We start from the raw sequence: 57,671 nt of genomic DNA on the forward strand, positions 1-57,671 counted from the left end.
CATGCTAGGAGTGCACTTGCTTTTGACCTTCTCTCTCGTACACTCAATACCCTTGGCTATAAAGTTACAATGGGTAAAAATTTTACCGATATCGATGATAAAATTATTCAAAAGGTCATAGAAACTGGTAAAAGCATGAAAGAGGTTACCCAATACTATATTGACCGTTATCTAACAGAGATGGCGGCTTTAGGTGTACAGCGTGCCGATATTGAGCCTAGGGCAACTACGTCATTGGATGCCATAAAAAAAATGATACAAACTCTTATCGACAAGGGGTATGCCTATATAGTTGGTAGTGGTGATATCTACTTTGATACATCTAAAGATACTCGTTATGGAAAGCTTTCTCGCAAGGTAGCTCACGATGACAATACATTAAGCCGTATTGAACACAATAGTGAAAAGCGAAACCTCAAAGACTTTGCTCTTTGGAAAGCGTGTAAAGATAAAGAGGATATCTGCTTTGACTCCCCATTCTCTCTTGGTCGCCCAGGCTGGCACATTGAGTGCTCAGCAATGATCGAAACACATTTTAATAGTACTGATGACTATAGTATCGATATTCATGGGGGTGGTGCTGACCTACTCTTTCCTCACCATGAAAATGAAGCAGCACAGAGTCGTTGTGCTACTGGACGTGAACTTGCTAAATACTGGATGCATAATGGTTTTGTGCAGATTGATGGTGAAAAGATGAGCAAAAGCCTTGGTAACTCCTTCTTTCTTAAAGATGCCCTTAAAATCTATGATGGCGAAGTACTGCGTTATTATCTTAACTCAATACACTACAGAAATGATTTCAATTTTAACGAAGAAGATCTCCAAAGTACCAAGAAGCGTCTAGATAAACTCTATCGCCTAAAAAAACGTCTACTTCCAAGCAAAGCCTCTGTGGTCAATAAAGTATTTAAACAAGCACTTCTTGATGCCATGAGTGATGACCTCAATATCTCTGTGGCACTCTCTATTATTGATGAGATGATTACGCAAACCAATGATAAACTTGATGAAAACCCTAAAGAGAAGATACTCAAAGAAGAGACCATTGCCAATATTGACTTTATTGAAAAACTACTTGGTTTTGGAGGAAAGGACCCCTATCGATACTTTCAAATTGGTGTCGATGAACCCCTTAAAGAGAAGATAGAAACATTGCTTGCAAAACGCATAGAAGCTAAAAAAGCTAAAGATTTTGCTACCTCAGATGCTATACGCAGTGAGCTTGCCAAAATGGGTATTGCTATTATGGATACCCCAAAAAATACAATATGGGAGAGAGTACAATGAAACGACAATTTTGGATCTTATTTTTACCACTATTTTTGATAGCAGAAGGACAATTTAGTTCTGAAGATAAATTTTCTTTTGGAGAACAGTTTGCTTTTATTGGTACGGGCACCTGTTACGATAGAGGGTTTGAAACTCAGTGGGATACCTCTCAAAAGGATTTCCGCAATAGAAAAATCAGCTCTATCCATATAGGAAAACAGTCTCTACGCTGGCGAACCACTTTTACGCTTCAATATGACAAAAGTAAGACCTATTATGGTAGCACTGGTGTTAACGTTGATTATATCCTGCGTGATGAGCTGTTTGGTACATCGAAGTTGCGCCCCTACTTTGGAGTAAATCTCAACTACCACTACTATAAGAATAGGCGTAGCCATGGATATGATTATGGAATTCAGGGAGGATTTATTATCTATGCTACCGATATTGTCGATATTGACATTGGATACCATTACAATCGTGTGAAGCGGGTAGAATATCTTAACGACATAGGAACTACATCACAAGAAATCATAGACTATCTGCGTTTAGATAGTATCGACCTTACACGAGGTGTAACGCTTTCACTTCACTATTTTTATTGAGATTTGGGTACAATTCTTCCATATCGTAATCATAAAATCATGGAGTAGATCTTGTCACTTTTAAACTACGAAACTTTTAAAAAAATTCTCTTTAAGCTTGACCCTGAAACCGCGCACACCTTTGTGGGTTTTGGGCTACAAGGCATACAATATTTTCCACCTATTATGCGATATTTTTCAAAGAAATTTTTTGTCCGTGATCCTATGCTCGCACAAGTATTTTTTGGGCATACCTTTTGTAACCCTGTAGGGCTTGGTGCAGGATTTGATAAGAATGGACAGTACATTACTGCCATATCAGCTATGGGGTTTGGTTTCACTGAGATTGGTACCGTGACACCCAAACCACAAGAGGGAAACTCTAAACCAAGGCTCTTCCGTCTCATTAAAGATCGTTCTATTCAAAATGCCATGGGATTCAACAACTACGGCATGGACTATATGCTTCAACGGCTTAACAAGCTCTGCTTCTTTGACTACCCTGTCGGTATCAATATTGGTAAAAATAGAATTACTTCCGAAGGGAAAGCGCTTAAAGATTACGAAATACTTTTTCATAAATTTAAGGATCATGGTGATTATATTGTCATCAATATCTCCTCACCCAATACACCTAAACTAAGAAACTTACAAAATGAGCAATTTGTTAAAGATATTTTCACTATGGCAAAACATATCACCAGTCAGCCTGTTTTACTCAAGATTTCACCAGATATGACCCCAGAAGATGCTGTTGCCTTATGTAATACTGCTGTTGAAGCGGGTGCTGCAGGCATTATTGCCACCAACACTACCACAGACTACTCCCTGACTTCATCTGCCAAAGAGTTTGGTGGTATCAGTGGTGCATTGCTGGCTCAAAAAAGTTATGAGCTCTTTAGGGCTATTGGCAAGGAACTACATGACAAGACTTTACTTATTTCTGTAGGTGGTATTGACTCTGCAGAGGAAGCATACAAACGCATCAAAGCAGGTGCTTCTCTGGTACAGGTCTATAGTATGTTTATCTATCAAGGTCCTGCTCTTATTAAAGAGATAAATGAAGGTCTCATTGCACTACTGAAAGAAGATGGCTACAATCATATTGATGAAGCAATAGGTAGTGAATGGCGATAGGCATAGAATGATTTGTAAAATACAAAAAGTGTGCGAGGAGAACGATTGATCTACCCCATCATCAATGAAAGTGTTGTAGAAAGACACATAATATCATCATTCAATCTCTACTATCTATCTTTCACTAAAAAAATAATGCTTATGTTACTTTTAATCTCAGGAGTTTTAATGGCAAATTCACTGCCCAAGCACTACACTAAAACACTAAAAAATGGACTACAAATAGTTGTTATTCCTATGGATAATAACTCGGGTGTCATCACGACAGATATTTACTATAAAGTAGGAAGCCGTAACGAACACATGGGTAAAAGCAGTGGTATGGCACACATGCTCGAACACCTTAGCTTCAAGTCAACCAAGAAGCTTAAAGAGGGTGAGTTTGATGTTATTGTAAAAAGCAAAGGTGGTGTCAATAACGCTGCAACTGGATTTGACAAGACCCACTACTACATTAAGACCGCCTCTAAAAACCTTAGTATGACGTTTAATCTTTTTGCTGAACTGATGCACAATCTTAAGCTTGATGACAAAGAGTTCCAAAGAGAACGTAATGTTGTTGCCGAAGAACGTAGACTGCGTACCGAAAACAATCCCATGGGCTACCTCTACTTTAGGCTTTTTAATACCCACTATATCCATCACCCTTATCACTGGATGCCTATTGGCTTCATGGAAGATATTCAACACTGGAAGATTGAAGATATTAGGGACTTCTATCACCGCTACTATCAGCCATGTAATGCTATTTTAGTCGTTGCTGGAGATATTTCACCTGAAACTGTTTTCAGCAAGGCACAAAAAGTGTTTGGTAAGATTAAAAATGAGCATACCATTCCTGAAGTTACTACTACAGAGCCTAGAAATGATGGTGCTAAACGTACTATTCTACACAAAAAGAGTAATCGGGTCGACACCATTGCTATTGCCTATAGTATTCCAAACTTTGAGCATAAAGATCAAGTTGTACTCTCTGCCATCAGCCATATTCTTAGTATAGGCAAGAGTTCTCGCTTTGAACGTACTCTTGTCCACAAGAAACACCTAGCCAATCAGATCTATGGTTACAATATGGAGTTGAAAGATCCTGGTATCTTTCTTATTATGGCAATGGTCAATCCTGGTGCTAAAGTCAAAAATGTTGAAAAAGAGATTCTCTCTGAACTGGAAAAACTTAAAAATGGTGATGTTACACAAGCAGAACTTGACAAAGTCAAGATTAATACCAAAGCAGAATTTATCTACTCATTAGAAGCTTCCAATAACCTTGCCAGCCTTTATGGAGACTATCTTGTCAAAGGCAATCTAAGACCTTTGCTTGAATATGAAGAGAATTTAGATAAAATAACACTCAAAGATATTGTACGTGTGGCAAAAAAATACTTTGATCATAACCACTCTACAACCGTAATACTCAAAAAATATAAAGAAGCCAAACAGTAGGAAAACAATATGCATCACTACATTACAGGTGCGACCACCGCACTTATTACACCACTAAAGAATGGTCAGCTTGATGAGCCAACCTTTGCAAAACTCATCCAACGCCAGATAGACAACAATATCGATGCTGTCTGTCCAGTTGGTACAACAGGTGAAAGTGCCACACTTAGCCATGATGAGCACAAACGTTGCATTGAAATTGCGGTGGAGGTCTGCAAAGGAACCAAAACCAAAGTGCTTGCAGGAGCAGGCAGCAATGCTACACATGAGGCAATTGATATTGCTAAACATGCTGAACAGTGTGGGGTTGATGCACTGTTCTCGGTTAGTCCCTACTATAACAAGCCAAGCCAAGAAGGGCTCTATCAACACTATAAAGCCATTGCAAGTGCTGTAGAGGTACCGTTCATGCTCTACAACGTCCCTGGACGTACTGGAGTAGACATTCTGCCTGATACTGTCAAAAGACTCTTTGACGACGTACCCAACATCATGGGTATCAAAGAAGCAACAGGTTCTATTGAACGAACCGTTGAGCTTTTGGCAAAGGTACCTGACCTCTATATTTTTAGTGGTGATGATGCCATTGATTTTCCTATCCTTGCAAGTGGAGGGAAGGGGGTAACCTCTGTTACTTCCAATCTACTTCCTGACATGAAAGCAAAACTAGTACATGCCGCACTGATGGGTGATTTTAAGACTGCAAAAGCAATCAATGATGATTTGTTTGCAATTAATAAAGTACTTTTCTGTGAAAGTAACCCTATCCCTATCAAGGCAGCAATGTATATTGCTGGACTGACAGAGACACTTGAATATAGACTGCCATTAGTGCAGCCAAGTAACAAAAGTATGAAAAAAATTGAAGATATTATGAAACAATACAATACCGTAGGAGTAATATAGTGAACAAAATGAAAGATAAAACTGTTGTCATTACAGGTGCAACCAAGGGCATTGGAAAAGCATGTGCAGAGAAATTTGCTGCAAATGGTGTTAATATAGCATTTACTTACAACTCCAATAAAGAAGTTGCAGATCAAATTGCTTCTGAATTTGAAAATAGATATGGTATCAAGGCAAAAGCCTACCCGCTTGACATTCTCGATACCGACCAATTTAAGCCTCTCTTTGCTGCTATTGATGAGGATTTTGACCGTGTTGATTTTTTTGTAAATAATGCTATGATTTATGGACGTCCTATTATAGGTGGATATGGTAAATTTATGAAGCTTCGCCCCAAAAAAGGTCTGACTAATATTTATACTGCTACTGTCGGTGCCTTTGTTGCTGGTTCACAAGAGGCAGCAAAACGTATGGAAAAGGTTGGTGGTGGTGCCATCGTTACCCTCTCTTCTACAGGTAATCTAATCTATATTGAAAATTATGCTGGTCATGGTACCAACAAGGCAGCAGTCGAAGCAATGGCACGCTATGCGGCAGTCGAACTTGGTGAGATGGGTATCCGTGTCAATGCTGTGAGTGGAGGACCTATTGACACCGATGCACTCAAAGCATTTACCAACTATGAAGAGGTCAAGGCAGAGACCATTAAGCGCTCTGCACTCAACCGTATGGGAGACCCAAAAGACCTTGCGGGTGCTATCTATTTTCTCTGTACCGATGAAGCAAGCTGGATTACAGGGCAAACCATTGTTGTAGATGGTGGAACAACATTTAGGTAAGTATTAAAACTGTGTCTCATTCCCATATATACAAGAATGAGACACAAAGCATATATGCTAAAGGAAAAGTGTTAAACATGAAGACATCTGTACAGGTTTTAAATATTCCAAACACTCTTGCCTTTATTCGCTTACTACTTGCGCCACTAATGTTTCTATTTCTTGTCAATCAAGACATAGAGAACTTCAAAAGCATCCATCCTAGTTGGCTAAACTATTTTGCTGCTTTCATCTTTGTAGTTGCCTCAGCAACTGATTTCTTTGATGGATATATTGCTCGTACTTTCAATCAGGTAACCATACTTGGATCCATTCTTGATCCACTGGCAGACAAAATGCTCACACTTGCAGGTTTTCTCGGGCTCATGATGCAAGGTATTGCTTCACCATGGGCGATCTTTCTCATTCTTACTCGTGAACTCTTTATTACTGGTCTAAGAGTCTCTGCTGTCTCTCAAGGACTAGATATCTCAGCCTCATGGATGGGCAAACTTAAAACTGTTTCTCAAATGGTTGCCATTGGCTTCCTGCTCATGAGGTGGCCTGGTGCAACACTTCTTCTTTGGATCACTGTAATACTGACACTCTACTCTGGTTATGAGTATGTAAGGGATTTTTTTAAACATATGTATATATCAATTTAACATACAGTTAGCCATTACGTCCATATCTCTTTTTACCAAGACTTCCTTCTCCCTCATACCCTTCTTTATTTAATTTTTTTATAAAAATAAATATTTTATTGACTTTTCATTGATTTTTATGGTAGAGTTTAGATTGTAAATACAACATAAAGGAAAAACATGAAATTTACAAAACTTAGCTTAGTGGCAATTTTAGCTGTCAGTGCTGCATTTGCGGCTGATAACGGTAAGGTCTCTGGGGATGCAAGACTCTATTATGGAACAACGGCTGATGACACTGCTAGTCCTAAACAAGATTTGTTTGGAAAAGTAAACTCTTTTGGTGATGTTGCGGCAAGAGTTGACTATACTCGCTCACTCATGGGGGGTGCACTAACACTAAATACAGGACTTCAAGGTCTCTCCACACTTGGTCTTGAAAGTGAACTTGTTGGAGGTACATGGGTAGGACATGGTGCAGGTGCTGTACAAGATGCATATTGGATTGATACATTCAATGCACAAATTCAATTAAGAAAGAATGTGACTGTAACCATTGGACGTCAAGCGTTGGATACACCATTCTTCTTTACTGAAACATGGAGTATTGCAAAAAATACTTTTGATGCTGTTGTTGCAACAAACAGTGATCTTCCTAAAACTACTTTAGTTGCAGCATGGGTAGGTAGAGGAAACGGTAGTCCTGGAAAAGTAGTTCAAGTTAACAATACTGACATTAATGGTGGAATGCATACATTTGGTGGTAAGCCAGCATACGCTTTTGCTGCAGTAACAAAACTGATTCCTAATACCGTAACACAAGCATGGTACTACAAAGTTCCAGGTGCTGCAACTGCTTACTGGGCACAAGCTGACAGTAATGTAGCGGGTGTAGACTTGGGTGTACAGTATGCAGGAACTGAACTTACAGCATCAGGAGACAAAACAAGTGGATTTGCTGTAAAACTTGGGTATGGTAAAGGTGCATGGAGTGCTTATGGTGCATACTCTGCCACAGCAGATGATGCTACTGGTATTGATATCTCCAATATTGCGACAGGACTTACTGGTGCTTCTCAGTCTAAACTCTATACTGAGTCATACTGGAACTATGGGTATGTTGGTGCAAGAAATGCAAAATCATTTGCAGTAGGTGGAGAATATAATCTTTCTTCAGTGAAGTTGGGTGCACAATATACAAATGTTACAGGCAACAATAGTAGCATGGATCTTAAAGAGGCTACAGTAACTGCAAGCACAAAACTAAGTTCAGTCAATGTTGATCTTGCTTATATCAATGCAGAAAAAGGTTCTAGAAAAGAGAATACCGTACTTGTAATGGCAAAACTCCCTTTCAATCTTTAATCTTTATGCCCCCTCTCTCCTTTGGGAGGGGTCTCCTTTCTTCTTTTACTCATTATATTAATTTTTATTAATTATTGTTTATTTTTATAAATATCAACAATAAGGTTATGAGTTAAAAGAGGGAAGTCTGTGTATTTTGCATCTCCATACAAAAGGCTCATCTTTCCCTTGAAGACAAATATTTTGGCATTTTGCTATAAAAGTCCAAGAACAGCACCTGAAATATAGATAATGAATAAATATTTCTGCCTCCTTCTTGGTAAAGAATGCACCTGAAAAGAACATAAATAGGCAACTCTGCACCACATGACATAAACCACACAAAAGTGTAATCAGTCTGTCTTTTTTCATTCTTGAGTGTACACGTGCCGCTATATAGGCAGGAACGGAACAACCAAAGCCTGTTACAAGTGGGATGAAACTCTTCCGTGTAGCCTGCAAACTTCAGGAAAGAAACCATCTAGTAAAAAGCCTTTCAATCTTTAATCTTTATGCCCCCTCTCTCCTTTGGGAGGGGTCTCCTTTCTTCTTTTACTCATTATATTAATTTTTATTAATTATTGTTTATTTTTATAAATATCAACAATAAGGTTATATTTTATTGACTTTTTATAAAGTTTTATGTTAGAGTTATATCGCGATTGCAATATAAAGGATAAAGGGAAAATATGAAATTGGTAAAATTTAGTTTGGCAATAATCTTTATGATCAGCTCCGTATTTGCATCTAATAATAGTAAAATATCCGGAGATGCAAGAATCTATTATGGAACAGAAGTGGAAAATACTGCTAATCCAAAAGAAGATTTATTTGGAAAACCAAACTCTATTGGTGATTTCGGAGCAAGAGTTGATTATACCCGATCGCTTATGAATGATACAGTAGTGCTAAATGCAGGTTTCCAAAGTCTCTCCCTATTTGGTGTTGATAGTGAATTTGTTGGGTATTCGTGGGTAAAGCATAACAATAAGAAAGGTAGAGGTGATGCGTACTGGATCGATACACTCAATATGCAAATTAAATTAAACAATACTCTCGCTATGACTGTCGGACGTCAAGCACTGGATACTCCATTTTTCTTTACTGAAACATGGAATATTGCAAAAAATACTTTTGATGCTGCCATTATCACCAATAATGATATTCCTAAAACCACTTTAACTGCAATATGGATAGGGAGAGGGAACGGTATATCAGGAACAGGTGTAGTCGATGCAAATGGTACTGATTTGAACGGTGGAATGGCTACATTTAGTAGGGTATTAGGTAGCAAACCTAAACCAACATATGCTTTTGCTGTAGTGACAAAGCTAATTCCCAATACTATAACACAAGCATGGTACTACAAGGCTCCAAGCATTGCAACTGCTTACTGGATGCAAACTGATAGTAACATAATGGGTATTGTGCTAGGTGCACAGTATACAGAAATTGAACTTGTAGAAAATAGTAATAAAACAAGTGGATTTGCTGTAAAACTTGGGTATGGTAAAGGTGCATGGAATGCTTATGGTGCATACTCTTCCACAACGGGTAATACCGATGGTATTGATATCTCTAATATCGCAACAGGACATACATACGGTTCTCAATCTAAACTATATACTGAATCGTATTGGAACTATGGGTATGTTGGTGCAAGAAATGCAAAATCATTTGCAGTAGGTGCACAATATAATCTCTCTTCAGTAAAGCTGAATGCACACTATACGCATGTTGCAGGAAATACTAACAATATGGACGTAAAAGAAGCTGCATTGACTGCAACTACAAAGCTAGATTTAGTAGATATTGAGGTTGCTTATATTAATGCAGAAATTGGTCTCAATTTTGACGAAAGGACTAATTCTAAGAGAAAAAATACTCTGTTTGTAAAAACAAAAATTCCTTTTGAACTTTAACTACTCACTCCCTTTTTAGGGAAGTGGTTCTCTTCTATTTATGATGTTATTTCTTGACTATATAATATTTGAAATACCCTAATTATTATTGTCATTTTTACCTCTTTTTAAGCTAGCTGGTAGTATATTTCTATGAAATAATAAATGATAACTATTTTCATTTTAATTTTTCAAAAGGATTAATTTATGGAAAAGATTGTTGTAGCTTTGGCAGGGCAGCCCAATGTAGGAAAATCTTCCCTCATCAATACCATCTCCAATGCCAAACTCAAAGTGGGTAATTTCTCAGGCGTGACAGTTGACAAAACAGAAATTATTTTTCAACTTTGCAATAACATAAAATGCAAGAACTATGAGGTACACATCATCGATCTTCCTGGTGCTTACTCTCTTACAGAGTATACCATTGAAGAGAAAGTGACAAAAAGTTTTCTTCAGAGTGATGAGTATGACCTTGTAGTCAACGTAGTTGATGCAACCAACCTTCAGAGAAATCTCCTCTTTACTACACAACTACTCGAAACTGGACAAAGAGTCATCGTTGTACTCAATATGATCGACGAAGCAAGAAAAGAAGGCATAGAGATAGATGAGAAACAACTCTCTGCCATCTTAGGAACACCGGTTATTAAAGCCTCTGCAGTAACCAAAGAGGGTATTGAAGAGCTAAAACATGCTATTGTTGAAGTCTACGAAAATCCTGAAGTTACCGCTAAAGTAATCTACTCCGATCCCATTGAGGAGGAGATAGATCACATTATTACCTTTTTAAAAGAAAAAAAGTACAAAAGCAACCTCCCCTATCGCCATCTCGCTGTTAGACTCCTACAGGAGGACAAAGAGATCTACAAGAAGATGCATGACGAACCCATTTGGATAGAACTGCTTCCAGTCCTGCGTGAAGCACTTGAGCACATTTACCTACACATGGATACCAAAAATCTCAAAGAGATCTTTAGCGATGAGCACTTTTCCTTTGCCAAAGGGGCAAAGATGGAGGTAATGTCACTTAAGCGTATGCGTGCAAAGAATTTGACACAGAAAATTGATAACCTGCTTATTAACAAAATTTTAGGTATACCTCTTTTTCTCTTTTTTATGTGGGGTCTCTTTCAGCTAACTTTTGAACTTGGAAGTGTCCCTATGGACTATATTGATGCTGCATTCAGTTGGCTTGGCGATCAGGCAAACAATCTACTTGACAAAGGAGAACTCGGTTCTCTTGTTGCAGACGGTATCATTGCTGGGGTCGGTGCCGTTGTGATGTTCCTTCCCAATATTATGATTCTTTTCTTGGGAATAGCCCTACTTGAAACCACCGGATATATGAGTCGTGTTGCCTTTTTACTAGATGGTTTCTTTCACAAGTTTGGGCTACACGGAAAGAGTTTCATCCCACTTGTAACAGGCTTTGGTTGTTCTGTTCCTGCCTATATGGCGGCACGTACACTCAAGAATGAAAAAGACAGACTGATTACACTTTTTATTATTGGTTTTATGTCATGTGGTGCAAGGTTACCTATTTATGTTCTTTTTTCAGGTGCATTCTTTACCCAGAAAGAGGCAGGAAATATTTTATTCATTATCTATATTTCAGGTGCTGTTCTTGGACTTTTTATGGCAAAAATACTTAAAATATTTGTCTTCAAGGGAGAAGATGAGCCTTTTGTTATGGAGATGCCAAAATACAGACTTCCCTCTTTTAAACTCATTTGGCATACCGTTTATGGTCAGTCAAAATCCTACTTAAAAAAAGCAGGTACCTTTATTTTGGCTGCCTCTATTCTTATTTGGTTTGCAAGCAATTACCCAAAGGTCAATGTGCCAGAAAACCTTGATACCAATCAAGTTAAACTCTATGAACTTGAGAGGAGTTATCTTGGAGAGATTGGGCATGCATCTGAACCATTCTTCTCTCCTCTTGGCATGGATTGGCGCATGGCAGTTGCATTAGAGACTGGCTTAGCAGCCAAGGAAGTAGTTGTATCTACACTTGGTGTGCTGTATGCACTAGGTGATGAAGTAGATGAAAGAAATGAAGGGTTAACCACTCAAATCAAAGCCAATATCCCATTTGCATCTGCTATTGCTTTTATTGTTTTTATTATGATCTACCTTCCATGTCTGGCAGCATCTATGGTATTCACGCAAGAGGCTGGAGGCTGGAAATATTTAGCCTACCTGTTTATAATGACCACAGCAACTGCATGGATACTAAGTTTTCTTGCATACAAAATGACATCAATAATCACAGGGGGCTAATATGAGGTTAAACCAACTGCACAAGGGTGACAAAGCTGAAATTATCAAAATACATGCCAATAAAATACTCAAAGACCGTCTTAACTCTTTTGGCGTAATACGAGGAGAGGAGCTGACAGTTAAAGGGTGCTCCATAGGCAAACAGACTATGGAGATAAAAATAGACAATACTCTCATTGCTCTACGTGCCGAAGAGGCAGAGAAAATAGAAATAAAAAAGTTTTAGGAGATAAAAAATGATACATCTCAAGCAACTTACTATATCATTCTTAATGATAATGAGTATTGCTTCATATAGTACGGGGAGTGAGAATATCCTCATGCTCAATACTAAACCATATACTTCAACACAAAGCATCAGAGGAGCCCTTGGTGCCCACAACACAACAGTACATACCGAAGGAGAGTTGCGTACAGGGTATATCACATTCAAAAAAAATGGTGCGCAGCCTATTTCTGCCTGTGCACTCGGTGGACATATGCATGTTGATACTGAGCGCTGGAATGGCATGATGATAGCACTTTCGGCCTACACAGTACTTAACCCTAGTGGAAACCAAAACCCCCTACATCAAAACAGTGACTTTTTTGATAACAATGGTAAGGGTTTTTCTACTCTATCCGAAGCTTTCATTGATGCCAAATGGAAAAATACTCACATCAAACTTGGTCGCCAGACACTTGATACACCTTTGGTAGATGCAGATGATATCCGTATGATACCAAACTATTTTACCGCCTATACTATCACCAATACTGCTATTGAAAACCTAATGCTAGCGGTAGGCTTGATTGACAAGATGGCAGGATGGGAGAATGGCGTAAATGCGTCTGAATTTGTCAATATCTCACAGGTACTTGGTGCAAATGAAGAGACAGGTGGGGTCTACTATATGAGCATCTCTTATGAGGGTATTCAAGATACTTCTCTCTCTTTATGGTATTACCGCTATGACAACATTGAAGACATACTTTATGCAGAAGCAGATTACACACAGATGCTCTCCAAATCTATTGTGACAACACTTGGTCTTCAGTATGCCCACGGTCAAAATAGCGGCAAGGCTCTTTTGGGGAAAAAGGATGCCTCTACTTTTGGTACAAATATTAAAATCAACTTTCAAAAAAGGGGTACAACCCTCATGGTTGCCTACAACAAAGACAATGGACAAACAGGTGCCATAGATCTCTCACTTGGAGGTGGTCCATTTTTTACCTCCATGGAAGATCAGACAATTGATACTATTGCTGGTAAAGGAACAGCTTGGATGGGTGGGTTTACTGTCAATATACCTGTCAACACAACATTTGGTGTTTATTATGGAATGTTCCGTTCAGATACTCTCACTACACACCACCATGCATCCGAAACAGACCTTGTTATTAAATACAGTCCTAACAATCACATTACCCTCACTACCGTTTATGCTCTTATTAAACACAAGGATGACAATATTGTAGACCATAACCAATTTCGCTTCATTGGAAATTACAGCTTCTAATGTTATGATATGAAAATTGATGCGAAGGAAATACAATGGCACTTCTGGTAGATTTCTGGCAAGCACTCATATATCTTAGCTATGCTATGGCACCCTATATTCTCTTTGGACTACTTTTTGCTGGCATACTACATGAACTAGTGCCCAATAGCATTGTCACAAAACATCTTGGAAAAGACAATATAGGGTCAGTAATCAAATCTACCCTCTTTGGCATTCCCCTACCAGTCTGCTCTTGTGGGGTTATTCCTTTGGCAACTTCTATCAAAAAAAGTGGTGCCAGCAAAGGAGCCACCCTCTCATTTCTGATTTCAACCCCCATTACTGGTGCTGACTCCATACTTGCTACCTATGGGATATTTGGATGGATTTTCACGATTTATCGTATTATCACCTCAATGATTATTGCCATCATGGCAGGGATACTAACAAACCTTATTGATAAGAAACAAGAAGAGAGTCCTTCGTGCTGTAACCCTAACCCTTGTTGTAATAATGAAAAAAAATATACCTTCTCGTTTTTTTCTGCCTTACATTACGGTTTTATCACCCTTCTAGGAGACATTGCAAAACCACTCTTTTGGGGGCTACTTATCGGTGCAGCGGTTACTGTAGTCATTCCTGATAATCTCAATAAAATACTTATCGACCACAGCTGGCTAAGCTACCTTATTGTTGTCATCATTGCTGTACCTATGTATGTTTGTGCTACAGCATCACTTCCCATTGCAGCAGGACTAATGCTTAGTGGTGTAAGTGCCGGTGCGGCATTTGTTTTTCTCTCTGCAGGACCAGCAACCAACACCGTTACTATTGGTGTGGTCAAAAAGATGCTCGGAACCCGTTCACTCTACATCTACCTTGGTAGTATTATTGTTGGTAGCATTCTCTTTGGATTGGGGCTTGATGCCCTTTTTGATGCTTCAAGCATCAATCCTGCATCACTCATACATATAGATGAGCATGGTAGTATGATTACCATATTGAGTAGTATTATTCTCTGGGGTTTCATACTTTGGTTTATAATCAAACCCTATATGACAAAAAAAGAGCCTTGCCATAATAAAAGCTGTTGTGAAAAATAATAGTGGACAAAAATTTGATTCACATATCAATTTTTAGTGCACTTAGATATAATCTTGAAAAACTAAACCCAGTTAATGAGGGTTTATGCTGAGGATGAATATGGGTATTTTAGTTGCATTGCTGGTTTTGTCGGTTCTTATCTTTTTTCATGAGTTGGGGCATTTCATTGCTGCACGCTTTTTTGGGGTACAGGTTGATGTCTTCAGTATTGGATTTGGCAAACGTCTTTGGATCAAAAAGATAGGCAAGACCGAGTGGAGCATCTCTGCCATACCTCTTGGTGGCTATGTTAAGATGAAGGGGCAAGATGATACTGATCCAACCATAAAAAGCCTCGATGCTGATAGCTACAATAGTAAAAAACCATGGCAACGTATCATCATTTTACTTGCTGGTCCTTTTGCTAATTTTCTAATGGCATTTTTACTCTACCTTACCATTGCCTACATGGGTGTACCTAAGTTGTTGCCGTACATTGGAGAGGTAAGCAAAACCTCACCAGCACTGCAGGCAGGATTACAGAAAGAAGATAAAATTGTACAGATTAATGGGGAAAATATACACTACTGGGAAGAGATTGGCACACAGATCAATGCCCATGAAGGAAAAATCACCTTAATGATTGAAAGAGATCACCATCTCAAAACCCTACTACTCAAACCTAAGGTCATTGAAGATAAAAATACTTTTGGCGAACCAATCACCCGTCGCATCATCGGCATCAGCCCCATGCTTAAACAGACTACAGTAGTTTATGGCTTTACGGAGGGTTTCAGATATGCATGGAGCGAAACACTCAAGGCAAGTAGTCTCATTTTTGAAGGTATTCAAAAACTCATTACCGGTGCAGTAGGTACAGAAAACCTTGGCGGTATCATTACCATTGTCGACGTCACTGCCCAAGCCAGTCATGCGGGTATATTGGCACTCTTTTTCTTTACTGCACTTATCTCGGTCAACCTCGGCATATTAAATCTTTTTCCCATCCCAGCACTTGATGGTGGGCACATTGTGTTTAATCTCTATGAAATGATTGCACGCAAAGAAGCCAATGAGAAGGTAATGTACTACATGACCATCACCGGATGGATACTGCTTGGAGGCTTAATGATGTTAGGACTCTATAACGATATCAATAGATTAATAATGGGCTAAACATGATACTAGACAAAGAACACCTAAGAGCCAATCTTGATAGAGTAATTTGGAATATTGAACAGGCACGTATTGCGGTTAGCGAACACCATATTGTCAAACTGGTAACCGTCTCAAAGTATACAAAAACAGAAAATATTGCCACACTTTACAATCTAGGACAACGTACTTTTGGAGAAAATCAAGTACAGCAGTTACGTGAAAGAGTGGTCCAATTTGAAGATCTTCCACTTGAATGGCATATGATTGGAAGGTTACAAAAAAATAAGATCAATAATCTTATCGATCTCAATCCTACATTGATGCAGTCGCTTGATTCACTCAGTCTTGCACAAGAGATACAGAAAAAACTTTCCGCCAAAGAAACAAAGATGAACTGTCTACTTCAGATCAATGCCGCCCACGAAGAGGGTAAGGCAGGTGTTTCTCCTGAAAAAGCAATAGATATCTATCTTCATATCAAAGAGACATGCCCAAGCATTATCCTTAAGGGAGTTATGACTATTGGTGCACATACTGACAACAGAACAGAGGTACAAAAAAGTTTTGAGACAACATACAGCATCTATGAAAAACTTAAAAAATCAGAAGCAACTATCTGTTCAATGGGAATGAGTGGAGATTATGAACTCGCAATTAAATGTGGATCAAATTTAGTAAGAGTAGGTTCAGTACTGTTTAAAACATAGCTAAATGATCATGTTTAAAAATAAGGGTTACAAAAAGAGCCTGAGAAAAAGGCCTCTTTTTTGCCTCTTTCTTACAACCCTTCAGCGTGTTTTGCAAGATATGTTGCAACACCTTCTGCGTCAGGCTTCATTGCCTCATCACCTTTTTGCCAACCTGCAGGACACACTTCACCATGTTCGTTTGTAAACTGCATTGCATCAATCATCCTAAGCATCTCATCTACATTTCTTCCAAGTGGAAGGTCATTAATGACTGCGTGTCTAATTGTACCATCAGTATCAATCAAAAAAGAACCTCTTAGGGCAACAGACTCATCAAGAAGTACATCATAATCTCTAGAAATCTGCTTTGTCAAGTCAGCCACAAGAGGGAAATTGATGCAGCCTATACCCCCCTTCTCTACAGGGGTTTCTCTCCATGCAAAGTGTGAAAACTGGCTGTCTATAGAGACACCAATAACATTGATTCCTCTATCTTGAAACTCATTGTATCTACGAGAGAACGCAATAATCTCAGATGGACATACAAATGTAAAGTCAAGTGGATAGAAAAATACAACTGTTCCCTTCTTGCCGAAGTTTTTGTAAAGGTTGAAATCTTCTACAATCTGACCGTCTCCAAGTACGGTGGTTGCTGTAAAATCTGGTGCTTTTTTGGTTACTAGCATGCTATTTCCTGGCTCTATTGAGTGCTTTCACTTTGTATTTATTAAGATAAACCTCTTCGTATTTGATGCTTCGCCAGAATCTTAGTATGTCATGTTGTTGATTTGTTTGCAATGAGGGTAGTGCATTTCCCGTGTGGTTTAAATAAAGCCAGTTTTAAGTAAAATTATAGAACTATATACAGCAATCAAAGGAGAAAATAAAGTGGGATTTTTTCTTTCATGGAGAGAGAGTAGGAGGTAAGTGATGTGCTTGTACCCAACGAAAGAGAAGCGCACGTGCAGGAGCGGGAATACTTTTCATGGGGATACTCAGTCTCAGAATGCAGTAGCATTTTCGGGGCATGTGGGATTGTTACTTCAAAGTATTTATCCTTACTTTTACGTTAGACTTCATACGAACCATACAACCTCAAGCAAGCCCCCAGCCTATTACTTTGTAGGTTTTGCGCAAAATCAACGTCCAGAGTATGTGGGTGCGAATAACAAAAAGCGTTTTGCATGGAGCATAGCTTTGTTGGTTTCTGGTTTGGCGTTTTTACCTTTGGTCATTCACTTTCAGCATAACCCCATCAAAGTAGTGGTGTGTATACCGTTTGGCACTACTTTTTGAAGCAGCATTTTCCGTCTGCGTAGGGTGTGTAAAATATATGGATTCTTTAAAAAAGACCCTAAAATACACTGTCCTCGAGGTATCTGTGAAGTACGCACCAAAGATACCATACACCTCTCTTTGATTTACTCACAAAAGATCACTAAGGTCATGTTTGTTCTGGTAGCTCCTACACCCCAAAAAGCGTGCATAAACTGCTGGGCATGACCAGGATAGAGTGTCTTCATCTTGGCCAAAATAAGGTTATGAAAAACTCCATTCTCTGGCATATAGTAATCAGTAAGGTCAGGTGCCATTGGCTTAAGCATTGGCAAAAAGACTCGCTCAGTCGCCCAGCCCATATATTTGTCCTCAAGTGGTGGTTTTCCCACCACCGTTGCGGCAAAGACTGGATTTTCTTTCATCGTAATGGTCTCCACCTCCATAACCGGGAATGACTCTTTAAGTGTATAGTAACCAGTATGATCTCCAAAGGGGCCTTCAACTTCCATCTTTTCAGGGTCAACCAATCCTTCAATAACAATATCTACATCACGGGGAATATAGATGTCATTGGTAATGGATTTTACAAGCTGGGCATTTTGGTTGCGCACAAAACCATAGAGCAACATTTCAAACATCCCATGTGGCATAGGGGCTTGCCCACACCAAATATAGAGTGGGTCTCCTCCAATGGCAACAGTCACAGGCATTTTCTTGCCTGCACGTTGATACTGGTCAAAAAAGTGGGAGGCATCTTTGTGTATCTGCCAGTGCATCCCTAAACGGTGCTTATCGTACTGTTGCAATCGGTACATTCCAAGGTTTTGCATCTTGCCATCAAGGCTTTGGGTATAAACCTGCCCCATTGTAATAAATGGACCACCATCCTCTTCCCATGTTTTAAGTATGGGTAATTTGTCTAAGTCTACTGCCTCTTTGGGCACAATGACCTCTTGGCACTCGCCCTTAAAATTCAGACGCTTTGGAAATACATTTTTAAGATTAAAAAGCTTGGGTATCATTGCCAGTTTTTCCTTGAAACCTTTAGGCGGCTTCAGTTTAAGCAGTTCATCTATTCCCTCTGCTACAAGGTCAGGGTGTTTACCAAAAATTTTTTCGGTAAGTGCCTTATTTGCAAAGATATTCATTAGGACAGGCATATCATACGCTATCTTCTTGGCTTTGTTAATCGGATTAGTAAAGAGTATAGGACGCGAATCCTCTTTTTTAACTTCTATGTAGGCAACATGCGGAATCTCAAGTTCTACATCAAGTGGTTCATCTATTATTTTTAAATTGCCATTCTCTTTAAGCCACTGTATCACATCTTGCATTGAACATCCCTCTTTTAAGTTATAACCATAATAATAAAAACCTATTATAGCAATTCATTCATACTAAAATCCCTAAAAACGATCAAACTCTTCTTGCATTTTTATCTCTTCTAAAGCTTCTCTTTCTGCATCACTCATCATCATTGTTTCTACTTTCTTGGCCAAAAGTGTTTTACTCTCTACTTTTGTAAAGTAAAGATATAGTCCAAAAACCAGAGCTACCGAAACAAGCATGACAATGATCTTTTGTGGTAAATCAAAAGTCTGTATGGTATCTTTGGTGCGTACTTCACAGATACCTCCAGGACAGTGTGTTACAGGGTCTTTTTGAAAAAGTCCATATATTTTACACCCTACGCAGACGGAAAATGCTGCTTCAAAAAAAAGTAGTGCCAAACAGAGTATGCACACCACTACTTTGATGGGGTTATGCTGAAAGTGAATGACCAAAAGGTAAAACATAGGCAAAGCCAACAAAAGCCCTATGCTCCATGCAAAACGCTTCTGTGTCGCACCCACATACTCTGGACGTTGATTTTGCACAAAAACCCTACCTAGTAATAGGCTGGGGGCATAGCGAGGTTGTATGGTTCGTATGAAGAAGTCTAACGTAAAAAATGAGATAAATACTTTAGTAACAATCACATGCCCCAATGCTACTGCATTCACAAGACTGAGTATCCCCATCAGAAAAAGTATTCCCGCTCCTGCACGTGCTTCTCTTTCGTTGAGTACAAGCACATCATACCCCTCTACTCTCTCTCCATACTGAAAAAATCCCACTTTATTTTCTCCTTTGCTGTATATAGTTCTGTAATTTTACTCAAACTGACTTATTTAAACCACATAGGAAATGTGCTACCCTCATTGCAAACAAGTCAACTTCACACTCTTGCAAAGGCTTTTTCTCATCTGCACTTTAAGTACCCACCGGAAATAAAAACAGCTCATCTCAAGGCTGTTACAAAATGCATCAAATGCATTTTGTAACAGCCTTGAGATGAGCTGTTTTTATTTCCGGTGGGTACTTAAAGTGCAGATGAGAAAAAGCCTTTGCAAGAGTGTGAAGTTGACTTGTTTGCAATGAGGGTAGCACATTTCCTATGTGGTTTAAATAAGTCAGTTTGAGTAAAATTACAGAACTATATACAGCAAAGGAGAAAATAAAGTGGGATTTTTTCAGTATGGAGAGAGAGTAGAGGGGTATGATGTGCTTGTACTCAACGAAAGAGAAGCACGTGCAGGAGCGGGAATACTTTTTCTGATGGGGATACTCAGTCTTGTGAATGCAGTAGCATTGGGGCATGTGATTGTTACTAAAGTATTTATCTCATTTTTTACGTTAGACTTCTTCATACGAACCATACAACCTCGCTATGCCCCCAGCCTATTACTAGGTAGGGTTTTTGTGCAAAATCAACGTCCAGAGTATGTGGGTGCGACACAGAAGCGTTTTGCATGGAGCATAGGGCTTTTGTTGGCTTTGCCTATGTTTTACCTTTTGGTCATTCACTTTCAGCATAACCCCATCAAAGTAGTGGTGTGCATACTCTGTTTGGCACTACTTTTTTTTGAAGCAGCATTTTCCGTCTGCGTAGGGTGTAAAATATATGGACTTTTTCAAAAAGACCCTGTAACACACTGTCCTGGAGGTATCTGTGAAGTACGCACCAAAGATACCATACAGACTTTTGATTTACCACAAAAGATCATTGTCATGCTTGTTTCGGTAGCTCTGGTTTTTGGACTATATCTTTACTTTACAAAAGTAGAGAGTAAAACACTTTTGGCCAAGAAAGTAGAAACAATGATGATGAGTGATGCAGAAAGAGAAGCTTTAGAAGAGATAAAAATGCAAGAAGAGTTTGATCGTTTTTAGGGATTTTAGTATGAATGAATTGCTATAATAGGTTTTTATTATTATGGTTATAACTTAAAAGAGGGATGTTCAATGCAAGATGTGATACAGTGGCTTAAAGAGAATGGCAATTTAAAAATAATAGATGAACCACTTGATGTAGAACTTGAGATTCCGCATGTTGCCTACATAGAAGTTAAAAAAGAGGATTCGCGTCCTATACTCTTTACTAATCCGATTAACAAAGCCAAGAAGATAGCGTATGATATGCCTGTCCTAATGAATATCTTTGCAAATAAGGCACTTACCGAAAAAATTTTTGGTAGAGGTGCAGCGTACAAAATATTAGGGTGAGCATCATCCGCTGTCTTCATTTGACAATCGAGTTGTGCCGCAATCTTTTCAACTGTGTGAAGCTAACGTGCAGAATCAGTTCCCATCAGTGTTCAAATCTGTGCAGAATTGCCTGCCACAAACACTGTATCACATCTTTGGGCTGTCTGGCACAGAGACCATAACCATAATGTAGAAACCTGACCTGCTGAGACTATAAATACTAAAATCTAAAAACGTCCGAGCTCTTCTTGCATTTTATCTCTTCTAGCTTCTTCTTCATCACTCATCATCGTGTTTCTACTTTCTTGACAAAATGTTTTACTCTCTGCTGTAAAGTAAAGATGATCAAAAACCAAACTACCAGCTGGCATGTTTAATGATGCGTATTAAATCAAAGATGTATGTTGTATCTTGATGCGTATCTGAACACTCAGGAGAGTGGTGAAAGTCCATGCTATTACGCGAACAATGCCTTTCAAAATGGTGCTGAAACATGCCTGCTTTGGGGGTTATGCTGAGAATGGTTTGCAGGCAAACAGCTGAAAAGCCACAGTAACCTCCATGCTGCTTTGGCCTACTCTGGACGTGCGTATGCCTAACTGTGAGGGCATAACTGGTGCCTCGGTTCGTATGAAGAAGTCTGGCAAAAACGGACCACTCTTGTATTTTCGATCCGCATGCTGTCTTTACTGGGCTGGCTATCCCCATCGTATTCGCTCCTACCGTGCTAAGTTGATCACAACATCTCTACCTCCTCTCTCATGAAAATCCGCCATTACTATCTTTACTAACACGGTTGGTACTCAAACTTGTTTCATTAAACTACGCCAATGTGCACTCATTACACTGAGTCGGCTTCACGCTGCTACGAAAGGCACTCTCTCTGCACTTTCCACCGGCAGTAAATCCAGGCTGTTACAAAATCATCGTAGTAATCGTGCAGGCTGTTAGAGGCGACCTTCAGTTCAACCGTGAAACTCAAATATCTGTCTGTATTATCTGAAACAACTTTGTCTTTACATCATTAAGAGGGGTACGGATCCGTCCCATTCGGGCGTCTCCCTCTATCTATGTGCTGTTAACTGGGCTCGTTGATGCGATGTTACTCTGCGCCCGCTGAGCATGCGTAGTCATCCAGAGTGACGGTCGCTAACGGCATTAGGCACGCTCATCCAAGCTCGGCTTTGGGTATAATGTCCCGAATAATTTCCCCTCTGCAACTGGGTATTATCTTTTGCCTGTCTGAAAAGTGCTTCAAATAATTGGAAATAAAGAGTGACTACCTTGTCACGCAACTGATGATATTTTTCTTTATCAGACAAATCTTCTTTTTCGAGTCTCTCTTCTGCCAATTTTCTTATTTTATCATCTAAATGTTTTTTTATAAACTTATCGAATTTATATGTCTCTTTTTTTAATTTTAAAAACCACTCTACTGCAAGTTCCCCTGCTAATGGGATACCAGAACTTTTCGAACACCCCGCACCCAAGAAAAAAACATAGTTCGTATCTTTGTCTCTTTTATGAGAAGCATATATCTCATCTATAAATTCATTTAGCGTCATTCTCTATATTCCTTGTGCAAAATATGACTACTTTAGCTAAATTATCGAAATCAAATTCGTATTCTTCTTCCATTGTTGTTTTTTAATAGTATTTTATTGGGTTAATGCAGAATTGCTAATACTCCCTTATATGAGATAATTTTCTGCTATATCAATCCAAACTGCTCTTTATAAATTTCCTGAATATCTTGCTTATTTTTATAATCAATCAAATCACCTACTTCCACGGTAACTTCTCTTCGTACTGAATTATCGCGGATTGCTTCTTTTAAAATCTCTGCTGCATTTCCTTTAATATAGACTGGTAGTATTGGTAACTTATTTTTTAGTGCGATGATGCGTGAGCCATCTTTAAAGGTACCAATTTGTTTATCTGTTTTATTTCGTGTTCCCTCTGGGAAAATAAAAATTGAGTCCCCTCCCTTAACACCCATTTTGATATCAGAAAAAAAACCTGTCATCTGCTTCTGGCTTCTGTCAAGAAGGATGGACCCCCCATTGCGTACAAACATACCAAAAAAGAATGAATTATAAAGCTCTTTTTTAGAAACCCAAAAACCAAATATTTTTGTATTTTTTAACATAATCTCAATAATAGGAGGATCAATGATTGTCCGATGATTGCTTATTAAAAGAAATTGACCCTCTTGGGGTAGCTTATGGATGTTTTCAACTCTCACTTCAATATTAAGTGTTTTCATCTGCTTTTGCGAATACTCAAGTCGTAAACGTTTCTTTTCCATAGAATCACGGGTACGCTTCAATTTTAAACCATATGAGTTGGTCAGATAGAGTGCTATCAAAAACTGTTTAATTTCCCTAAGCGTCATACAATCATCCTATGTCATAAAATAAATAAAATTATAACTAAAAAAATGTCAAAATGACATACTTTATGCTCTTGTAGAAAAATATTCCTATACTACATCTATAACTTTCCAATAAAAGAGAAATTATGGCAAAGAAAAAAACAATATTTGAATGTCAGGCATGCGGTTTTCAATCTCCAAGATGGATAGGAAGGTGTACCTCATGTGGCGAGTGGGAGAGTATGATAGAGCTTACTTCTAGTCAGATTAAATTTCTTAAAGAAACCTCTACATGCATCAACAATACCCTAGCTAAGGCAACCCCAATTACAGAGGTCAATGAAGACGATATTACCCGTTTTCCCTCTGGTAGCGATGAACTTGATTTGGTACTTGGTGGGGGCATTATTCCAGGATCTCTAACACTTGTTGGTGGTAGCCCAGGTATTGGAAAATCTACACTTCTACTAAAAGTTGTAGGCAATTTAGCACAGCAACACAAGCAAGTATTGTATGTCTCGGGAGAAGAGTCAGCCGGACAAATCAAACTACGGGCCAACAGACTAGGTGCCAACCATGAACGACTATATCTCCTCTCTGAGATCAATCTTCAATCTATCATTGCTGAAATTAATAGCCGTACTTACGATTTTATTGTCATAGACTCCATCCAAACACTCTATTCTGATGAAATCCCTTCTGCTCCTGGTTCCGTTACACAGGTAAGAACCATTACTTTTGAACTGATGCGTATTGCCAAGAACTTACATATTCCCATTTTTATCATTGGGCATATCACCAAAGATGGCTCTATTGCTGGTCCAAGAGTACTTGAGCACATGGTTGACACAGTACTCTACTTCGAAGGTGACAGTAATTCTGAATTACGCATACTTCGTAGTTTTAAAAACCGTTTTGGCTCAACAAATGAAGTTGGTATTTTTGAAATGAATAAAGAGGGATTCAATGATGCCAAAAGTATGGCAGGACGCTTTTTTAATAAAGAGAAACTCCAATCTGGTTCAGCACTAACTGTTATCATGGAAGGAAGTCGTCCCATTATCATCGAAGTTCAAGCCCTTGTGAGTGAATCCCATGGACACCCTAAACGTAGCTCAACAGGTTTTGATAACAACCGTTTAGGAATGCTTCTGGCACTCTTGGAGAAAAAACTTGATCTTCCTTTGGGAACTTATGATGTTTTTATTAATATTGGTGGTGGTATAAAAGTTACCGAACCTTCTGCGGATCTTGCTATCATTGCTGCCATACTCAGCTCTTATCGCGATAGAGAAATAAACACAGAGACTCTCTTTCTTGGGGAAGTCTCTCTTACGGGAGAAATTCGTGAAATTTCTAAATTATCACAACGACTCAAAGAGATAGAGACTCAAGGATTTAAAAAGGCAATCATTCCCAATAAACCTATGGAGAAGACAGCAATCAAATGTTTTATTGCAGACGAAGTATCAAAAGTTGTTGAATGGATGTAATGCTTCAATCATTTGCATATATTAATTTTGATTGGTTAGACTATGGCTATGAAAATTGGAACAGACATTGTGCAGATACAGCGTATCGAAAAACTTATTCAAAATCATGGTGTTACCTTTAAACAACGTTTTCTCTCCAAAGATGAGATTACCCTTGCAAAACAGACAGAGACTATTGCTGGATTTTGGGCAGCAAAAGAAGCAATTGCAAAAGCACTTGGTTGTGGTATTGGCTCCCAACTCTCTTTTCATGATATTGTTATTACAAAAGATCATAAGGGAGCGCCTCACTTCAAACTTACCAAAGAGATACAAAAAAGATACAAAATCAAAGAGACTTCTCTCTCTATTAGTCACGATGGTGGATTTGCAATTGCTGTTGCTGTTATAGTGCAATAGTATTGTTACATTTTCCTATACAGAAACATATATCAACTAAACTTTCTTAGATGCATCATTTTAAAACGATCTCCCATCATTGTTGGAGCAATAAGTGTCTTAATTTTGTCTACTTCCCTAAGATAATTTGCCTTGGAGGTTTGCTTGGAAAACTGTTCAAGAATATCAATGAGACCAAATCGGATTAATGCTCTTGCTTGTGTTTCATACACTTCTTCAGAAAACCCTACTACTTCAAATGCTTCAAGTACTTGTGAAAAATTGACATCATACGTAATATCATCCTTTTGAAATGACTCTGAGAGACTCAGCCCTTCATCAAAAAGTGCAAAGGTCTCATGTTTTCGATATACCCTTATTGAAAAGTCATTTCGTACATATTTTTCTCCATAATCAAAGGTTACAAAGTCACACTGCTTTATGCCTGCTCCCATTGCTTTGGCAAAATCATCATACCCTACAGAAATCTCTCCAGTTTGCAGGTAGTGCTTCTGTGCCCAAGATTTTATCTCTTCAGGAGCATCCATCCAACTTATTGTATGGTTCTCCACTGTTGCAATCTGCCCATCTTTATAAAGTTCACATGGAAAGGCATCAAATATCTCATTAGCGACCACAAAAGCATAATCAACATTTACCTCTGCAATATCATCAAAGTGTACCACTTCTACATCACTCCCAAAACGAGAAAAAATATAGTCACGCTGTATTGCCCGCAGTTCAGGCTGTCGCTCAACAATACCAAACTTCATAGTCTTAACCAAGCGTGGATTACAAGTATAGAGCCACTGTATCATATCGCAAAGCAAATACCCTTGGTGTGCTCCTACTTCGATCAGCCAACCATCACAATCAGCAATTTTATGCTCCAGCATTGTGTAAAGATAGTTTGCAGTACTTGCCCCAAAAAAAGAACTGGCACTCACAGCCGTATAGAAATCTCCCGCTTTCCCAATTGACTTAAAATTTTTGTAGTATCCATTCTCTCCATAAAGCCATTCATTTATATATTGACTAAAATACATTTTCTACTCGCGCATAAAGCTTTAAAAGCTGTATTTGCTTTTCTATTTTATAAATTTCCTGATCGACTTGACGTATACGAAGGGAATTATGCATGATATCAATATCTTGGGAAGTTTTCTCGCCTACTTTTACAAGGTTTTGAGTTAACCTATAGAGGTTTTGGTAAACTTCTTCATCTTTTTTTGCCAATGCAATCTTTCTATCAAGAATCTTAAGGGAGTTCCGAATCCGCTCATACTCTTTGTTAATGGCTATTTTTAAATCTGCTACCTGTATTTTTGTACGCAATTTCGCCACTTTACTTGCTTCTATATCGGAAAAACTATTCATATCAATTGGCATAGAAATAGTGATACCATAGTTATAATAGGTCTGCTTAATGCTAAGATCAGATCTTCCAAAACTACTATAAATTAGAGGCAAATCACCTTTGCTATACTTCCCTTGTAGTGAAATTTTTGGCATATATTTGGTAAATGTTATCTTGGATTGATAATTTACTTCCTCTGCAAATGCTTGCTCTTTTTGAAGTCTTAAGTTGGTATTTTGATAATATTCTTTACTGATTAATTTTAATTTTGGTAGTTTCAGTGCCATAGGATTCTTATCGCTTAAAAGAGAAAAATGTTGCAAAAGCTCCTCTTGCTGGAGCTTCAACTCCAATAGGCTTGTCTCATTTTGACTCTTTTCCAGAATAGACTGATCCAAAAAACTGCTATCAAGCAAACCTGCCTTATATTTCTCACGTTTTTGGTGTATATTGATTTTATCGCTATCAATTTGATAGGTTGTTTTTTCTTGTAAAAGCGTATTTTTTTTTAGTTGGAACAGTATAGAAACTGCATCACCAGCCATTCTACGTTTCTGTAAAACAATCTCTGCTTTATTGGTTTTTTTATGTGCTTCTGCGTACTTCATCGCATAATAAATTCCACCTGAACGAAAAATAGGCTGATCTATAGAGACTGTATAGGTATCTATTTTTTCAGTAGGTTCAAACTGAGTTGTAATATTTTTGTTGTAGCCTAAAATCACTGGCTTAATCCAGCTAGTTGAAAGCTTATTACTCTCTAGTTCATTGCGTTTTAGATCATATGTAAACATTAGATTTTTATTATGGGACAAGATATCATCTAACTCATCTGCCATCAACAAAATGACACTAAGACTACAAAACACAAAGAGCTGTTTCAAAACGTTTAAATCCTTCATCAATTTCATCCTTGGTAATAGTCAAACTTGGTAAAAAACGTACTGTATTACGTCCTGCTTTCAGTATGATTAATCGTTCTCTAAGTGCTGTCTCAAGTACACTTTTTTGTATTTTGGCACTCTTTGCACGTAGTCCACGCATCAATCCAATCCCCACCTCTTGTTCAAATAATTCAGTATACTGTTGTGCTATTGTCCGAAGCCTCTGTTCAAAATAGAGCAATGTCTTATGCAATCTACCACTCTTATACTCTTCTGTAAGAATATCAAGTACAGCTAATCCTGCTACCGTAGAGAGGTAGTTCCCTCCAAAAGTACTACCATGATCTCCAAATTGAAGTATCTCTTTATGCTTTGTCATCACTGCCCCTATGGGTACTCCACCACCAAGTCCTTTGGCAAGTGTAATAATATCAGGCTCTATCTCATAAAGATTGGAGGCAAGAAACTCACCTGTGCGATAAACTCCTGTCTGTACTTCATCAACAATGAGTAATACCTTCTTTTCTTTTAAGTAAGCAACAAGTTTCTGTACTTCAGCTTTATTGAAAGGCTGTACACCACCTTCTCCTTGCACCAGCTCTAACAGTACTGCTACTGTCTCATCATCTATAGCATTATAGATATCGGTAATGCTTGGTACATAATCAAAACCATCGGGATATGGTGAAAAATGAGGTGTATGGAAACTCTCCTGTCCCGTTGCCTTCACTGTAGTAATGGTACGACCATGAAAAGAGTGCTCAAGTGTAATGACCTTATATCGCTTCTTTTGAAACTGTGTCTCACCATATTTTCTGGCAATCTTAATTGCTCCCTCGTTCGCCTCTGCTCCAGAGTTAGCAAAGAACACACCCATATCGTAGCCTGATAGCTTCACCATACGTTCCGCTAGCTTTGCCTGTGGTTCAATCACCTGAAGGTTGGAAATATGCATGATCTTCTTTGCCTGTTCACATATAACATTTGTCAATCTCTCATTTCCATGCCCTACCGAATTAACCGCAATACCCGAAGCAAAGTCAATATAATCATTGCTATCCTCATCATAGAGTGTTGCACCAACACCTCTTACAAAATTGGTATAGTCACGCACATAAGTCTGCAGTACATACTTTCTGTCAAGTTCTTCTAATGTCATTTCATTATCCCATTCGTATCATTCGTATCATTATATCAAAATCTACCGTTAAATCTTGCCTTAAGCATTGATCTTTTCAATGGAAACCTTTATCTCTTGATAGCAAGCATTCTTCCCCTCATCACTTAAAATAGAAGGGGTTAAAAAGTTTACTCCTATTGTATTGCTAGTTACCAAAGCACAATTAGGTCTGATATCATCATTTATATGTACAATAAAAATTTGCTCTCCATACTCTGAAGTAAGTTTCACTTTTTCTCCCTCCTCATACCCTATTTGGGAATGAAGCTGTACTCTATTGTCGCGCACAAACTGTGTATTAAGAGACTTGGCAGATTTAGGAGAGAGTAGCCAGAAAGTAGTATCGTTAGAATTGTTCTTGCGCTGTTTTCGGTATCTTCTAAAGCGTTTAGTATCTATAAAATGATCATCATAGTCATCAATGAATTCAAACTTATCATCTTCTTCTTCACCAAAACCCTCTTCGTATGGACATAGTGTGCAATCTGGTGCTATATAATACCCTTCATCTGATTTTTCACACTGCTCTACCCACTTCTCAAGATAGTATGATTCACCTTCAAGGTTGTCAAAACCAAATCTCTCAAGAAGCACTTTAGTAAAGTCATACTCACTGATTCCTATTTTACTATCAGATACAGTACGCATACGTTCAATATACTGATGCCCATAGGAGAGCCGAATATCCTCTTTTTCAAAGAAGTTCTTTGCCGGAATGACAATATTTGCCAATGCTGAAGTTTCATTCTCATACAACCCAAAATAAATTAGGTTTTTAACTCGTTTAAGTGCCTCAATAACACGATTACTATCGGGCATAGAGGCAGCAGGATTTCCTCCCTGAACAATGACTGTCCCAAACTCAGAAAAAGGTGTTGTTGCTTTTGGTACACATTTTGTCTTAACGTCAAAAGGGTTTTTAAATCCAAGTTTAGAATCACCCAGATAGTGTACACCGCACCCTTCTTTACCAAAGAGTCCAAGCGTTGCTGCCAGTGAATCGATCGCATGCAATGTGTAGGAACCAACTGTATACTTCTGTACTCCCACACCAACAAGAAAAACTGTCCTTTTTCCACGCATGTACTCCAATACTGTTCCCATCTCTCCAAGGTCTGTACCAATATGTTCTAAGATTGCCTTAATGCGGTGCTCTCTAGTATAATCATAAAAGTCTTCGAACTCTGGAGCAAATTCCTCGAGCCACGTATCATCTTGTCCATCCTCCATAAAAATAAAACGTGCCAATAGAATTGCCACATAGTAGTCTGTTCTTGGCTCAATTTGCATATGAAGGTCAGCTCGTTTGGCAATTGGTGTTTTAATAGGGTCAATCACTATAATCTTTTTTTTCTCTAAGAAAGGCGCTAAATGGGCATTGGTTACAGTAATATTGCGGCCCCAAATTACAACTGTTTCTGCTTTGGCTATCTGCTCTAGTGGCAAAGTACGGTTAACACCTCTACCTGCCTCTATGCCAGCATGACCTGCTGCATCACATAGGCTACCTGAAGTAAGTGTCCCTCCAATTTTCTCCATAAGCAGGTTTGTCACCTCCTGCATAACACCAAGATTTCCCGAACCCCTCCATAGCAGTTTTTCAGGTATATTCAAGGCTTTTGCAACTGCATCAAGAGCCTCTTTCATAGAGACCTCTTTGCTATTGACCCGTGGCTTTTCAATACGTACTTCTTCATGGATATACTTATTCAACAGTGTACAGAGTGCTCCATTTCCAGCAGGATGTGTTTTGTCTCCTCTAATCTTAGGAAAGACCTCTTTGTCCACGATGATACGACAGGCATCGTAACAGTCTAAACCACAAGCAGTGTCTATACATTCACTCATTTAATCTCTATCTTTATTAGTTGGGAAAAGTGTTGTTTTGGCGCATCAATATAAATTTCAGCTCGATAAGAGGAGATATATTTTTCATCTGCAACACGCCATACTTTGTTGACATGATAGTCCGTTTTTGTATCATTTAAATACACTTGCTTCTCTTTGATATTTTCAACCTCTTCAGATTCAAGATAAAATACTAACTTTGCACGACTTGTATCATCTATCCTTGCCAATGGTGTCCCCCGTGTGATAAAATCTCCCTCTTTAACCATCAGTTTATAAAGATACTTTCTATACAACACCACACTTTTCTTTTTAATTGTATCTTCAAGCATTGCTAATTTGTATCGGGTATCAAGCAACTGTTTCTTCAAAGAAGCAATCTTTTCTTGGGTACCAAGGTATTGTGTTTTGGCTGAAACATAAGCATTATAGGCACTGTCTTTTTGTGTTTTCGATGCAGTAACAATTTTGGAGATACGCTTGTAGTGCTCCTGCTGACGCTCAACCATCTCTGAGAGTGATGAGGCAATCTCTCTGTTAATCTCTAACATCTTTTCAAAAAGCACAATACTCTCTTTGGTCGCTTGCAAATTGGCTTTGTCCAGCAGGTCATCAATATGTATAACCTGTTTTTTAGATATCAATCTTCCTTCTGCATTGATATCTGCCTCAAGTACCCGTCCACTTACAGAAGACTTAAGAAGCACTGAATCATAAGGCTCTACTTTGGCATAGTAAATTTTTCCCCATCCCAATATCGGTACTAGAAATAGAAATAACCATAACCTTTTCATATCAATCTATTCACACTTGGTCACAATAGAGGAGACAAGATCAATGAAGACTGTTGCTGTTCTCTCATCAATTTCCTTGTCCACCATAGTTTGCCGGATCTCACGTTCAAGCTCTTCGTCCAATCCATGATCCTCAAGTATTTTCTCTGCTACGGCCAAACGCCTAAATATAGCCTCCAGCTCATTCTCTACCACATTTTGGTTGGCAGTTTTGGCAATCTGAAAATATGAAGACTTGGGTGAACGTCCCATAAAATCTTCCGTGTAGTCATCATATCCATAATCATTGTCATCATCTTCAAGCATTCCCATGTGTTATCCTTTGTCAATATTTACAGGTAAACATATTATAACTGAGAAAAATGAATAATGAGTGAGTGGTCTCTTGTGATAGAATAATAGAAGGGGTGGCGTGTTACTTTGTTATATAAATATCATTTTTACAATCTTAGGAGCAACGATAAGCCGGGTTCTGTCGTGGGTAGTTATTTATCTAGACCTGCTGTTGCCAACAGGTTCAAGCGAAGCACTATTTGCCTTAAGGCATAGCAAGAGTTATTACCATATGCTTCTTGCTGCAGACAGGGTTTACCTAGCTGAATATGTTACCATACCCACTGGTGGTCTCTTACACCACCCTTTCACCCTTTACCATAGGAAGTTCTCTTGCAAAAGAAACAAAGTCCCTTTTGCACTCCTCTCACTAAAGTTATATGCCTATTGGCAAGAACTAAAGTTATGGTTTTCTACTCTCTGTTGCACTTGCCCTCGGATTACTCCGGCCATCCGTTAGATGGAGTCCTCTCTTGCATGCAGCCCGGACTTTCCTCTCGTGGCAAAAAGCCACCAGCAACTACCTATTGCTCCTGAGAATGAATTATAGCATACAATATAATAAATTGATAATTACACTGTTGCTTCAAGCGCATACTTCTTGCCAAGCTCGTATGCTTTGAGGTTTGCTTCATGTACTTTTTTAGGTACCTTGGAAAGCATAGTGTCGATCAGAAGTTGTTCATCCAATGCATTCATTAGTGTATTTGCAATTGCCAATGCTACAACCGACTGAGTAATAACATTACCAACTTCTTCTTTTGCAATCGTAATAATTGGTATTTCAACAATATTCCATTTTTTTCTATCTTCTTCTGTTGGGTGTACAAGGTTTGGCTCAACAACAATGATACCACCTTCTTTTACACCTTTTTTAAACTGTTGATAGCTTACATCAGCAACAGAGAGCATAAAGTCTATCTGCCCATCAATTGCATAGGGGTACCATATCTCTTCATCATCCAATTGGATATCAACAACTGTTGGACCTCCACGTACTTGTGAAGTATAGGTTGCGGTTTTAAGACCATAGCCCCCCTCTTTGATCTTTGCTGCTGCAAAAATCTCTCCAGCAAGAAGAACCCCTTGTCCGCCAACACCAGTAAATCTCATTATATTTCTACTCATGGCTCTTCTCCTTATATCTTTTTCTTAAAGTCATCTTGCGTAATAGGACCTCTTAGACCCTGATGTACTTTCTGTATCTCTTTATACATATCACAATATTCATTGACTTCTGTATCTTGTTTTAAGATTCCCGTAGGGAGGAAGTTTAGCTTCTCCTCTTCCGGAAGAGCATCATACTTCTTCTTGGAAATTGTAATAGAATCAATCCAGTCAAGATTTGCCATAGCAGACTGCATTTTATTCTTTCTACCAAGATTGATATGGCAGTTAGACATTGCTTCAACATAAGAAAACCCTTTGTGTTGCATTGCCTGAAGTAATAATTTTTCTAATTTCTTTGGTGCTGTAACATTCTCTCTTCCAACAAAAGATGCGCCTGCAGCAATAGCAAGCTCACATCCATCGAATGTTGGGTCAATATTACCTGCCTTTTGAGAGACTGTCCACATACCCTGAGGTGTTGTTGGAGAAGTTTGAGAATTTGTCAGACCATAGATAAAATTCTGAATAATAATTAGTGTAATGTCAATATTTCTTCTACATCCATGGATCGTATGGTTACCACCAATGGCAAGACCATCACCGTCACCTGCTACACTACGCTGCAGGCGCATCTTTGTTGGAAGAGTGCTACCGTTCTTCCATGGGTAGTGTGTACCGTATTGAAGTCAACATAGGAAGAGAATCTTCCTGAACATCCAATACCAGAAACAACACAAACATCATCTTTTTCCCAACCGAGCTTCTCAATTGCACGGATAAAAGTTTTCAAAATAACCCCATCACCACAGCCCCAACACCATAGTGTTGGCATTTTTTCCATTCTTAAATAATTATCATAATTAAATGCCATCTTAAAGCTCCTTTACTTTTTCAATAATATCTGCAGGAGAGAAGGGGCGACCATTTGTTTTTGTCAACTTTTCAATATCTCTTCTACCCATACATCTTTGTACTTCTTCAAGGTACTGACCTTGGTTAAGTTCTACAGCAAGAACCTTGTCAAACTTCTGACCAAGTTCATACATGCGCTCTTCTGGGCTTGGCCAAATAGTAATAGGTCTGAATAGACCGGCCTTAATTCCTTCTTTTCTAAGCACATTGACTGCCTCTTTGATAGCCAGCGAAGCCGATCCATAACCAATTAAGAGAATGTCTGCATCATCAATCATATATTCTTCATTACTTTCTATCTCGTCTCTATGATCATCAACTTTTCTGAAGAGTCTATCAATTAGTTTTCTACATGTTTCAATCTCTTCTGTTGGAAATCCCATTGCATCATGGTGTAACCCAGTAAAATGGTATCTATATCCTGTAAACATAGGGTTAAGCACTGCAGGCTCATCCTCTGCAACTCCATACGGCTTATAGTCTGCTGCATTGCCTTCAAATTTTTTTCTTGGCTTAATCTCTGCTTTTACTACTTCTGGTGTTGGAATCATTGCTTTACCGTGCATATGCCCTAATGTCTCATCCAACAGAACAAATACTGGTTGCATAAATCTATCTGCAAGATTAAATGCTCTAACTGTTTCAGTATAGCATTCTTCCAATGTTCCTGCACATACAGTAATGGACTTGTAGTCACCATGGCTCGGATTCTTCGCCTGAGCAACATCACCCTGTGCAACACGTGTTGGAAGACCAGTTGATGGTCCCCCTCTCATAACATTAATTACAACCAAAGGCACTTCTGCCATCTGTGCTAGACCGAGATTCTCTGCTTTGAGAGAAATACCTGGACCTGAAGTAGCAGTCAACGTTCTTAAACCTGCCATACCCGCACCAATTGCTGCAGCAACCCCTGCAATTTCATCTTCCATCTGAATTGCTGTACCACCTATTTTAGGAAGTAGGTCAGAAATTGTATGCATTACTTCACTTGATGGTGTAATAGGATATCCACCAAAAAACATACATCCTGCATCTACTGCTGCAATAGCAGCAAGGTCATTACCTGTTGAAATAATTTCTCTTGTTGCTGACATTAGTTCGCCTCCTTGTACTCGTCAGGTAATCTATACCCATTATTTCTAATTGCTTCCTGTCTTACTTTTGAAGAATCAGTTAGTTTTGCAAATTTGTATTCTTTTTTTTCTGCCACATAGATTGCAAAATCTGGACAACAAAGTTCACACTCATTGCACCCAATACATGCCTCAGATGCAATGACGGAAATCATTGCTCCAAGTACTGAAGTTGCTTCAGGCTTCATTGCAAGAACACCTGCAGGACATGCATCCACACAAATATCACAAGCTTTGCAACGATCCGTGTTCACCCATACGGAAGTATTTTCTGGAGCTGCCATTACTGCCATATTTTCCCCTTTTTATTAAAAGTTTTTCGTGAGATCATTTAAGAGATATATCCCTTATTCACTAAGTAGAGGATAGCTTACTTTTCGTAATGTTGCTATGAATAAGCTTGAATTATTGGAAGCATAAGGGGTGTTGTTACCATTTGAAGCAACACTTTTTTACTTTTTATTGATTTATTTTTCCAATTGCACAAGAGATAAAACTTTTGGCTTTTGCTGACCCACTTTCCATAAAACCCATTTTTTCACCCACAAAAGGATATCCCATCTCTTTTAATATTTTTGAGAGTGTTTCTATTTGGCTTTCTTCAATATCAAGCATAATTTGACGTGGCTCTTTTTCAAGATCAACCTCTACTTCACCAAAAAGTGGACGTAGTTTCTCTTTTAAGGTATGTGCACATCCACCGCATTTAACGTTCTGTACCTTGAATGTCTGTATCATTTTGTTACCTTTTTTTAGTATATAAGGGGAAATTCTTTTTTAAGACTGAACAAAAATATTCAATGCCTATAGGTGACTTGATTTACTAAAGATTTAGAGGTTATTTCAAAGGAGATTATTTCCAGTCAAGTGACTGAAAAACTCCTCCGAAGATTTAGTGAAGAAAGTTACCTGGAAAGAACCTCTTTGACAGCCTTGCCAATCTCTGCTGGAGAGACTACAACTTTTACACCTGCTGCCTCAAGTGCATCCATTTTCTCTTTTGCTGTACCAGCACTTCCTGAAACAATTGCACCTGCATGTCCCATTCTTTTACCTTTAGGTGCAGTCTGTCCTGCAATAAAAGCAACTACTGGTTTGGTAATGTTCTCTTTGATAAATTTTGCTGCTTGAATCTCAAGATCTCCACCAATCTCTCCAATCATTACAATTGCTTCTGTCTGAGGATCTGCCTCGAACATAGGAAGAAGCTGTTTGTAACTCAAACCGATAATTGGGTCACCACCAATACCTACTGCAGTAGTAATACCATAGCCCTCTTTGACTACCTGATTTGCACCTTCATAAGTAAGTGTACCAGACTTGGAGATAAGACCAACATTTCCTTTCTTAAAAATGTTTCCAGGCATAATCCCAATTTTACATTCTCCAGCAGTAATAACACCTGGGCAGTTAGGTCCAATGGTCATCATGCCATGTTTCACTGCATAGGCTTTTGCCATCTGCATGTCACGTACCGGTGCGCCTTCTGTAATGATAACAGCAAGCTCAATACCTGCATCTGCTGCTTCCATTACAGCATCAGCAACAAATGCAGGTGGAACAAATACCATAGAGACAGTTGCGCCTGTTGTGTCAACTGCATCTTTCACTGTATTAAAAACAGGCTTTCCAAGATGCTTCTGACCACCCTTATTTGGTGTTACACCACCAACAATATTTGTTCCATATGCCAAACACTGTTCTGCATGAAATGTTCCTTCGCTTCCCGTGAAGCCTTGCACTATGACTTTTGTGTCCTTGTTTACCAAAATACTCATTATAGCCCTCCTTTTGCTGCTGCAACCGCTTTAGCCGCACCATCTGCCAGGTCTGTTGCAGGAATGACATTATCAATATTTGCATTTTTCAAAATCTCTGCTGCTTCAGGAGCATTGGTTCCATCAAGTCTTACAACAACAGGTACGCTAACATCAACCATTTTTGTTGCCTCAAGAATACCATTCGCAATTCTATCACAACGTACAATGCCACCAAAGATATTGACAAAAATTGCCTTAACCTTTGGATTTTTGAGGATAATCTCAAACCCTTTTGCCACTGTCTCCGCATTGGCTTTACCACCAACATCAAGGAAGTTTGCTGGTGTTCCACCCATATAGTTAATCGTATCCATGGTACCCATTGCCAGCCCTGCACCATTGACCATGCAACCAATCTCTCCATCAAGTGCAATATAACTCAATCCGTAACGCGCTGCTTCTCTCTCATCAGGATCCTCTTCGGAGATATCTCTCATCTCTTCAATTTCAGAGTGTCTGTAAAGTGCAGAGTCATCAAAGCCCATCTTACCATCAAGTGCAAGGAAATTACCACTACCTGTTTTAATAAGTGGGTTAATCTCAATCATTTCTGCATCTTTATCCATATAGACTTTGTAAAGTTTGGAAGCAAAATCCATAAACTTTTTTTGTTCATTTTTATCTGTAATATTAAGACCAAAAATAAGTTCTCTGGCGTGGAATCCCTGAAATCCAATTGCAGGATCAACTACAACTTTTACAATCTTCTCGGGAGTCTCTTCCGCTACTTTCTCAATTTCCATACCACCTTCCGTGGAAGCCATGATTACCGGCATCTCTTTTGCCCTATCAAGCACCACACCAAGATAGAGCTCATCTTTAATGTCTGCACCCTCTTCAATATATACTTTTTGTACCAGTTTTCCCTCAGGACCAGTCTGGTGTGTAACCAATGTCATACCAAGAATCTCTCCTGCAAGTACCTCAACCTCTTCGATAGACTTGGCAAGCTTCACGCCACCACCAAGTCCTCTACCTCCAGCATGGATCTGTGCTTTAACAACCCAAATATTCCCGCCAAGTTCATGTGCTGCTCTCACCGCTTCTTCAGGTGTATTTGCAACAATTCCTCTTGGTGTTGGCACACCGTACTGAGCAAAAATCTGCTTTGCCTGATACTCATGAATATTCATGCAGTCTCCTTTTTTCAATAAGTTTTTACATTATACGCCTACTATAAACAATAAGTGATTAATTGCATTATCGTAGAGGGTGAATTACAGAAAGTGGTAATTTTTTACACAGTTTAGAGGAAGTGGAGAGTAGAAAGATAGCAAAATACTATCTTTCTATCTAAAAATATATCATACTGTTTAGGCTTTAGGAGAGATCATCTCTTTGGGCTGAACATACTTCTCAAACTCCTCTTCTGTCAATAAGCCTAATTTAACTGCTTCCTCTTTAAGTGTTGTACCATTTGTATGTGCTGTTTTAGCAATCTTGGCAGCATTCTCGTACCCAATATATGGATTAAGTGCGGTCACCAACATCAGTGAATCATTAAGGAACTTTTCAATCTTCTCTTCAATGGGTTCAATGCCTACAACACAGTTAGTATCAAAGCTTCTCATAGAGTCAGCCAGTAGTCTAACAGACTGGAGAATATTGTAAGCAATGACAGGCTTAAATACATTTAACTCAAAGTTTCCCTGTGATGCAGCAAATCCAACAGCTGCATCATTTCCCATCACCTGCACGGCAACCATTGTAATTGCTTCTGCTTGTGTTGGATTGACCTTGCCTGGCATAATAGAGGAGCCAGGCTCATTAGCAGGGATAGATATCTCGCCAACTCCACAACGAGGACCAGATGCTAACCATCTAACATCATTGGCAATCTTCATCAAGTTTGCTGCCAACGCTTTAAGTGCTCCAGAAAGTACCACTTCTGCATCATGTCCTGTAAGTGCATGGAACTTGTTGGGCTGAGAAACAAACCCATAGTTTTTCTCCATGAAACAATTGAGCTGTGTCGCAACATCCTCAGAAAACTTAGGGTGTGAGTTAAGTCCGGTACCCACTGCTGTGCCACCAATAGCAAGCTCTTTAACATAAACCAATGCATCTTCAATCTGCTTGAGGTTTGTTTCAAGCATTGCTACATAGCCACTAATCTCTTGACCAAGGGTTAATGGTGTCGCATCTTGCAGGTGCGTACGACCAATCTTAACAATATCTTCAAATGCTTTGGACTTTGTTTCAAGTGTCCCTTTAAGTTGCTTAAGTGCAGGAATCAAGTTGTCTGTTACGGCAACCACTTCAGCAATACGCATCCCTGTTGGGTAAGTATCATTAGAACTCTGTCCTTTGTTAACATCATCATTGGGGTGCACCAAATACTCTTTAGTAAAATCACCACCGAGAATCTCTGTGGCTTTATTGGCAATCACTTCATTCATGTTCATGTTTGACTGTGTTCCAGAGCCCGTCTGCCAGACTACCAGCGGAAAATGGTCATCAAGCTCCCCAGAGAGTACACTGTCACATGCCTTTCTAATCGCTTCAGTCTTATTGTCTTCAAGACGTCCCAGTTTATTGTTTACCAATGCACATGCCTTCTTGAGATTAGCAAATCCATAGACAACCTCCATTGGCATCTTCTCTTCACCAATCTGAAAATTCTGTACCGAGCGTTGTGTCTGCGCTGCCCAATATTTAGTTGCAGGTACTTGCATTTCTCCCATTGTATCTTTTTCGATTCTATATTCCATTACTATTTTCTCCTACTTAAAAAATTGGTTTTTCTTGAGTATATTAATACTGTTTTTAATACCGTCTATAGATATTTTAAATTTGGCTACTATCTCCTTATCCAGTACCATTTCAATAATCTGCTCTACACCATTCTTGCCAAGCACAATGGGTACACCCACAGAAACATCACGATAGCCATACTCTCCATCGAGCAACACAGATGATGAAACAACCACCTTGGCGTCATTGAGGATTGCTTCAACCATATGAGCAATTGCTCTACCTGGCCCATAATAGCCTGAAGTACCCAAATGCTCAACAATTTCTGCACCACCATTCTTGGTTCGTTCAATAATCTGTGCCATCTCCTCTTTACTCAATAGTTCAGATATATTGATTGATTCTACCTGTACTTTCTGTGGAAGCGGAATCATATTCTCTCCATGATCACCAATAACCAAGGTACCAATCTGCCCCATACCATAACCAAGTTTTTTATATATCTGGTATGCCATACGTGCACCATCAAGTGCACCAGAGAGCCCAATAATACGATTACGTTCCCAGCCTGTTATCTTGTGAATGATATAGCTCATCACATCAAGTGGATTAGAGACACAGATAATGATTGCATCAGGAGAGTACTTCATGACATCTTTGACGACACTTTTAATAATCTTGGCATTAATCATTAAAAGATCCTCTCGTGTCATATCTCCTTTACGTGGTACTCCTGCTGTAATGACTACAATATCGCAATTACTTATCTCAGCTGGTGTTTCAGCTGCTGTAATAATGGTATTATTAGGTGCATAGTAGGCTGATTGGGCAATATCAATTGCCTTACCTCTAGCCACACCTTCTGTGATATCAAAGAGTACAATCTCACCACACGTCCCCATCATACTCAAACTGTATGCTGCTGTAGCACCAACTGCTCCAACGCCAATAATCCCTACTTTAGGGTTTGCCATAGCCTATGATTTCCCTTCTTTAAGATCATTGAAAAATTTGAGCTTATAGAGTGTATCTATCATCTCTTGTACGGAAGCGACCGAATCTTTAAAACGTTTCTGTTGAAGTGGTTTTAATGTCATATTGATTACCTGCTCTGCACCACCAGAACCAATCATTACCGGTACACCAGAGACAATATCTGAGTAACCATAATCATCCTTAAGCATAATTGCACAAGAGTGTATCTGATTAGTATCTTTAAGAATCGCCTCAACCATAACTGTTGTAGACTTTGCTGGCGCATAATAGGCAGAGCCATTTCCTAAAAAATTTACTATCTCTGCACCACCATTACGTGTCTTGCGTACAATCTCGACAATCTCTTCACTGTCAAGCAGATCTTCAATAGGTACACCCGCTACGGTGGTAAATTTTGGAAGTGGTACCATCGTATCACCATGACCACCCATTACTGTCGCACGAACCTGCCCTGCACCATACTGAAGCTTTTCGTAAATGAAATGTGCCATACGTGCCGCATCAAGAATACCAGCCATTCCAAGTACCCTTTCTCTTGGAAAACCAGTATATCTAAGTGCCACATAGGTCATCGCATCAAGTGGATTAGACACCACAATCACAATGGCATTTGGTGCATACTCCTTAATCATTAATGCATAGTTTTTTACAATATCTGCATTTTTTAACAGCAGATCATCACGACTCATTCCTGGTGTACGTGGTGCTCCTGCTGTAATGATAACTACTTCCGAGTCAGTAAGATCCTCTGGTCCTCTTGCCGCACGTACGATAGTGTGCTGTCTTGCTGCGTTAGCAGCTTGTGACATATCAAGAGCTTTCCCTTTGGCAACATCTTTATTTCGACCATAAAGTGTGACATGGTGGCAGGCACCATTCATTGCCAAAATAAATGCAACAGTCGAGCCAAAATTTCCAGTACCAATAACGGTGACTTTTTTTCCTTTTGCCATTTCTATCCTCTCTTCTATTAGATTTTTATAGGATAGACTTACCAGCAAAACATCATTCATAACTCCACAGAGAGTTATCAAAAATATTTTGTATTGCTAATGAAGCTCTTATCCTATGTATGAAGTGTTTTGGGTATATAGTTTAGCATAATATACGTTACAGAGTACAAATTCAGGCTTTTAAATGTATAAAATGGTAACAAGTGCTACTTTTTTGGATAGATTTTTTAGAAAAAAAAAGGGGGGGGAAACAAATAAACTGTATCACTCCTCCCAAAAAAGATGGGAGAATGAACACCGAGAATTAAATAGCATCAATAATTGCATTTAGCGTTGCAGATGGTCTCATTGCAACTTTTGCTTTGGCATCATCTGGGTGGTAATATCCACCAATATCTTTTGGAGAACCTTCAATCGCAAGAAGTTCGGAAAGAATTTTTTCTTCATTTTTTACCAATGCGTCCAAAACTGGTGCAAACTTTCCTGCAAGCTCTGTATCTACAGTTTGAGCGGAGAGTGCTTCTGCCCAGTAACGTGCTACCCAATAATGGGATGCTTTATTGTCAGGTTCACCACATTTTCTACTTGGCGCCTTATCGTTATCAAGATATCCTTCATTCGCTTTATCGAGTGCCTCTGTCAAGATGCCAATTTTACTGTCATTGGACTTATTGTACTCCATTCTAAGTGATTCAGCCAGTGCGAGGAACTCACCAAGTGAATCCCATCTAAGGTGTCCCTCTGAAAGAAACTGATCAACATGCTTTGGTGCAGAACCACCCGCGCCAGTTTCAAAGAGTCCACCTCCTGCAAGAAGCGGGACGATAGAAAGCATTTTTGCAGAGGTACCAAGCTCAAGGATAGGATACATATCTGTTAGATGGTCACGTAATACATTTCCAGTTACAGAGATGGTATCTTTTCCAGCCCTAACTCTTTCATTGGTATATTGTGTTGCAGCTGTTACATCCATAACCTGTATATCAAGACCTGTGGTATCGTGCTCTTTGAGATACTTTTCTACTTTTCTGAGCATCTGTACGTCATGTGCTCTATTTTTATCAAGCCAAAAGATTGCAGGGTTTCCTGTCAGCCTTGCTCTCTCAACTGCTAGTCTGACCCAATCTTTAATTGGAATATCTTTTGCACGTGACATTCTCCAGATATCTCCTGCTTCTACTTCATGTTTCATCAGAACATCACCATTAGCACCAATGACTTCAACCACTCCATCTTCAGCAATCTCAAATGTAGTTGGGTGGGAACCATACTCCTCTGCTTTTTGTGCCATAAGACCAACATTAGAAACGTTACCCATGGTTGTCACATCAAACTGTCCATTTTTCACACAATCTGCTACCATCTCTTGATGAAACATCGCATAGGTAGAGTCAGGAACGACTGCCACACACTCATCTGCCGCACCCGTTCTGTCCCACTGTTTACCACCTTCTCTTACAACCACTGGCATAGATGCATCAATAATAATGTCATTTGGTGCATTGAAATTGGTGGTACCCTTGTCAGAGTCAACCATAGCGATTCTTGGAGAATCAGAGTCAATCACTGCTTGAAATGCTGCTTTAATCTCAGCCTCTTTCTCGTGTCCTGCTATCTTCTTCTCGAGGTCAGCCATACCAAGATTCGGATTAACTTCAAGCTCTTGAAAGAGGTCTGCATATTGAGTAAATACGCTTTCAAAGAAAACTTCAAATGCATGACCGAACATAATAGGGTCAGAGATTTTCATCATAGTCGCCTTAAGATGAATAGACCATATGACACCTCTCTCTTTGGCTTCATCAATTGTTTTTCTGATAAATGCTCTAAGTGCCTTTGCGGACATAAAAGTACCATCAAGGATTTCACCATCATGTGCTTGGATACTTTTAAGCTCTTTTTTATTAAGCATAATGGTTACAGTTTGTGCCTTTTCGATAGTAACAGACTGTTCATTGCCATAAAAGTCACCATTCCCACCCATATGTGCAACATACGCTTTGGAGTTCTCTGCAAATGGCTTAAGTCTATGTGGATGATTTTGTGCATACTTCTTCACTGCCGATGCTGCACGTCTATCGGAATTACCTTCTCTAAGTACTGGGTTTACTGCGGAACCAAGACAAGTACTATACTTTGCCTGAATCTCTTTCTCTTCAGCTGTTTCGGGATTTTCAGGATAATCTGGGATACTAAACCCTTGAGATTGAAGCTCTGCAATACACTCTTTAAGCTGACCAACAGATGCAGAAATATTTGGAAGCTTAATAATATTTGCCTCAGGCTTAACCACAAGCTCTCCTAGTTTTGCTAGTTCATCTTCTGCAAGACCCATGGCTGCTAATACTCGTGCCGCAAGAGAGATATCACTCTGCTTGACATCGACACCGACTGCATTTGTAAATTTCTCTACAATTGGTAGCAGTGAGTAGGTTGCCAAAGCTGGCGCTTCATCAATTTTTGACCAAATGATAGTTGGTTTAGACATAGTCGATTCCTTATTATTTAAGTTGTTTTGTAAAGGGATTCTAACACAGTTTCAATCATGGAAAAATGAATCAAATCGTTTTTACTAAGTTATATGAATTTCTGTTTCTATTTTACCCAAAAATAACGTATCACATACCTTCTAAAAGGGTGGGTGGGTGCCATATTCAGGCATATCACTTCAAATATATTCAAAAGTGTATTGTATGCTCCTCATGGTAACAGGGTAGCTCTATTTTTATCTTAATTCTCTACAGACAATGGCTCCTCTTTATAAATACCCAGTGCTTTGGCCTCTTCGAGGATCATTTCACTCACCTTATAACGACTCTCAATAACCACATCAGCAAGTTTAGATTTAATATGAAGTTCCAATGGGTACTTGCCAGGATAACGCTCCACCAAACACATCAACGATTCTACTATCTTGCTATCAGGCATCAGATTAACTGCCAAAATAAGTGGTGGCTGTTCAGACTCAGGGGTATGATGCTGTTCTTTTTTAACATTAACTTTTATCTTATTTGCATCTTTGAGTGATTCAATCTTAAGAATATTCATACGGGTAAAATCCCTGTCTTTGGTAATCTTGACCTTAAAAGCGATGGGTTTAGTGATATCAAAGTTCTCCTCAAGCTCCTTAAGACGGTTTTCAAAAAGCATCAATTCGATGTTTCCATGCAGATCCATAATGCTGGCAATACCAAACTTATTCCCTCTCTTAGAAATCTTCTCTGTAATACTCTCTATTTTTCCAATAAAAAGTACTTGTGATCCATCAGCAAGGTCATCTATCTCAGAACTCAGTGTATATTCAATATCTTCAAGTGTTTGGCGATATTTATCAAGAGGATGTCCAGAGACATAGAAGCCTAGAGACTCTTTTTCCATCTCTAAAATCTCCATTGCCTCAAACTCCTCCATCTCTTTAAGCTGAAGCTGCACACTGGTCATCTCTTCACCTTCTCCAAAGAGAGACCCTACTGCCATTTTCTTGGCTTCCCCTGCCTTCTTCGCTGCCTCAATAATCTCATCTATTTGGGTGAGCATTGCTTTTCGGCTATAGCCAAAACCATCAAATGCCCCTGCTTTAATCAGTGATTCAACTACCTTTTTGTTTACTTTGCTTTGGTCAATACGAGAGATAAAATCACTCAAGTCTTTAAATGGTTCATCCCCTCGTGCTTCTATAATGGAGTGGATAGCAATATCCCCTGCTCCCTTAATGGCCGAAAGTCCAAAAATAACTGACTCATTTTCTTCAATATGATGTGCTTCAAACTCCTGTCCCGAGCGGTTAATATCTGGTGACAAAAGCTTAATATTCATACACTTAAGCGCATCAACATACTTGACAACCTTGTCAGTATTGTTCCGCTCAAGGGTCAGCATAGCTGCCATAAACTCAGTAGGATAGTACAATTTTAAAAATGTGGTATAAAAGGTAATCATTGCATAAGCTGCCGAATGCGATTTATTGAAGCCATAACCAGCAAATTTAACAATCAGATCGAAAAGCTCTTCTGCCTTTTTAGGATTAAATCCTTTCTCCTGTGCACCCTTAGAAAACTCTCCTTTGAGCTTATCCATCTCCTCTTTAATCTTCTTTCCCATTGCACGTCTTACAAGGTCTGCTCCACCAAGTGAAAAGCCCCCAATTGTCTGCACAATCTGCATGACCTGTTCTTGGTAGACAATAACCCCATAGGTTGGTTTCAAAATTGGTTCAAGCTCAGGAAACATATAGGTGATTTTTGCGCGTCCGTGCTTACGCTCGACAAAGTCATCAAGCATTCCTGATTCCATGGGACCAGGACGATAAAGTGCAAGCATCGCAACAATATCTTCAAAACGTGAAGGCTTCAGTTTTTTAGCAAGATCCTGCATTCCTGCCGATTCAACTTGAAAAAGCCCAAGTGTCTCACCTGTTGAAATATATTCATATACCTTAGGGTCTTCAATATTCTCTTCAATAAAATTGATACGTTTTCCATGACGCTTCTCAACCAGCTTCAATGCCTCTTCAATGATAGTAAGGGTCTTGAGTCCAAGGAAGTCAAACTTGATAAGATCAACATCCTCTACATACTTTCCACTGTACTGCGTTGCAAGTGTATCAAGCCCTGTGGGCTTAAACAGTGGTGTTTTCTGCCAAAGTGGCTCATTACCAATAACCACACCTGCTGCATGCGTACCTGCGTTACGGTTGAGCCCCTCAAGTGCCAACGCATATTCCCATACACGCTTTGCTTGTGGATCTTTTTCAAGCAACTCTTTAATCTTGGGTTCTTTTTCATAAGCGTTCTTCAGGTCAATACCCAACTCATCAGGAATGAGTTTTGCCATCGCATCAGCTTTGGCATATGGCATATCAAGCACACGGGCAACATCACGAATAACCCCTTTTGCCAGTAATTTACCAAATGTAATAATCTGCGCAACATTAACCCGTCCATACCGCTCTACCACATAGTCGAGTATCTCCTGACGGCGTGCTTGACAAAAGTCCATATCGATATCAGGCATTGATACACGCTCAGGGTTAAGGAAACGTTCAAAAAGTAGCCCGTAGGGTATGGGATCAATATCGGTAATCTTTAATGCATAGGCCACCAGTGACCCTGCTGCCGATCCCCGTCCTGGTCCTACTGGTATGCCCATATCTTTTGCAGCCCTAACGAAGTCCCAAACAATAAGCATATAACCAGGAAACTTCATATTGTTTATGATGTCTATCTCTACCTGCAAACGGTCACGATACTCTTGATGTCTCTCTTTTGAAATAATTTTTAAACGCTCTTCTAATCCTCTGCGGGACTCTTCGGCAAAAAGCACCTTGTCATTCTCAAGCGAATACTCCACTTCAGGTTCAGGCAGCATCAAGCCAATATCTTTGGCGTGCTCTCTGGCAAACTTGAAATTAGGTGGTGTAGGGTCTCTAGTTTAATTTCAAAAGATTACACTTATTTATAAGAACTCCGTCAAAGTTGGGTTCTTTAGCTATTTCAGGAATATCTAAAGTTCTACCATCTCCGCTGGGATTTCACATAAAATTCATGTACTGAATGGCGTAGACGATTAGGGTCATCATAGAGTTTATTCATTGCAATACACATGAACGCTTCATGTGCATCGGCATCTCAGACAGTAATTTCATTGGTTGCAAATAATCTTGATGCCTTGTCTCTATAGCAGCTGAGGTATCATCTGTTTGTCAATGCTATGGTTGATCCTCACTCATGACGTATAATTTCGTAGAAGTCATCCCCAAAGACTTTAAAGTAGTGCCACCTGTTTGCCTCTTCTCAGATCCTCAAAAACTAAATTTTACGTTGCTTGGTCACTTAAATTTAGTGCCAATTTACTCCTCCCCCTGCAGACAGGCAGAGAGCAGACAGCCCTCGGAATGTTTCTTTTGAGCAAACCCAATTGATACGCGGATAGTAAGAACCCTTCAATATAGGCTCCAGAGCTAAGGAACATTAAGTTTTCAACCTTAGTTTCATTCTTTGGCATACAGACAAAGATGAAAACGCTGTCGTTCGATTTGTCACCAATCCTCTTGACAGGACAGGTTTCCCATGCCTTAATGGGCTTAATGCCCTTTTCAGACATCAGTTGTAGAAGCCAATGGTACCCAAATATATTACCATATGGTTTGTCATGTTACCGAGGTCATACCTAGCTCTTTCACCCGCCGACTGAATTGCCTGGCCTGATTTTATCGATCAAACCCATTCACCACCAATATGGTTTGGTCACGGTTGAGCAAACCATCAGCCAAAGGCTGACACCACCAACCAGCAACTGATACCCACTGACAATATTCAACGGCAAATGGCATTGGCAAAACCCCACGTGGGATGTACCCATACTGCTGAGCTAAAAATTGATGAAGATGGCATGGTGTTGATGATGTGCGAAGCACCGCTAATTAAGTGTAATGAGAGAAAATATTCTTTGTTTCTTTTGTTACAGGCAATTCTGCAAATCCCTTCGTAGACATCTTGGCATCGTGGTAATATGTTTATGGGTACCGAATGAGGTAACGCTTGGAGAGTTCTATGTGGTAGAGAAAGTATCTGTGATGCTTTGGCAGTAAAATTTGCCGCGAATAATATCGTACAACGTTTCCAACGACACGCCATCTAACCCTGCATTAAGTACAGAGATAATCTCTTTAGAGAGTTTGCGTACATCATTTCCCTGTACACCAGAGCCAATCAGCACTGCCATCAACTCCTCATTTTTGAGTGCCTCAACCCCTTTAGAAATCAGTTTTTCACGAGGCTTATCCTTCTTATAGAGTTCAGCTATCTTTTTCATGCAAAAACCCTATTTTCATTGTCACAAACATACTATACCCCTTATCATAAGGGTATTTTAGACTAAGATGTGATTAGAAGAAAAAAATATGTCATATTGTCATATTTATATAGTAGCGTGTCGGTCTTTTAAATGATTTGAGAGGATTATTTGGACTTAAGCATCCACACCAACAGCAGTATGCCTACGGTAATGTTGAGCCAGCTTACACCATCTTTGAACATTGATTCAAGTGCTGTATACATCCACCGTATCTGCGAGAGTGGTTCGATGATGCTGTGTAGGTGTGCCCACTCTATCAGTTCAGACTGCCAAATATAGGTAACAAGTTCAGGCACAAAGAAAAAGAGTACAACACCCAGTACACCCCAAATCGTCCGTTCTGGCTTTATGCGCCCTACGGCTTGCTTAAGTTTTGGATCATTGGCAATATGCTCTTGTATTTGGGTAATCTTTTTACGCATCAGCAGTAACCAAGCAACATTCCCTCTTTAACCTGCTGTGCTGTCTCTTCACCTACAAGGCGTTTAACAATGACCAATCCAAAACAAACGGATGTTCCAGGACCTTGCGATGTAATAATGTTGTCATCTTCAACAACTTTTTGATCTGAGATATAGCCAGGGTGGTCTATCTCTTCAATTGCACCAGGATAGGCAGTATATCGTTCACCCAATACCCCTGCCTTTTTTAGTGCATAGGGTGCAGCACACATAGCACCGACAATCTTCTTCTCCTTAAACTCCTTGAGTAACTCCTGCACCCTAGGACTCTCTGCTAGAGCATAGGTACCACCCCACCCTCCAGGTAGTACTATCATATCAAAATCTTCAACGATGACATTGTTTATGGGGATATCTGCCTTAATGGTAATGCCATTGGCACCTGTAACCAATTCGCCATGCAACTCATCGATATATGCCAATTGTACATCAATGCCACCACGACGCATCACATCACACAGTGCTACTGCTTCAAGCTCCTCAAACCCTTCTGCCAATGGTAATAATACACTTGCCACAAAAGACTCCTTGGTAGTATTTGCTATATCATTATAAATTTTTTAGGTAAATCAATAATCATAAAAAGATATGTTATTGCTTTTTAGCTACAAATCATTACTTTAATACACATCGTTTACAGAAAAGATTTACCACTTTCGAAGTCTCACGTGACACTTCATACACTGCCCAATAATTTTACTATGCTGCTGTAGTGCCTGAACTGCATCGCCTGTTTCGAAACGCTCTTCAAGTATTTCTGCTTTTTTAACAATTTTCTTTTGTATTTTACTTGTCATCTTTAAGTTATTGTTGAGCCATTTCTCATAAATATCTTTACTGTTTATCTCTTCATCAGTTGCATGTATTTTTACAATTGTATCTTTCAATACCCTTGTCCCTGCCTTAATGATATCTATATTATTATAGAGCAAACCCGATTGGATATCTTGCATTGCTTGTGCCATCTTTTGCATATCTGCAATTCTATCTGCTTGCGTATATCCACTCGCCATGGCAAAACGACTTAAGAGTACAAATATTGATACTACTGTTAACAATAGTGATAATTTCATTATATCTCCTTATTAATAATATAAAAGTATCATAACATGATAACGCATTATCTTTAAATAACTCAATTCGATTTATATTCATCACATATTTTGATGATAAATTTTTATAAAATTTAAGTTTTATTTTAAAGTTTTGGTGATAATATGGTGTTGTATCAAAAATTAATATAAAGGATATAGTGATGACAAAAATACTTATTTCGTGTGCAGTAGCAGCCGCACTTGCAACAACTACACAAGCAGATTTTAGCTTTGGAGACATGTTTAAAGACATGAAAGAGGCGGCAATCAGCATGAGTAAGGATGCCAAAGATAGCGTTGAATCCATGAAAGATGGCGCTGTTGAAACCAGTAAAAGTGCAGAGCGAACAGTTACTAATGTTAGCCATGACGCCAGAGATACATCCGTGAAAGTATCTGATGACTTAACATTAGTAACTGTTCGCTCTGCACTTTTACTGGTTTCAACAGCGCCATCTTTCATGGATTCAACGCTATCTTTGGCATCCTTACTCATGCTGATTGCCGCCTCTTTCATGTCTTTAAACATGTCTCCAAAGCTAAAATCTGCTTGTGTAGTTGTTGCAAGTGCGGCTGCTACTGCACACGAAATAAGTATTTTTGTCATCACTATATCCTTTATATTAATTTTTGATACAACACCATATTATCACCAAAACTTTAAAATAAAACTTAAATTTTATAAAAATTTATCATCAAAATATGTGATGAATATAAATCGAATTGAGTTATTTAAAGATAATGCGTTATCATGTTATGATACTTTTATATTATTAATAAGGAGATATAATGAAATTATCACTATTGTTAACAGTAGTATCAATATTTGTACTCTTAAGTCGTTTTGCCATGGCGAGTGGATATACGCAAGCAGATAGAATTGCAGATATGCAAAAGATGGCACAAGCAATGCAAGATATCCAATCGGGTTTGCTCTATAATAATATAGATATCATTAAGGCAGGGACAAGGGTATTGAAAGATACAATTGTAAAAATACATGCAACTGATGAAGAGATAAACAGTAAAGATATTTATGAGAAATGGCTCAACAATAACTTAAAGATGACAAGTAAAATACAAAAGAAAATTGTTAAAAAAGCAGAAATACTTGAAGAGCGTTTCGAAACAGGCGATGCAGTTCAGGCACTACAGCAGCATAGTAAAATTATTGGGCAGTGTATGAAGTGTCACGTGAGACTTCGAAAGTGGTAAATCTTTTCTGTAAACGATGTGTATTAAAGTAATGATTTGTAGCTAAAAAGCAATAACATATCTTTTTATGATTATTGATTTACCTAAAAAATTTATAATGATATAGCAAATACTACCAAGGAGTCTTTTGTGGCAAGTGTATTATTACCATTGGCAGAAGGGTTTGAGGAGCTTGAAGCAGTAGCACTGTGTGATGTGATGCGTCGTGGTGGCATTGATGTACAATTGGCATATATCGATGAGTTGCATGGCGAATTGGTTACAGGTGCCAATGGCATTACCATTAAGGCAGATATCCCCATAAACAATGTCATCGTTGAAGATTTTGATATGATAGTACTACCTGGAGGGTGGGGTGGTACCTATGCTCTAGCAGAGAGTCCTAGGGTGCAGGAGTTACTCAAGGAGTTTAAGGAGAAGAAGATTGTCGGTGCTATGTGTGCTGCACCCTATGCACTAAAAAAGGCAGGGGTATTGGGTGAACGATATACTGCCTATCCTGGTGCAATTGAAGAGATAGACCACCCTGGCTATATCTCAGATCAAAAAGTTGTTGAAGATGACAACATTATTACATCGCAAGGTCCTGGAACATCCGTTTGTTTTGGATTGGTCATTGTTAAACGCCTTGTAGGTGAAGAGACAGCACAGCAGGTTAAAGAGGGAATGTTGCTTGGTTACTGCTGATGCGTAAAAAGATTACCCAAATACAAGAGCATATTGCCAATGATCCAAAACTTAAGCAAGCCGTAGGGCGCATAAAGCCAGAACGGACGATTTGGGGTGTACTGGGTGTTGTACTCTTTTTCTTTGTGCCTGAACTTGTTACCTATATTTGGCAGTCTGAACTGATAGAGTGGGCACACCTACACAGCATCATCGAACCACTCTCGCAGATACGGTGGATGTATACAGCACTTGAATCAATGTTCAAAGATGGTGTAAGCTGGCTCAACATTACCGTAGGCATACTGCTGTTGGTGTGGATGCTTAAGTCCAAATAATCCTCTCAAATCATTTAAAAGACCGACACGCTACTATATAAATATGACAATATGACATATTTTTTTCTTCTAATCACATCTTAGTCTAAAATACCCTTATGATAAGGGGTATAGTATGTTTGTGACAATGAAAATAGGGTTTTTGCATGAAAAAGATAGCTGAACTCTATAAGAAGGATAAGCCTCGTGAAAAACTGATTTCTAAAGGGGTTGAGGCACTCAAAAATGAGGAGTTGATGGCAGTGCTGATTGGCTCTGGTGTACAGGGAAATGATGTACGCAAACTCTCTAAAGAGATTATCTCTGTACTTAATGCAGGGTTAGATGGCGTGTCGTTGGAAACGTTGTCGCAAAAAAAGTATGATAAAAATATTCCTATGGCCATACTCAAAAAAATTAAAGCCAACTTCGAAGGACTCATCAACTCTAAAGACAAACTCAAATATCAGATGCTATCAAATTATCAATTTATGATTGGCATGCCAAGATATGAAGACATGATAGAAGTTGCCATGGGTAGTGACTTGCTTAAAAACATACAAGGAAAAAGCCAGGTGGTCTTCCAGCAAAAACTCCCAAATGGTGCCATATTATTTGGTATGCAGTTTAGAGAACCTACACAGAAATTCCCTTACCAAATTGGTACAAATAATGCCGTATTGCTACCCTATCCGGTACTCATTAAAGAGAAAAAAGCATATATAATGAATCCAAAGTACTACATCTCTATCATGTATCCACTCTTAAAAATGTCACAGTTTATGGCTATTTCTACTATACCAGGTGCAATCTTGAAAGAGGCACAGAGCGTATTTAGAAAAGGGAGATAAAGAGCCTATTTTGCCTTTTCAAGGTATTCACCATCAACAGTATTGACTTTAACCTTTTCACCTTCAAGTACATGAAAAGGTACTTGAATGACTGCCCCACTGTTAAGTGTTGCTGGTTTTCTGCCGCCCTGAGAGTCACCTTTGAAATTAGGTGGTGTCTCAATGATTTCATACACATATGTGTTAGGAAGCTCAACAGTAATGGCTTTACCATTATGGAAAAGAATATCTGTCTCCATGCCGTCTACTAAAAAATCGATTATATCTTTACCCACTTGCTCGTGCGTTAAACCAATTTGGTCAAATGTTGTCGTATCCATGAACTGCAAAAACTCTCCATCATCATAAAGATACTGCATTTTTTTCTGCTCAAGTTCAGGAACCTCAAACTTGTCACCTGCATGCACTGTCTTTTCAATCACCTTTCCAGATTTGAGGTTCTTGATTTTGACACGTACAAATGCTGCACCTTTTCCAGGCTTGACATGCTGAAATTCCGTTACCCTATAGGGATTTCCATCTATCTCTAGTCTTACACCTTTTTTTATATCGCCCATTCCAATTGTTGCCATAGCATATCCTTCACATAAATTGGGTGATTATAGCAAAAGTGTGGTTAAAGAGTTTGCCATAAACAATACTTTATGTATTTTAAAAATTTTTTCTTAAGACAAAGACCCTATGGTGAATTAAAGTGTTGCGCATGATACGCTGATGCAAGCATCAAGTGTAGAGAGTGCATCAAGTACTTTTTTGGGAACCTGTCCATCTACACGTACAACAGCAAGTGCTTGCTGTTTATTGTCTCGACCTAATCTAAAGTCAGAAATATTCAGTCCATTCTCTGCTAAAATATGTCCAACATCTCCAATAACGCCTGGAGTATCTGTATTTCTAAAGAAGATCATTGTGCCTTTAGGTTCCACTTCTAGCATGTAATCATCAATATCAATAATACGCTGTACAGAATCATCAAAAACCGTACCTGCAATAGAGATTGTACCATCTGTTGTTGTTAGCTTGATAGCAACCTTATTAGTAAAACCACTTGTATTGGGTAGTGCCTCATTTGTTAAATCAATATCTCGTTCCTTTGCAACAAATTCAGCATTAACATAATTGACTTGATCAGCCAGTGACTCTGTCAATACACCAACTACTGCAAACGTCTGCATGGAGGCAAGATAGTCTGCAATTGGCCCTTTTGCCGTTACCTTAATAGACTTGACCGCACTCTTGGTTACTTGTGCACTCAAATGTCCCATCTTCTGAACCAGTTCAAGATAAGGTCGTACAAAATCAGGTAATTCATTTTCTTTAATGGGGAGGTTTAGTGCATTGGGATAGGCAATACCCTTAGCCGCTACAATTGCATTCTCTGCTGCTTGAATGGCAATATTGCACTGAGACTCTTTGGTATTTGCCCCTAGATGTGGTGTTACTGTCACATTATTCAGATCGAGCAACGGATGATCTATTGCAGGCTCCTTGTTAAACACATCAATTCCTGCCATAGAAATCTTTCCAGATTTTAGCCCTTCAAGAAGTGCTTCTTCATTATAGAGCCCTCCACGTGCACAATTGATGAGAATAACCCCATCTTTCATTTTGGCAATCTCTTCTTTGTCAATCATGCCAATAGTCTCTTCTGTTTTGGGTGTATGGATAGTGATAATATCACAAGCAAGGATATCATTAAAATTTTTGGTATATAGAATATCAAGATTAGTCACCTTGCTTGAATCGATATATGGATCATAGGCAATCACATCCATCTCAAATGCTTTAGCACGTTTCCCTACCCGTGAACCAATATTACCAAAACCAATGATACCCAACTTTTTATCTTTAAGTTCCGTACCATACCAATCTTGTCTCCTCCAAACACGATCTTGTTTGAGATTATTATGCGCATAGGGAAACTGACGTACACAAGAGAGCATATGTGCCATCGTAAGTTCAACTGCTGCAATCGTATTGGCAGTTGGTACATTCATCACAACAATTCCCTGTTTACTTGCCCCAGGAATATTAACATTATCGACACCAACTCCTGCCCGAACAATCGCAGTAATCTTTTTTGAAGATGCAAGAAATGCATCATCTACATCAGTAGAAGAGCGTGTAATGGCAACATCTGCCAACGGAATGATTTCAGAAACCAGTTTGTCTTTAGGCTCATCAGCCGCATTAATCAATTCAATCTCAGAATCGCTAGAAAGAATATCTAGTCCGCTTTGGTGTATATGGTCACAAACAACAATAGTTTTCTTTGACATTGTATGCCTTTTATTTTATTTGAAGTTGAGCCTGAAAAGGCTCATTTGAACGTAGTTTATTTAGTAAGTATTATAGAGCATTCTAGAAGAGAGTTATTTTTTAAGGATATCTCCAAACGCATCTCCAAGGGTCATGCTGTCATCCTGATTTAGATTTAGATTTTTCATCGCTTCATGCTCTTCTTGGCGTTCAAGTTGCTTAACAGAGACTCTAATACGGTCAGAATTTGAATCAATAAAGCTAATAACGCCTTTAATCTCTTGTCCTTTTTCAATTTCATCAAACTTCAATGGGTGAAGATCTTCTGTTCGAATTAAGGCATCAACATTTTCATCAAGTGCAACAAATACACCAAAATCTTTCTTATCCTTTACCGTACCTGTCACAATAGAACCACGCTTATGCTCATGGGAAAATGCTACAACTGGAGAATCTTCCAAGGCTTTTTTACTCAAAGAGATTTTTCCTGCATCCCTATCAATTTTAATAATCTTAACCTCTACTTCATCATCAACATTGAGTTCAGATTTGGCATTTTTGCTTTTATCCCATGAAACTTCTTGGTTGTGCAACAAACCTTCAATCGACCCTACTTTAACAAATGCGCCAAAGTCTGTAATGGAAGTCACCACACCCTTTACAGTATCTCCAACTCTATACTTGGAAGTAAAAGTATCTATAGGCTTTGGAAGAAGGCTCTTCAGGCTTACCCTTAACCTTCTGCCCTCTTTGTCAATTTCAATCACTTCTACGTCAATCTCTTCACCATTACTGAGGTAGTCCTTAGGATGCTTGACATTTTTATCCCAAGAAATTTTAGAAACATGCAAGAAGGCTTCAAGGTCTTCGCCAAGATCTACAAAAACACCATATGGCTCGATATTTGAAACCGTTACTGTTACAGTATCACCTAAGCCAATAATTGCATCGATATCCTCCCAAGGATCAGGGTTGGCATCTTTAATAGAAAGAGAAAGGTGTCTTTTCTTTTTATCATACTCAAGTGCTATTACATTAACCTCATCACCCTCTTGAAAATATTTGGATGGGTTTACTGGACCTTTATGTGAAATCTGAGAATAGTGAACAAGTCCATCTAGTCCGCCTACATCTACAAACATACCATAAGAGGTAATTTTCTTAATCGTACCAACAACAGGCTCTTTATTTCCAAGCAAATTAGCAACAATCTCTTCACTCTTTGCCTTATCTCTCTCTATCAACTCTTTTCTAGAGATAACCACAGACCCTTTCTCTTTGTCAACTTTAACAATAACTGCTTTAATCTTTTTACCAATAGGGTCAACTTTTGATGAAAGATATGACAGTGTACGTGGCATAAAAAATTCTAGTCCATCCGCTTCAACAACATATCCACCCTTATTCTTTTTAATAACGATACCTTCAATGATATACTCTTTCTCTTCATCATATTCAGAAATAAACTCTTTCAATGCAACACGGCTCAATGCTGCTTTTCGGGAAACTCTTCCTCTACCTTGATTGACCACCTCAATCTCATCACCGACATGAAAGGTGATATTTTCCTCTTCATCTTTAATCTCATCAAGGTTAAGATTGGCATCTCTTCCTCCACCAATGTCAACCACTACAAGATTATCTTTCTCATCAATCTTAACAATTGTACCTGTTATTAAATCACTTTTTGATTCTGATTTCTTAAACGACTCCTCAAGCATCGCCTCAAAATCGACCTCTTCAATTTCGATATCTTCGAACTTCATACCTATCCTTCACTGTGTACACAAATTTTAGCGTCATTATATCGAAATTTACTATGAGGATGCTTAGCAGAATTAGGAGAAATCAGGAACATTTCTAACCATTTTTCTCTAAAAGTAGTACTTCTCCAAATGGCACCTCCTTAAATACAGGCATACTCCATATCACATCATAGTTTGGTCTATTTTTGGGGAATATTCCCATTCCGTCAGTAAAATACAGGAGTAACGTAGGATAATCTATTGTCTTGTCAATATAATCAAACGTGGGGCGAAAGTCTGTTCCTCCACCACCACTGATAGTATAATCAAGGGGCTCTCCATGTAGAAAGGTTTGATGTGACTGCACCTTAATATCGGCAGTAATAAGATCTATCTCATAGTTTCTATGGCTTTGCATAATACCCTCTACCTCTCCAAGAAATATTGAGAGCAA

52 protein-coding genes, 1 other RNA gene and 3 pseudogenes (2 of these 56 running past the window's edge) are annotated in these 57,671 nt (G+C 38.9%); 24 read left to right on the forward strand and 32 right to left on the reverse strand.

Features of this window, described 5'->3' with window-relative positions; genetic code table 11:
- The 15 genes from cysS to LGB01_06085 all read left to right on the forward strand — a co-directional run.
- Positions 1 to 1,290, forward strand: the 3' portion of a protein-coding gene (gene cysS / locus LGB01_06015; protein MCB4753756.1) for a cysteine--tRNA ligase. It extends 114 nt beyond the left edge of the window; 1,290 of the gene's 1,404 nt are visible here — the last part of the coding sequence; the start codon falls outside the window, past its left edge; the stop codon is at positions 1,288 to 1,290.
- Positions 1,287 to 1,877 carry a hypothetical protein gene (locus LGB01_06020; GenBank protein ID MCB4753757.1) on the forward strand — a complete coding sequence of 197 codons (591 nt, stop codon included), beginning with the start codon at positions 1,287 to 1,289 and terminating at the stop codon, positions 1,875 to 1,877. The genes cysS and LGB01_06020 overlap by 4 nt, the downstream gene beginning before the upstream one ends.
- A 51-nt stretch (positions 1,878 to 1,928) precedes the next feature.
- Positions 1,929 to 2,993 (forward strand): quinone-dependent dihydroorotate dehydrogenase, encoded by a 1,065-nt coding sequence (locus LGB01_06025; GenBank protein MCB4753758.1) that lies wholly within the window; start codon positions 1,929 to 1,931, stop codon positions 2,991 to 2,993.
- A 168-nt stretch (positions 2,994 to 3,161) separates the two neighbouring features.
- Positions 3,162 to 4,436 (forward strand): insulinase family protein, encoded by a 1,275-nt coding sequence (locus LGB01_06030; protein MCB4753759.1) that lies wholly within the window; start codon positions 3,162 to 3,164, stop codon positions 4,434 to 4,436.
- A gap of 9 nt (positions 4,437 to 4,445) precedes the next feature.
- Positions 4,446 to 5,342, forward strand: coding sequence for a 4-hydroxy-tetrahydrodipicolinate synthase (gene dapA, locus LGB01_06035; protein ID MCB4753760.1), 897 nt, complete (start codon positions 4,446 to 4,448; stop codon positions 5,340 to 5,342).
- 8 nt (positions 5,343 to 5,350) lie between these two features.
- Positions 5,351 to 6,121 carry an enoyl-ACP reductase gene (locus LGB01_06040; protein MCB4753761.1) on the forward strand — a complete coding sequence of 257 codons (771 nt, stop codon included), beginning with the start codon at positions 5,351 to 5,353 and terminating at the stop codon, positions 6,119 to 6,121.
- 77 nt (positions 6,122 to 6,198) lie between these two features.
- A complete protein-coding gene (gene pgsA / locus LGB01_06045; protein MCB4753762.1) occupies positions 6,199 to 6,765 on the forward strand; it encodes a CDP-diacylglycerol--glycerol-3-phosphate 3-phosphatidyltransferase in 567 nt (188 codons plus the stop codon).
- Between the two features lie 159 nt (positions 6,766 to 6,924).
- Positions 6,925 to 8,109, forward strand: a complete 1,185-nt coding sequence (locus LGB01_06050) for a hypothetical protein (GenBank protein MCB4753763.1) — start codon at positions 6,925 to 6,927, stop codon at positions 8,107 to 8,109.
- Between the two features lie 668 nt (positions 8,110 to 8,777).
- Complete coding sequence (locus LGB01_06055) at positions 8,778 to 10,010, forward strand: hypothetical protein (GenBank protein ID MCB4753764.1); 1,233 nt, start codon at positions 8,778 to 8,780, stop codon at positions 10,008 to 10,010.
- Positions 10,011 to 10,196: 186 nt separating this feature from the next.
- Entirely contained in the window at positions 10,197 to 12,272 is a 2,076-nt protein-coding gene (feoB, locus tag LGB01_06060; protein MCB4753765.1) for a ferrous iron transport protein B, read from the forward strand.
- A 1-nt stretch (position 12,273) separates the two neighbouring features.
- Positions 12,274 to 12,498: a ferrous iron transport protein A gene (locus LGB01_06065; GenBank protein ID MCB4753766.1), complete on the forward strand. Its 225-nt coding sequence runs from the start codon at positions 12,274 to 12,276 to the stop codon at positions 12,496 to 12,498.
- A gap of 10 nt (positions 12,499 to 12,508) precedes the next feature.
- On the forward strand, positions 12,509 to 13,774 hold the full coding sequence (locus tag LGB01_06070) for an OprD family porin (protein ID MCB4753767.1): 1,266 nt from the start codon (positions 12,509 to 12,511) through the stop codon (positions 13,772 to 13,774).
- A 35-nt stretch (positions 13,775 to 13,809) separates the two neighbouring features.
- The gene (locus LGB01_06075) at positions 13,810 to 14,859 is read left to right on the forward strand and encodes an SO_0444 family Cu/Zn efflux transporter (protein ID MCB4753768.1); all 1,050 of its coding nucleotides are present in this window, start codon (positions 13,810 to 13,812) and stop codon (positions 14,857 to 14,859) included.
- A gap of 100 nt (positions 14,860 to 14,959) precedes the next feature.
- Positions 14,960 to 16,015 carry an RIP metalloprotease RseP gene (gene rseP / locus LGB01_06080; protein MCB4753769.1) on the forward strand — a complete coding sequence of 352 codons (1,056 nt, stop codon included), beginning with the start codon at positions 14,960 to 14,962 and terminating at the stop codon, positions 16,013 to 16,015.
- A 2-nt stretch (positions 16,016 to 16,017) separates the two neighbouring features.
- Positions 16,018 to 16,704, forward strand: a complete 687-nt coding sequence (locus LGB01_06085; GenBank protein ID MCB4753770.1) for a YggS family pyridoxal phosphate-dependent enzyme — start codon at positions 16,018 to 16,020, stop codon at positions 16,702 to 16,704.
- 71 nt (positions 16,705 to 16,775) lie between these two features.
- Here the strand turns inward: LGB01_06085 and LGB01_06090 are convergent, their stop codons facing one another.
- The 3 genes and pseudogenes from LGB01_06090 to LGB01_06100 all read right to left on the reverse strand — a co-directional run bounded on the left by LGB01_06090 (position 16,776) and on the right by LGB01_06100 (position 20,081).
- Positions 16,776 to 17,372 (reverse strand): peroxiredoxin, encoded by a 597-nt coding sequence (locus LGB01_06090; GenBank protein ID MCB4753771.1) that lies wholly within the window; start codon positions 17,370 to 17,372, stop codon positions 16,776 to 16,778.
- Positions 17,373 to 18,149: 777 nt separating this feature from the next.
- Positions 18,150 to 19,298, reverse strand: a pseudogene (locus tag LGB01_06095) (menaquinone biosynthesis decarboxylase).
- A gap of 72 nt (positions 19,299 to 19,370) precedes the next feature.
- Positions 19,371 to 20,081 (reverse strand): DUF4395 domain-containing protein, encoded by a 711-nt coding sequence (locus LGB01_06100; GenBank protein MCB4753772.1) that lies wholly within the window; start codon positions 20,079 to 20,081, stop codon positions 19,371 to 19,373.
- A 385-nt stretch (positions 20,082 to 20,466) separates the two neighbouring features.
- Between LGB01_06100 and LGB01_06105 the strand changes: the two genes are divergently transcribed.
- Together LGB01_06105 and LGB01_06110 are read left to right on the forward strand one after the other, a co-directional pair.
- Complete coding sequence (locus LGB01_06105; GenBank protein ID MCB4753773.1) at positions 20,467 to 21,177, forward strand: DUF4395 domain-containing protein; 711 nt, start codon at positions 20,467 to 20,469, stop codon at positions 21,175 to 21,177.
- A 72-nt stretch (positions 21,178 to 21,249) separates the two neighbouring features.
- Complete coding sequence (locus LGB01_06110) at positions 21,250 to 21,510, forward strand: UbiD family decarboxylase (GenBank protein MCB4753774.1); 261 nt, start codon at positions 21,250 to 21,252, stop codon at positions 21,508 to 21,510.
- 1,112 nt (positions 21,511 to 22,622) lie between these two features.
- Here the strand turns inward: LGB01_06110 and LGB01_06115 are convergent.
- Together LGB01_06115 and LGB01_06120 are read right to left on the reverse strand one after the other, a co-directional pair.
- Positions 22,623 to 23,057, reverse strand: a complete 435-nt coding sequence (locus LGB01_06115; protein ID MCB4753775.1) for a hypothetical protein — start codon at positions 23,055 to 23,057, stop codon at positions 22,623 to 22,625.
- Between the two features lie 146 nt (positions 23,058 to 23,203).
- A complete protein-coding gene (locus LGB01_06120; protein ID MCB4753776.1) occupies positions 23,204 to 23,887 on the reverse strand; it encodes a 1-acyl-sn-glycerol-3-phosphate acyltransferase in 684 nt (227 codons plus the stop codon).
- Between the two features lie 125 nt (positions 23,888 to 24,012).
- On the opposite strand from LGB01_06120, the gene radA reads away from it, so the two are divergent.
- Together radA and acpS are read left to right on the forward strand one after the other, a co-directional pair.
- A complete protein-coding gene (gene radA / locus LGB01_06125; GenBank protein MCB4753777.1) occupies positions 24,013 to 25,359 on the forward strand; it encodes a DNA repair protein RadA in 1,347 nt (448 codons plus the stop codon).
- 48 nt (positions 25,360 to 25,407) lie between these two features.
- Positions 25,408 to 25,758: a holo-ACP synthase gene (gene acpS, locus LGB01_06130; protein MCB4753778.1), complete on the forward strand. Its 351-nt coding sequence runs from the start codon at positions 25,408 to 25,410 to the stop codon at positions 25,756 to 25,758.
- Positions 25,759 to 25,790: 32 nt separating this feature from the next.
- Here the strand turns inward: acpS and LGB01_06135 are convergent, their stop codons facing one another.
- The 23 genes and pseudogenes from LGB01_06135 to LGB01_06245 all read right to left on the reverse strand — a co-directional run bounded on the left by LGB01_06135 (position 25,791) and on the right by LGB01_06245 (position 50,143).
- Entirely contained in the window at positions 25,791 to 26,783 is a 993-nt protein-coding gene (locus LGB01_06135; protein ID MCB4753779.1) for an SAM-dependent methyltransferase, read from the reverse strand.
- Entirely contained in the window at positions 26,773 to 27,996 is a 1,224-nt protein-coding gene (locus LGB01_06140; protein ID MCB4753780.1) for a TolC family protein, read from the reverse strand. Before LGB01_06140 ends, LGB01_06135 begins: the two co-directional genes overlap by 11 nt.
- On the reverse strand, positions 27,953 to 29,137 hold the full coding sequence (locus LGB01_06145) for an aspartate aminotransferase family protein (protein ID MCB4753781.1): 1,185 nt from the start codon (positions 29,135 to 29,137) through the stop codon (positions 27,953 to 27,955). The genes LGB01_06140 and LGB01_06145 overlap by 44 nt, the downstream gene beginning before the upstream one ends.
- 60 nt (positions 29,138 to 29,197) lie before the next feature.
- Positions 29,198 to 31,006, reverse strand: coding sequence for a molybdopterin-dependent oxidoreductase (locus tag LGB01_06150; GenBank protein MCB4753782.1), 1,809 nt, complete (start codon positions 31,004 to 31,006; stop codon positions 29,198 to 29,200).
- On the reverse strand, positions 31,003 to 31,800 hold the full coding sequence (locus LGB01_06155; GenBank protein MCB4753783.1) for an HlyD family efflux transporter periplasmic adaptor subunit: 798 nt from the start codon (positions 31,798 to 31,800) through the stop codon (positions 31,003 to 31,005). The genes LGB01_06150 and LGB01_06155 overlap by 4 nt, the downstream gene beginning before the upstream one ends.
- A 6-nt stretch (positions 31,801 to 31,806) precedes the next feature.
- The gene (locus LGB01_06160) at positions 31,807 to 32,112 is read right to left on the reverse strand and encodes a DUF2018 family protein (GenBank protein MCB4753784.1); all 306 of its coding nucleotides are present in this window, start codon (positions 32,110 to 32,112) and stop codon (positions 31,807 to 31,809) included.
- Between the two features lie 133 nt (positions 32,113 to 32,245).
- Positions 32,246 to 32,669: RNase P RNA component class A (gene rnpB, locus LGB01_06165), an RNA gene on the reverse strand.
- 37 nt (positions 32,670 to 32,706) lie between these two features.
- The gene (locus LGB01_06170) at positions 32,707 to 33,261 is read right to left on the reverse strand and encodes a 2-oxoacid:acceptor oxidoreductase family protein (GenBank protein MCB4753785.1); all 555 of its coding nucleotides are present in this window, start codon (positions 33,259 to 33,261) and stop codon (positions 32,707 to 32,709) included.
- An 11-nt stretch (positions 33,262 to 33,272) separates the two neighbouring features.
- A pseudogene (locus tag LGB01_06175) lies at positions 33,273 to 34,114 on the reverse strand (2-oxoglutarate ferredoxin oxidoreductase subunit beta).
- 1 nt (position 34,115) lies between these two features.
- Complete coding sequence (locus LGB01_06180; GenBank protein ID MCB4753786.1) at positions 34,116 to 35,252, reverse strand: 2-oxoglutarate synthase subunit alpha; 1,137 nt, start codon at positions 35,250 to 35,252, stop codon at positions 34,116 to 34,118.
- On the reverse strand, positions 35,252 to 35,584 hold the full coding sequence (locus LGB01_06185) for a 4Fe-4S binding protein (GenBank protein ID MCB4753787.1): 333 nt from the start codon (positions 35,582 to 35,584) through the stop codon (positions 35,252 to 35,254). Before LGB01_06185 ends, LGB01_06180 begins: the two co-directional genes overlap by 1 nt.
- 166 nt (positions 35,585 to 35,750) lie before the next feature.
- Positions 35,751 to 36,029, reverse strand: a complete 279-nt coding sequence (locus LGB01_06190; protein MCB4753788.1) for a heavy-metal-associated domain-containing protein — start codon at positions 36,027 to 36,029, stop codon at positions 35,751 to 35,753.
- A 167-nt stretch (positions 36,030 to 36,196) separates the two neighbouring features.
- On the reverse strand, positions 36,197 to 37,069 hold the full coding sequence (gene sucD, locus LGB01_06195) for a succinate--CoA ligase subunit alpha (protein ID MCB4753789.1): 873 nt from the start codon (positions 37,067 to 37,069) through the stop codon (positions 36,197 to 36,199).
- Positions 37,069 to 38,244 (reverse strand): ADP-forming succinate--CoA ligase subunit beta, encoded by a 1,176-nt coding sequence (gene sucC / locus LGB01_06200; GenBank protein ID MCB4753790.1) that lies wholly within the window; start codon positions 38,242 to 38,244, stop codon positions 37,069 to 37,071. The genes sucD and sucC overlap by 1 nt, the downstream gene beginning before the upstream one ends.
- A gap of 180 nt (positions 38,245 to 38,424) precedes the next feature.
- The gene (gene fumC / locus LGB01_06205; GenBank protein MCB4753791.1) at positions 38,425 to 39,822 is read right to left on the reverse strand and encodes a class II fumarate hydratase; all 1,398 of its coding nucleotides are present in this window, start codon (positions 39,820 to 39,822) and stop codon (positions 38,425 to 38,427) included.
- Between the two features lie 12 nt (positions 39,823 to 39,834).
- Positions 39,835 to 40,779: a malate dehydrogenase gene (locus LGB01_06210; GenBank protein ID MCB4753792.1), complete on the reverse strand. Its 945-nt coding sequence runs from the start codon at positions 40,777 to 40,779 to the stop codon at positions 39,835 to 39,837.
- A gap of 3 nt (positions 40,780 to 40,782) precedes the next feature.
- On the reverse strand, positions 40,783 to 41,754 hold the full coding sequence (locus tag LGB01_06215) for a malate dehydrogenase (GenBank protein MCB4753793.1): 972 nt from the start codon (positions 41,752 to 41,754) through the stop codon (positions 40,783 to 40,785).
- Between the two features lie 304 nt (positions 41,755 to 42,058).
- Positions 42,059 to 44,242 carry an NADP-dependent isocitrate dehydrogenase gene (locus LGB01_06220; protein MCB4753794.1) on the reverse strand — a complete coding sequence of 728 codons (2,184 nt, stop codon included), beginning with the start codon at positions 44,240 to 44,242 and terminating at the stop codon, positions 42,059 to 42,061.
- Between the two features lie 242 nt (positions 44,243 to 44,484).
- Positions 44,485 to 47,215: pseudogene (gene dnaE / locus LGB01_06225) on the reverse strand (DNA polymerase III subunit alpha).
- A 1,088-nt stretch (positions 47,216 to 48,303) separates the two neighbouring features.
- Complete coding sequence (locus LGB01_06230; protein MCB4753795.1) at positions 48,304 to 48,567, reverse strand: hypothetical protein; 264 nt, start codon at positions 48,565 to 48,567, stop codon at positions 48,304 to 48,306.
- A 146-nt stretch (positions 48,568 to 48,713) separates the two neighbouring features.
- On the reverse strand, positions 48,714 to 49,031 hold the full coding sequence (locus LGB01_06235; GenBank protein MCB4753796.1) for a hypothetical protein: 318 nt from the start codon (positions 49,029 to 49,031) through the stop codon (positions 48,714 to 48,716).
- Positions 49,031 to 49,588, reverse strand: a complete 558-nt coding sequence (locus tag LGB01_06240) for a DJ-1/PfpI family protein (GenBank protein ID MCB4753797.1) — start codon at positions 49,586 to 49,588, stop codon at positions 49,031 to 49,033. Before LGB01_06240 ends, LGB01_06235 begins: the two co-directional genes overlap by 1 nt.
- 129 nt (positions 49,589 to 49,717) lie before the next feature.
- Positions 49,718 to 50,143, reverse strand: coding sequence for a cytochrome C (locus LGB01_06245; protein ID MCB4753798.1), 426 nt, complete (start codon positions 50,141 to 50,143; stop codon positions 49,718 to 49,720).
- Between the two features lie 182 nt (positions 50,144 to 50,325).
- Between LGB01_06245 and LGB01_06250 the strand changes: the two genes are divergently transcribed.
- The 5 genes from LGB01_06250 (at position 50,326) to LGB01_06270 (ending at position 53,213) form a co-directional block, all read left to right on the forward strand.
- Positions 50,326 to 51,042, forward strand: a complete 717-nt coding sequence (locus tag LGB01_06250) for a hypothetical protein (protein ID MCB4753799.1) — start codon at positions 50,326 to 50,328, stop codon at positions 51,040 to 51,042.
- Complete coding sequence (locus LGB01_06255; protein MCB4753800.1) at positions 50,954 to 51,379, forward strand: cytochrome C; 426 nt, start codon at positions 50,954 to 50,956, stop codon at positions 51,377 to 51,379. Before LGB01_06250 ends, LGB01_06255 begins: the two co-directional genes overlap by 89 nt.
- A gap of 129 nt (positions 51,380 to 51,508) precedes the next feature.
- Positions 51,509 to 52,066 carry a DJ-1/PfpI family protein gene (locus tag LGB01_06260; protein MCB4753801.1) on the forward strand — a complete coding sequence of 186 codons (558 nt, stop codon included), beginning with the start codon at positions 51,509 to 51,511 and terminating at the stop codon, positions 52,064 to 52,066.
- Positions 52,066 to 52,383 carry a hypothetical protein gene (locus tag LGB01_06265; protein MCB4753802.1) on the forward strand — a complete coding sequence of 106 codons (318 nt, stop codon included), beginning with the start codon at positions 52,066 to 52,068 and terminating at the stop codon, positions 52,381 to 52,383. Before LGB01_06260 ends, LGB01_06265 begins: the two co-directional genes overlap by 1 nt.
- A 146-nt stretch (positions 52,384 to 52,529) precedes the next feature.
- Positions 52,530 to 53,213, forward strand: a complete 684-nt coding sequence (locus LGB01_06270; GenBank protein MCB4753803.1) for a hypothetical protein — start codon at positions 52,530 to 52,532, stop codon at positions 53,211 to 53,213.
- A 5-nt stretch (positions 53,214 to 53,218) separates the two neighbouring features.
- Here the strand turns inward: LGB01_06270 and efp are convergent, their stop codons facing one another.
- From efp to LGB01_06290, 4 genes are all read right to left on the reverse strand, one after another.
- On the reverse strand, positions 53,219 to 53,785 hold the full coding sequence (efp, locus tag LGB01_06275) for an elongation factor P (GenBank protein MCB4753804.1): 567 nt from the start codon (positions 53,783 to 53,785) through the stop codon (positions 53,219 to 53,221).
- Between the two features lie 117 nt (positions 53,786 to 53,902).
- Entirely contained in the window at positions 53,903 to 55,492 is a 1,590-nt protein-coding gene (serA, locus tag LGB01_06280; protein ID MCB4753805.1) for a phosphoglycerate dehydrogenase, read from the reverse strand.
- A 93-nt stretch (positions 55,493 to 55,585) separates the two neighbouring features.
- The gene (locus LGB01_06285) at positions 55,586 to 57,238 is read right to left on the reverse strand and encodes a 30S ribosomal protein S1 (GenBank protein MCB4753806.1); all 1,653 of its coding nucleotides are present in this window, start codon (positions 57,236 to 57,238) and stop codon (positions 55,586 to 55,588) included.
- Positions 57,239 to 57,332: 94 nt separating this feature from the next.
- Positions 57,333 to 57,671, reverse strand: partial view of a VWA-like domain-containing protein gene (locus tag LGB01_06290; protein MCB4753807.1) — the 3' end only. The gene runs 867 nt beyond the window's last position; 339 of the gene's 1,206 nt are visible here — the last part of the coding sequence; its start codon lies beyond the right edge, outside the window; its stop codon occupies positions 57,333 to 57,335.

It is taken from the genome of Sulfurovum sp., from assembly GCA_020525365.1.
In the GTDB taxonomy this organism is placed as follows: Bacteria; Campylobacterota; Campylobacteria; order Campylobacterales; family Sulfurovaceae; genus Sulfurovum.

Coding starts and splice junctions, on each gene's coding strand:
- LGB01_06020 (MCB4753757.1), top strand. CDS start 1,287: ATGAAACGACAATTTTGGATCTTATTTTTACCACTATTTTTGATAGCA.
- LGB01_06030 (MCB4753759.1), top strand. CDS start 3,162: ATGGCAAATTCACTGCCCAAGCACTACACTAAAACACTAAAAAATGGA.
- dapA (MCB4753760.1), top strand. CDS start 4,446: ATGCATCACTACATTACAGGTGCGACCACCGCACTTATTACACCACTA.
- LGB01_06040 (MCB4753761.1), top strand. CDS start 5,351: ATGAAAGATAAAACTGTTGTCATTACAGGTGCAACCAAGGGCATTGGA.
- pgsA (MCB4753762.1), top strand. CDS start 6,199: ATGAAGACATCTGTACAGGTTTTAAATATTCCAAACACTCTTGCCTTT.
- LGB01_06050 (MCB4753763.1), top strand. CDS start 6,925: ATGAAATTTACAAAACTTAGCTTAGTGGCAATTTTAGCTGTCAGTGCT.
- LGB01_06055 (MCB4753764.1), top strand. CDS start 8,778: ATGAAATTGGTAAAATTTAGTTTGGCAATAATCTTTATGATCAGCTCC.
- feoB (MCB4753765.1), top strand. CDS start 10,197: ATGGAAAAGATTGTTGTAGCTTTGGCAGGGCAGCCCAATGTAGGAAAA.
- LGB01_06065 (MCB4753766.1), top strand. CDS start 12,274: ATGAGGTTAAACCAACTGCACAAGGGTGACAAAGCTGAAATTATCAAA.
- LGB01_06070 (MCB4753767.1), top strand. CDS start 12,509: ATGATACATCTCAAGCAACTTACTATATCATTCTTAATGATAATGAGT.
- LGB01_06075 (MCB4753768.1), top strand. CDS start 13,810: ATGGCACTTCTGGTAGATTTCTGGCAAGCACTCATATATCTTAGCTAT.
- rseP (MCB4753769.1), top strand. CDS start 14,960: ATGGGTATTTTAGTTGCATTGCTGGTTTTGTCGGTTCTTATCTTTTTT.
- LGB01_06085 (MCB4753770.1), top strand. CDS start 16,018: ATGATACTAGACAAAGAACACCTAAGAGCCAATCTTGATAGAGTAATT.
- LGB01_06090 (MCB4753771.1), bottom strand. CDS start 17,372: ATGCTAGTAACCAAAAAAGCACCAGATTTTACAGCAACCACCGTACTT.
- LGB01_06110 (MCB4753774.1), top strand. CDS start 21,250: ATGCAAGATGTGATACAGTGGCTTAAAGAGAATGGCAATTTAAAAATA.
- LGB01_06115 (MCB4753775.1), bottom strand. CDS start 23,057: ATGACGCTAAATGAATTTATAGATGAGATATATGCTTCTCATAAAAGA.
- LGB01_06120 (MCB4753776.1), bottom strand. CDS start 23,887: ATGACGCTTAGGGAAATTAAACAGTTTTTGATAGCACTCTATCTGACC.
- radA (MCB4753777.1), top strand. CDS start 24,013: ATGGCAAAGAAAAAAACAATATTTGAATGTCAGGCATGCGGTTTTCAA.
- acpS (MCB4753778.1), top strand. CDS start 25,408: ATGAAAATTGGAACAGACATTGTGCAGATACAGCGTATCGAAAAACTT.
- LGB01_06135 (MCB4753779.1), bottom strand. CDS start 26,783: ATGTATTTTAGTCAATATATAAATGAATGGCTTTATGGAGAGAATGGA.
- LGB01_06140 (MCB4753780.1), bottom strand. CDS start 27,996: ATGAAGGATTTAAACGTTTTGAAACAGCTCTTTGTGTTTTGTAGTCTT.
- LGB01_06145 (MCB4753781.1), bottom strand. CDS start 29,137: ATGACATTAGAAGAACTTGACAGAAAGTATGTACTGCAGACTTATGTG.
- LGB01_06150 (MCB4753782.1), bottom strand. CDS start 31,006: ATGAGTGAATGTATAGACACTGCTTGTGGTTTAGACTGTTACGATGCC.
- LGB01_06155 (MCB4753783.1), bottom strand. CDS start 31,800: ATGAAAAGGTTATGGTTATTTCTATTTCTAGTACCGATATTGGGATGG.
- LGB01_06160 (MCB4753784.1), bottom strand. CDS start 32,112: ATGGGAATGCTTGAAGATGATGACAATGATTATGGATATGATGACTAC.
- LGB01_06170 (MCB4753785.1), bottom strand. CDS start 33,261: ATGAGTAGAAATATAATGAGATTTACTGGTGTTGGCGGACAAGGGGTT.
- LGB01_06180 (MCB4753786.1), bottom strand. CDS start 35,252: ATGTCAGCAACAAGAGAAATTATTTCAACAGGTAATGACCTTGCTGCT.
- LGB01_06185 (MCB4753787.1), bottom strand. CDS start 35,584: ATGGCAGTAATGGCAGCTCCAGAAAATACTTCCGTATGGGTGAACACG.
- LGB01_06190 (MCB4753788.1), bottom strand. CDS start 36,029: ATGATACAGACATTCAAGGTACAGAACGTTAAATGCGGTGGATGTGCA.
- sucD (MCB4753789.1), bottom strand. CDS start 37,069: ATGAGTATTTTGGTAAACAAGGACACAAAAGTCATAGTGCAAGGCTTC.
- sucC (MCB4753790.1), bottom strand. CDS start 38,244: ATGAATATTCATGAGTATCAGGCAAAGCAGATTTTTGCTCAGTACGGT.
- fumC (MCB4753791.1), bottom strand. CDS start 39,822: ATGGAATATAGAATCGAAAAAGATACAATGGGAGAAATGCAAGTACCT.
- LGB01_06210 (MCB4753792.1), bottom strand. CDS start 40,779: ATGGCAAACCCTAAAGTAGGGATTATTGGCGTTGGAGCAGTTGGTGCT.
- LGB01_06215 (MCB4753793.1), bottom strand. CDS start 41,754: ATGGCAAAAGGAAAAAAAGTCACCGTTATTGGTACTGGAAATTTTGGC.
- LGB01_06220 (MCB4753794.1), bottom strand. CDS start 44,242: ATGTCTAAACCAACTATCATTTGGTCAAAAATTGATGAAGCGCCAGCT.
- LGB01_06230 (MCB4753795.1), bottom strand. CDS start 48,567: ATGAAAAAGATAGCTGAACTCTATAAGAAGGATAAGCCTCGTGAAAAA.
- LGB01_06235 (MCB4753796.1), bottom strand. CDS start 49,031: ATGCGTAAAAAGATTACCCAAATACAAGAGCATATTGCCAATGATCCA.
- LGB01_06245 (MCB4753798.1), bottom strand. CDS start 50,143: ATGAAATTATCACTATTGTTAACAGTAGTATCAATATTTGTACTCTTA.
- LGB01_06250 (MCB4753799.1), top strand. CDS start 50,326: ATGACAAAAATACTTATTTCGTGTGCAGTAGCAGCCGCACTTGCAACA.
- LGB01_06255 (MCB4753800.1), top strand. CDS start 50,954: ATGAAATTATCACTATTGTTAACAGTAGTATCAATATTTGTACTCTTA.
- LGB01_06265 (MCB4753802.1), top strand. CDS start 52,066: ATGCGTAAAAAGATTACCCAAATACAAGAGCATATTGCCAATGATCCA.
- LGB01_06270 (MCB4753803.1), top strand. CDS start 52,530: ATGAAAAAGATAGCTGAACTCTATAAGAAGGATAAGCCTCGTGAAAAA.
- efp (MCB4753804.1), bottom strand. CDS start 53,785: ATGGCAACAATTGGAATGGGCGATATAAAAAAAGGTGTAAGACTAGAG.
- serA (MCB4753805.1), bottom strand. CDS start 55,492: ATGTCAAAGAAAACTATTGTTGTTTGTGACCATATACACCAAAGCGGA.
- LGB01_06285 (MCB4753806.1), bottom strand. CDS start 57,238: ATGAAGTTCGAAGATATCGAAATTGAAGAGGTCGATTTTGAGGCGATG.